At 64.4% G+C, this 55742-nt stretch carries 51 protein-coding genes and 1 tRNA gene (2 of these 52 cut by a window edge); 33 read left to right on the forward strand and 19 right to left on the reverse strand.

The window, feature by feature from the left end:
• Positions 1-53 carry the start of a hypothetical protein gene (locus ACWBU6_RS02885; protein ID WP_452647373.1) on the reverse strand. 268 nt of this gene lie to the left of the window's left edge, so only the first 53 of its 321 coding nucleotides appear in the window; its start codon is at positions 51-53; the stop codon falls past the left edge of the window.
• A gap of 163 nt (positions 54-216) precedes the next feature.
• Positions 217-2667, reverse strand: coding sequence for a TonB-dependent receptor (locus tag ACWBU6_RS02890; RefSeq protein WP_452647374.1), 2451 nt, complete (start codon positions 2665-2667; stop codon positions 217-219).
• Between the two features lie 138 nt (positions 2668-2805).
• On the opposite strand from ACWBU6_RS02890, the gene ACWBU6_RS02895 reads away from it, so the two are divergent.
• The 6 genes from ACWBU6_RS02895 to ACWBU6_RS02920 are packed head-to-tail and all read left to right on the forward strand — an operon-like array spanning position 2806 to position 9330.
• Positions 2806-3783 (forward strand): LacI family DNA-binding transcriptional regulator, encoded by a 978-nt coding sequence (locus tag ACWBU6_RS02895; RefSeq protein ID WP_452647375.1) that lies wholly within the window; start codon positions 2806-2808, stop codon positions 3781-3783.
• A 51-nt stretch (positions 3784-3834) separates the two neighbouring features.
• Positions 3835-6147, forward strand: a complete 2313-nt coding sequence (locus ACWBU6_RS02900; protein ID WP_452647376.1) for a glycoside hydrolase family 65 protein — start codon at positions 3835-3837, stop codon at positions 6145-6147.
• Entirely contained in the window at positions 6144-6815 is a 672-nt protein-coding gene (gene pgmB, locus ACWBU6_RS02905) for a beta-phosphoglucomutase (RefSeq protein WP_452647377.1), read from the forward strand. Before ACWBU6_RS02900 ends, pgmB begins: the two co-directional genes overlap by 4 nt.
• Positions 6779-8041 carry an MFS transporter gene (locus tag ACWBU6_RS02910; protein ID WP_452647378.1) on the forward strand — a complete coding sequence of 421 codons (1263 nt, stop codon included), beginning with the start codon at positions 6779-6781 and terminating at the stop codon, positions 8039-8041. The genes pgmB and ACWBU6_RS02910 overlap by 37 nt, the downstream gene beginning before the upstream one ends.
• Complete coding sequence (locus ACWBU6_RS02915) at positions 8038-9042, forward strand: substrate-binding domain-containing protein (RefSeq protein WP_452647379.1); 1005 nt, start codon at positions 8038-8040, stop codon at positions 9040-9042. The genes ACWBU6_RS02910 and ACWBU6_RS02915 overlap by 4 nt, the downstream gene beginning before the upstream one ends.
• Positions 9043-9081: 39 nt before the next feature.
• Entirely contained in the window at positions 9082-9330 is a 249-nt protein-coding gene (locus ACWBU6_RS02920) for a hypothetical protein (protein WP_452647380.1), read from the forward strand.
• Between the two features lie 148 nt (positions 9331-9478).
• Here the strand turns inward: ACWBU6_RS02920 and ACWBU6_RS02925 are convergent, their stop codons facing one another.
• Positions 9479-10957: an alkaline phosphatase D family protein gene (locus ACWBU6_RS02925; RefSeq protein ID WP_452647381.1), complete on the reverse strand. Its 1479-nt coding sequence runs from the start codon at positions 10955-10957 to the stop codon at positions 9479-9481.
• Positions 10958-11066: 109 nt separating this feature from the next.
• Here ACWBU6_RS02925 and ACWBU6_RS02930 point away from each other — a divergent pair, with 109 nt between their 5' ends.
• Positions 11067-12377, forward strand: coding sequence for a hypothetical protein (locus tag ACWBU6_RS02930; protein WP_452647382.1), 1311 nt, complete (start codon positions 11067-11069; stop codon positions 12375-12377).
• Between the two features lie 192 nt (positions 12378-12569).
• Here the strand turns inward: ACWBU6_RS02930 and icmF are convergent, their stop codons facing one another.
• Together icmF and ACWBU6_RS02940 are read right to left on the reverse strand one after the other, a co-directional pair.
• A complete protein-coding gene (gene icmF, locus ACWBU6_RS02935; protein WP_452647383.1) occupies positions 12570-15863 on the reverse strand; it encodes a fused isobutyryl-CoA mutase/GTPase IcmF in 3294 nt (1097 codons plus the stop codon).
• Between the two features lie 167 nt (positions 15864-16030).
• Positions 16031-19564 (reverse strand): indolepyruvate ferredoxin oxidoreductase family protein, encoded by a 3534-nt coding sequence (locus tag ACWBU6_RS02940; RefSeq protein ID WP_452647384.1) that lies wholly within the window; start codon positions 19562-19564, stop codon positions 16031-16033.
• A gap of 276 nt (positions 19565-19840) precedes the next feature.
• Between ACWBU6_RS02940 and ACWBU6_RS02945 the strand changes: the two genes are divergently transcribed.
• From ACWBU6_RS02945 to ACWBU6_RS02960, 4 genes are read left to right on the forward strand one after another with little or no spacing between them, the layout of a single operon-like run.
• A complete protein-coding gene (locus tag ACWBU6_RS02945; RefSeq protein WP_452647385.1) occupies positions 19841-20965 on the forward strand; it encodes an AAA family ATPase in 1125 nt (374 codons plus the stop codon).
• Positions 20965-21381: a bpX5 domain-containing protein gene (locus ACWBU6_RS02950; RefSeq protein ID WP_452647386.1), complete on the forward strand. Its 417-nt coding sequence runs from the start codon at positions 20965-20967 to the stop codon at positions 21379-21381. The genes ACWBU6_RS02945 and ACWBU6_RS02950 overlap by 1 nt, the downstream gene beginning before the upstream one ends.
• Positions 21378-23150: a hypothetical protein gene (locus ACWBU6_RS02955; RefSeq protein WP_452647387.1), complete on the forward strand. Its 1773-nt coding sequence runs from the start codon at positions 21378-21380 to the stop codon at positions 23148-23150. Before ACWBU6_RS02950 ends, ACWBU6_RS02955 begins: the two co-directional genes overlap by 4 nt.
• Positions 23140-25878 carry a bpX6 domain-containing protein gene (locus ACWBU6_RS02960; RefSeq protein ID WP_452647388.1) on the forward strand — a complete coding sequence of 913 codons (2739 nt, stop codon included), beginning with the start codon at positions 23140-23142 and terminating at the stop codon, positions 25876-25878. Before ACWBU6_RS02955 ends, ACWBU6_RS02960 begins: the two co-directional genes overlap by 11 nt.
• Before the next feature lie 63 nt (positions 25879-25941).
• Here the strand turns inward: ACWBU6_RS02960 and ACWBU6_RS02965 are convergent, their stop codons facing one another.
• Positions 25942-26871, reverse strand: coding sequence for a LysR substrate-binding domain-containing protein (locus ACWBU6_RS02965; RefSeq protein ID WP_452647389.1), 930 nt, complete (start codon positions 26869-26871; stop codon positions 25942-25944).
• A 69-nt stretch (positions 26872-26940) separates the two neighbouring features.
• Here ACWBU6_RS02965 and ACWBU6_RS02970 point away from each other — a divergent pair, with 69 nt between their 5' ends.
• A complete protein-coding gene (locus tag ACWBU6_RS02970) occupies positions 26941-28161 on the forward strand; it encodes an HD-GYP domain-containing protein (RefSeq protein WP_452647390.1) in 1221 nt (406 codons plus the stop codon).
• A gap of 9 nt (positions 28162-28170) precedes the next feature.
• Here the strand turns inward: ACWBU6_RS02970 and ACWBU6_RS02975 are convergent, their stop codons facing one another.
• On the reverse strand, positions 28171-29217 hold the full coding sequence (locus tag ACWBU6_RS02975) for a GGDEF domain-containing protein (protein WP_452647391.1): 1047 nt from the start codon (positions 29215-29217) through the stop codon (positions 28171-28173).
• A gap of 297 nt (positions 29218-29514) precedes the next feature.
• Between ACWBU6_RS02975 and ACWBU6_RS02980 the strand changes: the two genes are divergently transcribed.
• The 13 genes from ACWBU6_RS02980 (at position 29515) to ACWBU6_RS03040 (ending at position 41425) form a co-directional block, all read left to right on the forward strand.
• A complete protein-coding gene (locus ACWBU6_RS02980) occupies positions 29515-29688 on the forward strand; it encodes a Flp family type IVb pilin (RefSeq protein ID WP_452647392.1) in 174 nt (57 codons plus the stop codon).
• A 47-nt stretch (positions 29689-29735) separates the two neighbouring features.
• Positions 29736-30173, forward strand: coding sequence for an A24 family peptidase (locus ACWBU6_RS02985; protein ID WP_452647393.1), 438 nt, complete (start codon positions 29736-29738; stop codon positions 30171-30173).
• Between the two features lie 66 nt (positions 30174-30239).
• Positions 30240-31529 (forward strand): ATP-binding protein, encoded by a 1290-nt coding sequence (locus ACWBU6_RS02990; RefSeq protein ID WP_452647394.1) that lies wholly within the window; start codon positions 30240-30242, stop codon positions 31527-31529.
• Positions 31526-32380, forward strand: a complete 855-nt coding sequence (gene cpaB, locus ACWBU6_RS02995; RefSeq protein ID WP_452647395.1) for a Flp pilus assembly protein CpaB — start codon at positions 31526-31528, stop codon at positions 32378-32380. The genes ACWBU6_RS02990 and cpaB overlap by 4 nt, the downstream gene beginning before the upstream one ends.
• 9 nt (positions 32381-32389) lie before the next feature.
• Positions 32390-33757 carry a type II and III secretion system protein family protein gene (locus ACWBU6_RS03000; RefSeq protein ID WP_452647396.1) on the forward strand — a complete coding sequence of 456 codons (1368 nt, stop codon included), beginning with the start codon at positions 32390-32392 and terminating at the stop codon, positions 33755-33757.
• Positions 33754-35157 carry a pilus assembly protein TadG-related protein gene (locus ACWBU6_RS03005; RefSeq protein WP_452647397.1) on the forward strand — a complete coding sequence of 468 codons (1404 nt, stop codon included), beginning with the start codon at positions 33754-33756 and terminating at the stop codon, positions 35155-35157. The genes ACWBU6_RS03000 and ACWBU6_RS03005 overlap by 4 nt, the downstream gene beginning before the upstream one ends.
• Positions 35154-35591 (forward strand): TadE/TadG family type IV pilus assembly protein, encoded by a 438-nt coding sequence (locus ACWBU6_RS03010; protein ID WP_452647398.1) that lies wholly within the window; start codon positions 35154-35156, stop codon positions 35589-35591. The genes ACWBU6_RS03005 and ACWBU6_RS03010 overlap by 4 nt, the downstream gene beginning before the upstream one ends.
• Positions 35581-36141 carry a TadE/TadG family type IV pilus assembly protein gene (locus ACWBU6_RS03015; RefSeq protein WP_452647399.1) on the forward strand — a complete coding sequence of 187 codons (561 nt, stop codon included), beginning with the start codon at positions 35581-35583 and terminating at the stop codon, positions 36139-36141. The genes ACWBU6_RS03010 and ACWBU6_RS03015 overlap by 11 nt, the downstream gene beginning before the upstream one ends.
• Positions 36142-36163: 22 nt before the next feature.
• The gene (locus tag ACWBU6_RS03020) at positions 36164-37345 is read left to right on the forward strand and encodes an AAA family ATPase (RefSeq protein ID WP_452647400.1); all 1182 of its coding nucleotides are present in this window, start codon (positions 36164-36166) and stop codon (positions 37343-37345) included.
• A gap of 1 nt (position 37346) precedes the next feature.
• Entirely contained in the window at positions 37347-38690 is a 1344-nt protein-coding gene (locus tag ACWBU6_RS03025; protein ID WP_452647401.1) for a CpaF family protein, read from the forward strand.
• Between the two features lie 9 nt (positions 38691-38699).
• A complete protein-coding gene (locus ACWBU6_RS03030; RefSeq protein WP_452647402.1) occupies positions 38700-39677 on the forward strand; it encodes a type II secretion system F family protein in 978 nt (325 codons plus the stop codon).
• A complete protein-coding gene (locus ACWBU6_RS03035; protein WP_452647403.1) occupies positions 39674-40606 on the forward strand; it encodes a type II secretion system F family protein in 933 nt (310 codons plus the stop codon). The genes ACWBU6_RS03030 and ACWBU6_RS03035 overlap by 4 nt, the downstream gene beginning before the upstream one ends.
• 9 nt (positions 40607-40615) lie before the next feature.
• Positions 40616-41425: a LytR C-terminal domain-containing protein gene (locus tag ACWBU6_RS03040; RefSeq protein ID WP_452647404.1), complete on the forward strand. Its 810-nt coding sequence runs from the start codon at positions 40616-40618 to the stop codon at positions 41423-41425.
• 33 nt (positions 41426-41458) lie between these two features.
• On the opposite strand, the gene ACWBU6_RS03045 is transcribed toward ACWBU6_RS03040, so the two are convergent.
• Together ACWBU6_RS03045 and ACWBU6_RS03050 are read right to left on the reverse strand one after the other, a co-directional pair.
• A complete protein-coding gene (locus ACWBU6_RS03045; protein ID WP_452647405.1) occupies positions 41459-42220 on the reverse strand; it encodes a GIN domain-containing protein in 762 nt (253 codons plus the stop codon).
• Positions 42221-42253: 33 nt separating this feature from the next.
• Positions 42254-42451 (reverse strand): hypothetical protein, encoded by a 198-nt coding sequence (locus tag ACWBU6_RS03050; RefSeq protein ID WP_452647406.1) that lies wholly within the window; start codon positions 42449-42451, stop codon positions 42254-42256.
• 202 nt (positions 42452-42653) lie between these two features.
• Here ACWBU6_RS03050 and ACWBU6_RS03055 point away from each other — a divergent pair, with 202 nt between their 5' ends.
• Together ACWBU6_RS03055 and ACWBU6_RS03060 are read left to right on the forward strand one after the other, a co-directional pair.
• A complete protein-coding gene (locus ACWBU6_RS03055) occupies positions 42654-43679 on the forward strand; it encodes a sensor histidine kinase (RefSeq protein WP_452647407.1) in 1026 nt (341 codons plus the stop codon).
• Positions 43676-44434, forward strand: coding sequence for a LytR/AlgR family response regulator transcription factor (locus ACWBU6_RS03060; protein WP_452647408.1), 759 nt, complete (start codon positions 43676-43678; stop codon positions 44432-44434). The genes ACWBU6_RS03055 and ACWBU6_RS03060 overlap by 4 nt, the downstream gene beginning before the upstream one ends.
• Here ACWBU6_RS03060 and ACWBU6_RS03065 read toward each other — a convergent pair.
• The 4 genes from ACWBU6_RS03065 to mscL are packed head-to-tail and all read right to left on the reverse strand — an operon-like array spanning position 44431 to position 47788.
• On the reverse strand, positions 44431-45507 hold the full coding sequence (locus ACWBU6_RS03065; RefSeq protein WP_452647409.1) for a tartrate dehydrogenase: 1077 nt from the start codon (positions 45505-45507) through the stop codon (positions 44431-44433). The two genes, ACWBU6_RS03060 and ACWBU6_RS03065, sit on opposite strands and share 4 nt — an antisense overlap.
• Positions 45504-46196 carry a DUF2461 domain-containing protein gene (locus ACWBU6_RS03070; protein ID WP_452647410.1) on the reverse strand — a complete coding sequence of 231 codons (693 nt, stop codon included), beginning with the start codon at positions 46194-46196 and terminating at the stop codon, positions 45504-45506. Before ACWBU6_RS03070 ends, ACWBU6_RS03065 begins: the two co-directional genes overlap by 4 nt.
• 1 nt (position 46197) lies before the next feature.
• Positions 46198-47331 carry a trypsin-like peptidase domain-containing protein gene (locus ACWBU6_RS03075; protein WP_452647411.1) on the reverse strand — a complete coding sequence of 378 codons (1134 nt, stop codon included), beginning with the start codon at positions 47329-47331 and terminating at the stop codon, positions 46198-46200.
• A gap of 31 nt (positions 47332-47362) precedes the next feature.
• Entirely contained in the window at positions 47363-47788 is a 426-nt protein-coding gene (gene mscL, locus ACWBU6_RS03080; RefSeq protein ID WP_452647412.1) for a large conductance mechanosensitive channel protein MscL, read from the reverse strand.
• Between the two features lie 200 nt (positions 47789-47988).
• Between mscL and petA the strand changes: the two genes are divergently transcribed.
• From petA to ACWBU6_RS03110, 6 genes are all read left to right on the forward strand, one after another.
• Positions 47989-48597: a ubiquinol-cytochrome c reductase iron-sulfur subunit gene (petA, locus tag ACWBU6_RS03085; RefSeq protein ID WP_452647413.1), complete on the forward strand. Its 609-nt coding sequence runs from the start codon at positions 47989-47991 to the stop codon at positions 48595-48597.
• A 3-nt stretch (positions 48598-48600) separates the two neighbouring features.
• Positions 48601-50013 (forward strand): cytochrome b, encoded by a 1413-nt coding sequence (locus ACWBU6_RS03090; protein ID WP_452647414.1) that lies wholly within the window; start codon positions 48601-48603, stop codon positions 50011-50013.
• A 35-nt stretch (positions 50014-50048) separates the two neighbouring features.
• On the forward strand, positions 50049-50813 hold the full coding sequence (locus ACWBU6_RS03095) for a cytochrome c1 (RefSeq protein WP_452647415.1): 765 nt from the start codon (positions 50049-50051) through the stop codon (positions 50811-50813).
• Between the two features lie 112 nt (positions 50814-50925).
• Positions 50926-51537 carry a glutathione S-transferase N-terminal domain-containing protein gene (locus ACWBU6_RS03100; protein ID WP_090436157.1) on the forward strand — a complete coding sequence of 204 codons (612 nt, stop codon included), beginning with the start codon at positions 50926-50928 and terminating at the stop codon, positions 51535-51537.
• Between the two features lie 60 nt (positions 51538-51597).
• On the forward strand, positions 51598-52083 hold the full coding sequence (locus ACWBU6_RS03105) for a ClpXP protease specificity-enhancing factor (protein WP_452647416.1): 486 nt from the start codon (positions 51598-51600) through the stop codon (positions 52081-52083).
• A gap of 26 nt (positions 52084-52109) precedes the next feature.
• Positions 52110-52185: transfer RNA gene (locus tag ACWBU6_RS03110), tRNA-Thr, on the forward strand.
• A gap of 57 nt (positions 52186-52242) precedes the next feature.
• Here ACWBU6_RS03110 and ACWBU6_RS03115 read toward each other — a convergent pair.
• The 6 genes in view from ACWBU6_RS03115 to ACWBU6_RS03140 are tightly spaced (at most 28 nt apart) and all read right to left on the reverse strand, a layout consistent with a single transcriptional unit that may run on beyond the window.
• Complete coding sequence (locus ACWBU6_RS03115; RefSeq protein ID WP_452647417.1) at positions 52243-52755, reverse strand: DoxX family protein; 513 nt, start codon at positions 52753-52755, stop codon at positions 52243-52245.
• Between the two features lie 23 nt (positions 52756-52778).
• Positions 52779-53345 (reverse strand): alpha/beta fold hydrolase, encoded by a 567-nt coding sequence (locus tag ACWBU6_RS03120; protein ID WP_452647418.1) that lies wholly within the window; start codon positions 53343-53345, stop codon positions 52779-52781.
• The gene (locus ACWBU6_RS03125; RefSeq protein WP_452647419.1) at positions 53338-54075 is read right to left on the reverse strand and encodes an HvfC/BufC family peptide modification chaperone; all 738 of its coding nucleotides are present in this window, start codon (positions 54073-54075) and stop codon (positions 53338-53340) included. Before ACWBU6_RS03125 ends, ACWBU6_RS03120 begins: the two co-directional genes overlap by 8 nt.
• Positions 54072-54890 (reverse strand): MNIO family bufferin maturase, encoded by an 819-nt coding sequence (gene bufB, locus ACWBU6_RS03130; protein WP_452647420.1) that lies wholly within the window; start codon positions 54888-54890, stop codon positions 54072-54074. The genes ACWBU6_RS03125 and bufB overlap by 4 nt, the downstream gene beginning before the upstream one ends.
• Before the next feature lie 20 nt (positions 54891-54910).
• The gene (gene bufA2, locus ACWBU6_RS03135; RefSeq protein WP_452647421.1) at positions 54911-55180 is read right to left on the reverse strand and encodes a BufA2 family periplasmic bufferin-type metallophore; all 270 of its coding nucleotides are present in this window, start codon (positions 55178-55180) and stop codon (positions 54911-54913) included.
• A 28-nt stretch (positions 55181-55208) separates the two neighbouring features.
• Positions 55209-55742, reverse strand: the 3' portion of a protein-coding gene (locus ACWBU6_RS03140; RefSeq protein ID WP_452647422.1) for an alpha/beta fold hydrolase. Its footprint extends 240 nt past the window's final position; only the last 534 of its 774 coding nucleotides appear in the window; its start codon lies beyond the right edge, outside the window — the gene reads right to left on this strand; its stop codon occupies positions 55209-55211.

The raw sequence follows: 55742 nt of genomic DNA on the forward strand, positions 1-55742 counted from the left end.
TCAGCAAATGCCGCGGCAGTCTGCAGCGCATTGATGGAAATTGGCGAGACCACGCATCTACCCTTCGTCGCAACCTTTCACTCAGGCACCATCGTCAGCTTAGGCGAAATCCAGGGCGAATGCTAGAGCTTCGTTTGCAAGCGAAAAAAAGGGCGCCGCAGCCTTGGAAAATCCTGCGACGCCCGGAGGGGAACTGCTTACGAGGGAGGGTGCTGCTTAAAAGCGGTAGGCCAGCGAGAGCTCCCAGCTGCGGCCGAACAGTGGGCGGGCATTGATCGGGCCGCTGCCACCGGTGGTCAGACGCGAGTTACCTTCAGTCAGGCCAAGTTCGTTGCTCATGTTGTTGCCGCTCAGGCGGATTTCGATCTTGTCGCCGATGGTGAACAGCGCGCCCAGGTCCACCGTCTTGTACGAAGGCAGGTATTGCAGGTTGGCCTGGTCGGCCCAGCGGTCGCCCACGTAGGTGTAGGTGCCGTACAGCTTGAGCGAATTGTTCTCGCCCATCGGGATCCGGTAAGTCGGTGTGAAGCGGTACTGCAGCTTAGGCTGGCGCTGTACCAGCTTGCCTTCAGTGAGCGGGTTGTCCTTGTACTTGGAATCCTGCCAGTTGCCGGACAGGCTGAGCGACAGGTCGCGGATCGGGCGCACTGCCAGTTCCACTTCCACGCCGTCGCCTTTGGAGCCGGACACCGAGTTCAGGATGGTGCCGTTGGACAGGATCTGCTGGAAGGCGATGCCTTCGAAGTCGGTATGGAAGTAGTTGATGTAGGCGCTGTACAGCTGGCCTGCGGTCTTGAAGCCCAGTTCGTACTGCTTGATCTTCGGGGTCGGCAGGAAGCTGCGGTCATTGACCTTGGCCTGGGTGCCGGCATTGCGCAAGTCGTCGAAGGCGATGAAGGTGCGGCCCATATTGGCACGGGCGAACACGCTCATATCCTTTGCCAGCTTGTAGTTGCCGCCAATGGTGAAGCTGTTGGCCGAGTCGGTGCGGCTGAGCGCCGTGTTGGCGCCGGTCGGCATCGAGGTATTGTTGTTGTAGACGGTCAGCGGGTTGTTGTCGGTGTCGCCCGTGGCCAGGTTGGCGATCGTCGCATCGAGCTTCTGGCGCTCGCGGCGAATGCCGCCGTCGATCTTGACCCTATCGTTGACCTTCCATTCGTTGGCGATGAACAGCGCGGTATTGCTGCCGTCGTAGGAAGCGACCGGCGCGTAAAACACGCTGCCGTCCTTGCCGTTGTTGGACACGATGACACCGTTGTCCAGCCTGACGTTGATCAGGCGCGCATTCGGAACGGCCGTCATCAGGTGGCTGCTGCCCAGATACCACACGTCATCCGAAGAGTAGTTGGCGAAGTAGCCGCCCACGGTCAGGGTGTTGTCCTTGATCCATTCCTTGCTGACGCGGATTTCGTCCGTGAACGATTTCAGTTTTTTCTCGACTGCCCAGAGGCCGGCCTGCACGACTTGCTGGTCGCCTGCGACCGCTGTGCCATCGAGGTAAGTTGCGGTGGCGCTGCTGCCGCCGTTGGCCGCCAGCGCGGCAGTGTTGTAAGCCGACATGGACAGCGGATTGTTACCGGTGAACATGGCGATGGTGTTCAGGTCGCCGTCCAAGTGGTTGAACTTGTTGGAGACGTTCCAGCCATTGAAGCTCTGTTCGAATTCCATGCCGAGCACGGTGGATTTCAGGCCGCGGCCATCGCCCAGGTCGTAATTGAGGGTCTTGCCGGGTGCGGCTTCGACAGTGAAGCGGCGCATTTCATTGCTCATCAAAGTGCCCTTGAGCGGGTCGAAGCCAGGGAATTCCGAGATGGTGCGGCCCTCGTCGCTGGAGATCAGCGGCACGCCGGTGTAGAAGGCGTTCTTGTCGTCGGTGCGGCGCAGGTAGAAAGTAGCTTCGCCCTGGTCCAGCTTGCGGGTCAGGGTAGCGGTGACCTGAGCGCCGTCATCGGAAGGGAAGCCGGCATCGCGCACACCGTGGGTGTTGCGGTAGAAGCCGCCGATGGTGCCGTACCAGCCATCGGAGATCTTGCCGCCGTAGAAGACATCGACGCGGCGCAGTTCTCCGGTGCCGGTGGTGAAGCGTACCGAGCCTTCCGGCGTGTCGGTGCCTTTTTTCAGGATGAAGTTCATCGTCGCGCCCGGCTGGCCACTGGAAAAGATGGTGCTTGGACCGCCGCGCAGCACTTCCACGCGCTCGATGGTGTCATCCAGGCGGAAGGCCGAGGAGCCTTCGAAGAACGACAGGGTGGAGACCGGATACAGCGGGTTGCCCTGCATTTGCACCGACACGAAAGGAGAGTCGGAGCCGGAAGGGAAGCCGCGCACCTGGATATTGGCGCCGGACTGGCCGCCGGTCGATTCGGCAAACGCGCCCGGCACCAGCTTCATGACGTCGGCGGTGCTGATCGGGGCGGCTTGTTTGAGCTGTTCTTCCGACGCGGTGGTGATGGAGAAGGCGGAATCGAGTTTGCGCACGCCGCGGGCCGATGCCACGCCGGTCACGACCACTTGCTGGATTTCTTTCTGGACGGCGGCATCTGCCGCAGCCGGTGCAGCTTCCGCCGTGGCTTGCTGGCCTTCCTGTTCCGCGGCCTGGGCCTGGCCGATCAAGGTCAGTACAGCGATGGAAATGGACGACAACAGGAATTTCCGATGGTTTTTCATACGTGTCTCTTCTTTCGTTTTATGTGATTCGGCTCCAAGGCCTGACCATTGAATCAAGAAATGATATCGATGTCAATCTAAATGTTATCGATGTCATTTTGTTGTTGCAGGGTTTGGAAATCTGTCATAATGCCCCGCATGGCTGTCAATAAAACTATGGAAGACCTCGCCAAACTGGCAGGGGTTTCGAAAATTACCGTGTCGCGCGCCCTGCGTGGCAGTCCCCTCGTCACGGCAGAAACGCGGGAGAAAGTGCGCCAGATCGCGGCAGCCCAGGGCTACCGCCTGAACGTGAGCGCGCGCAACCTGCGCATGGGGCGTTCGTACTCGGTGGCAGTGGTGGTGGAAATGACACCCGAAAAGGGGCGGCCGATGTCCGACCCTTACCCGCTGGAACTGCTGGGCGGGATCACGCAGGAGCTGACCACCGCCGGCTACAGCGTGGTGCTGACCTCGCGCCAGTTGCTGGATACCGCCCCGGTGCAAGGCGCCGACGGCTTGATCCTGCTGGGCCAGGGTTCGCATGGCGAAGCGGTGACCGCGCTCAAAAAGCGCAGCCAGCCGCTGGTGGTGTGGGGTGCCCCCGGCGCGGGTTCCGACACCGTGGTGGTCGGCAGTGACAACCGCAAGGGCGGTGTCAGCGTCGCCCAGCGCTTCATCGAACTGGGCCGCAAGAAGCTGTTGTTCCTTGGCGACGTGGACCACGCCGAGGTGCAGGAACGCTGCGCCGGCTTTATCGACGCGCTGGGAGGGCAGGGGAGCGTGCACATCATGCGGCCGAAGGCATTTACGTTCGAAGCCGGCTTTGATTGCCTGGACTCCCTGCTGAAGAAGAAAGGCTTGTCGTTCGACGGCGTGTTTGCCGCCAGCGACTTGCTGGCGATGGGCGCGATCCGTGCGCTGGCCGAGCGCGATGTGCGTGTGCCGGAGCAGGTATCCGTCATCGGGTATGACGACACACCGGGCGCCGTAAGCTTCGTGCCGCCGCTGTCCAGCGTGCACCAGTACCTGCGCGATGGCGGCGTATTGTTGGCGAAGAAGATGCTGGACTTGCTGGAGGGGCGTCCGGTGACTTCCGAAACCTTGCCCACCGCACTGATCGTCCGCGCCACCTGAAAATTTTTTATACCGAATCCAAACCGGTTTGAATGAACCAGAAGGAAGAAGATGCAGCACACTTACCCCCTCGATGCCTGGTGTATCCGCGAAACGTCCTGCGACGCGGAGTCGAATTTCCTGGATGAGACCCTGTTCGCTTTGGGCAACGGCTATATCGGGCTGCGCGGCACGCCGGAAGAAGGTTATGGCGGCCCGGCGGGCACCTCCCTCGATGGCAGCTACCTGAACGGCTTCTACGAATCGGAGCCGATCCAGTATCCCGAAAATGCATACGGACTGGCGCGCAACAACCAGTTCATGCTGAATGTGCCGAACGCCAAAGGCATCGCACTGTGGCTTGGCGAGGAGCGTTTCGACCTGCTGCAAGGCCGTGTGGAGAGCTATGAGCGCCGCCTCGACTTCCGCACCGGCTTGCTCGAGCGCGACATCGTCTGGCAAGCGCCGTCCGGCCGCCGCCTGCAGCTGCGCAGCCGCCGCCTGGTCAGCTTCGCCAGCAAGCACCTGTTTGCGATTGAGTTCATGGTGACGCCGCTTGGCTTTGACGGCGCTTTACGGCTGGAGTGCACGGTGGATGGCGTGGTGCGCAACCTGGAAGCTGGCGACGACCCGCGTGTCGGATCCGCCACGACCGGCCCGGCGCTGGCGCTGGCCGGCACCGAACTGGCGCCGCACTTCGCCGCCCTGCTGCAGCGCACCCACAACAGCGGCTTCACGCTGGTGACGGCCGCCGCACAGGTGATCGACGCACAGCATATCTTCGCGCAGCGTGCCGAAGGATCGCGGCTGGTGCAGTCGTATGCGGTCGATGCGCGCGATGGGCAGGCCGTGCGGCTGGTGAAGTACGGCTGCTATTACAGCTCGCGCGATTATGCCGCGGATGAACTGCTGGCGCGTTCGCGCGCCGAACTGGAGGCCGCGCGCGGCCTGGGCTTTGACAAGCTCGCCGCGCAGCAGGAAGCCTACCTGGCCGACTTCTGGGCCCAGGCAGACGTCGAGGTGGCGGGCGACGACGCGCTGCAGCAAGGCATCCGTTTCAACCAGTTCCACCTGCTGCAGTCGGTAGGCCGCGACGGCAAGACCAATATCTCCGCCAAGGGCGTGACGGGCGAGGGCTACGAAGGCCACTACTTCTGGGATACGGAGATCTACATCTTCCCCTTCTTCCTGTACAACAAACCCGAGATCGCGCGCAAGCTGCTGGAATACCGCTATGCAGGCCTGCCAGCCGCCCGCGAACGCGCCCGCCAGATGTCGCATGCCAAAGGTGCGCTGTACCCGTGGCGCACGATCGCCGGCGAGGAATGCTCGGCCTATTTCCCAGCCGGCACCGCGCAATACCACATCAACGCCGACGTGGCCTACTCGATCAAGCAGTACATGGACGCCACCGGCGACGACGCCTACCTGCTGCAGTACGGCGCCGAGATTCTGCTTGAGACCGCGCGCATCTGGCTCGGCATCGGCAGCTACAACCGAGCCGGCGCGTTTGTGATCAATGAGGTGACAGGGCCGGACGAATACACCGCGCTGGTAAACAACAACTACTACACCAACGCGATGGCAAAGCTGCATATGCAGTTCGCCGCTTCGGTGGCCGAGCGCATCGCGGGTGAATACCCGCAAGACTGGGCGCGCATCGCGGCCGCTGTTGCGCTGGGCGAAGGCGAGTTGGAGGAATTCCGCCGCGCCGCTGCTGCGATGTTGCTGCCATACGACGCGGCACTCGGCGTTCACCCGCAGGACGACAGCTTCCTCGACAAGAAGGTGTGGGACTTCGCCGGAACGCCAGCCGACAAGTACCCGCTGCTGCTGAATTACCACCCGATGGTGATCTACCGCCACCAGGTCTGCAAACAGGCCGACGTGGTGCTGGCGCTGCTGCTACTGAGTGAGCAGTTCACCCTGGAAGACAAAAAACGCGACTTCGACTACTACGAAGCGGTGACGACGCACGATTCATCGCTGTCGTCCTGCATCTTCAGCATCATCGCCTCGGAAGTCGGGTACGAGGGCAAGGCTTACGACTACTTCATGGAGACCGCCCGCCTCGACCTGGATAACACGCACGGCAATACCCACTACGGCGTGCACACCGCCGCCATGGCCGGCACCTGGCTCGGCGTGGCATACGGCTTCGGCGGCATGCGCGTGGCGGATGGCGAGGTACGGTTCGCGCCGACACTGCCGAAGCAGTGGCAGCACTACCAGTTCCGCATCCACCTGCGCGGCAGCCTGTTGCAGATTCGCGTCAGCCCCGGCGGCACGCAATACACGCTGCTGCGCGGCGAGGGCCTGGCCTTCCAGCACCGCGGCGTGCCCGTCACCGTTACCCCGGCCGCGCCGGTTCAGGAGCTTGCATGAAAGCCGTTATCTTCGACCTTGATGGCGTGATCACCGATACCGCCCACTACCATTTCCTGGCCTGGCAAAAGCTGGCGCAGTCGCAGCAGGTGCATTTCGACGAAGCCTTCAATGAACACCTGAAGGGCATTGACCGCATGGGCTCCCTGGAGCTGATACTGGCTGGCGCGCCACGCAGCTATAGCGACGCGGAGAAGCTGGCGCTGGCAGACACCAAGAACGAGCATTACAAGACCCTGATCGCCGAAATGTCGCCCGCCGACCTGCTGCCAGGCGCGGTGGAGGCGCTGGACTGGTGCCGCGCGCAAGGCTTGAAGGTGGGCCTTGCATCGGTCAGCAGGAACGCCTTCACGGTGCTGGAAAGCCTCGGCATCACTGAGAAGTTCGACTATGTCGTAGACGCGGCGACGATCGCGCGCGGCAAACCCGATCCCGAAATCTTCCTGCGCGCCGCGTCGGAACTGGGCGTAGACCCGGCCGATTGTGTTGGCGTGGAGGACGCCGTCGCCGGCGTGACCGCCATTAAGGCGGCCGGCATGGTTGCCATCGGCGTAGGCCAGGCGGCCACGCTGTGGCAGGCGGACACGGTGATCCCGGGACTGCAGCAATTCAAAAATACAATGGAGACACTATGCAAAACCGGCGCATCATCTGGGTCCTGTTCCTGATCTATTTCACGTTTGCCATCCTGCTCAACAGCGTTGGCACGGTGATCCTTCAGGTCATCAACAACTACGGCGTCAGCAAGTCCGCCGCCAGCGTGCTGGAAGGCTTCAAGGATTTGCCGATTGCCGTGGTGTCCTTCCTGGTGGCGAGCTTCCTGCCGCGCATCGGGTACAAGAAGGCGATGCTGGCAGGGCTTGCCATTGTCACGGCGGCCTGCCTGACGATGCCAATGCTGCCTTCCTTCCTCACCACCAAGATGCTGTTCCTGTGCGTCGGCGTTTCCTTCGCCCTGGTCAAGGTGTCGGTCTACTCTACGCTGGGCCTGGTGGCAGCCGACCGCCGCCAGCACGCAGGCATCATGAATACGCTGGAAGGCTTCTTCATGGTTGGCGTGCTGTGTGCCTATTGGATATTCAGCTTCTTCATCGACTCCGACAACCCGCGCTCTCAAAGCTGGCTGCATGTGTACTGGGTCCTGGCCGCCCTGTGCGCGCTGACCTTTGCACTGCTGTTCGTCACACCATTCGACGAACGCCTGGCCGCGCCACCGGAAGCACGCAGCCTGCCGCAGGAGTTTGCGGCGATGCTCAAGCTGTTTTTCAAGCCGCTCGTGTGCGTATTCGTGCTGACAGCGTTCCTGTATGTGCTGATCGAACAGAGTGTCGGCACCTGGCTGCCGACCTTCAACAATGAGATCCTGCACTTGCCGGCCGCCATGAGCGTGCAAGTCACCAGCATCTTTGCCGCGTGTCTTGCCGTTGGCCGGCTTTCCGCCGGGGTGCTGATGCGCCGGGTGAACTGGTATCCGGTGATGAACGGCTGCCTGCTCGGCATGGGGGCCGTGGTGCTGATCGCGCTGCCGATGACACACGACGTGGTGGTCGCGCCGGGCGCGGGATGGCTGGATGCGCCCCCGGCGGCCTTCGTGTTCCCACTGATTGGGCTGTTCATGGCCCCGGTCTACCCCGGCATCAATTCCGTGATGCTCAGCTCCCTGCCCAAGCACCAGCATTCGGCAATGACTGGCCTGCTGGTGATCTTCTCCGCACTCGGGGGCACCACCGGTTCGCTGATCACCGGTTATGTGTTTGGCGCCTTCAGCGGCCATTTCGCGTTCTACCTGACGCTGGTGCCGATTGCGATCGTGCTGGTGACGCTGTACTTTTTCAAACGTGCGGTGGACGGGACGGACGGCGGGCCGGATGCACCCGCTATAATTTCGCAATGAACTTGAAGAGCCTCGCCGACAAACTCGGCATGTCCAAGACTACCGTCAGCCGCGCACTGAACGGCTATCCCGAAGTCAGCGAGCTGACGCGCGAGCGCGTGCTGCGCGCCGCGCGCGAGTCGGGCTACGAGGCCAACCCCATGGCACGCAGCCTGGCTGTTGGGCGCAGCAATGTGCTCGGCACCATCTATCCCTTGCTGCCGGCCGATCTTGGCGATGCCATGTTCCTCGAAGTGGTGGGCGGCATGTCGGAGGCGCTTGAGCAAAAGCGCATGAACTTTATCATCGCGCCGGTGTCGCCAGCGAACGAGATGCCGTCTTATGAGCAAATGGTGCGCGGCCGCCGCGTCGACGGCCTGGTAGTCAGCCGCACGCTGGTGCATGACGAACGCATAGCCTATCTGGTGCGGGCCGGATTCCCCTTCATTGCCCACGGACGCACCCAGCTCGACGCGCCGTATGCCTGGTTCGACTACGACAACAAGGCCGGCATCCGCATGGCGCTGGAGCGTTTGCTCTCGCTGGGCCACCAGCGCATCGCCATGATCAGCGCGCCGCTGGCGATGAACTTCTCCGCCCAGCGCCGGGCCAGCTTCCTGGCGACGCTGGCCGGCGCCGGCCTGGCAGCCGATCCGCGCCATCTGGTAGACGACTGCATCGACCGCCGCGCCGGCCACGCCGCCGTGCAGGCACTGCTGGCCACGACGCCACGCCCTACCGCCATCGTCGTCGACAATCACCTCGCCGGTGTGGGCGCAGTGCGCGCGCTGCTCGACGCAGGCGCCAAGATCGGCAAGGATATTTCCCTGATCGTGTGGGGCAGCATGGCCGACACGCTGGCCGACATCGACGTCACCACCATTGACCAGCCCAACGCCCGCGCCGCCGGCGCAAGAATGGCCGATATGCTCCTGGCCCTCATCAATGGCAAGCCTGCGGCCGATTTGCAGGAGCTGTGGCAGCCAGTTCTGACTGCCGGTGCAACTGTTGGTACTTCATGATCTGACACAGCTCAAACCAGCCATATGCGGCATGAGCGTATGATGGGCGTAAATGCCATGGTTTGCGAGGTTCAAATGACGGCCAAACTTGTTGTAATCAGTATTGATGGGGACATTGCTCGGGCGTTGACAAAGCGAGCGGCCTTGAATGGCAGGACGGAGGAAGAAGAGCGCTTTGAAATTTTGCGAAACGTTTTGCTACAGCCTGCCCGCAAGTCTTTGGCTGAAGTATTAGTCAGCATGCCGAATGTTGGCAGAGAAGCGATCTCTACATATGTCCCCAGATAGCAGGAGAGATTCGGCGGGGAATAGGAAATGCGCGTCGGCGCGGCGAGCATGACCAGGTGGCCAGGCTAGGTGCCTGGCTTGACCTGTTAATTGCTGAATATCGGCACCGGATACTCGACTTCGATCTCGGGTGTGCTCAAGTTTGGACTTAATCTGCCAGCGGCAGGATCGCCTGGCGGTAAGGCTGCGCCTCGTTCTCCACATACCAGTTGGCCCATAGGCGGTTGCGCGAGCGGCCGTCCACGATGCGGTCGGGTTCGAGGCTCAGGTAGTTGCGGGCGCCGATATAGCGGTGCGATGTGCCCGGGAATTTGTACATCGCGGTTGTGATACCGCCTTCCAGTTGTTCAACCTTGTCGCCGACATGCTCGAGGTAGAACAGCGCCATCGCCGGTGGCGGCGGATGCACCACGCCGGACGAAGTCAGCTGGTGGATCGTGATCGGCTTGCCCTGGTATTGCTTCTGGTTTGACTCGATGGCGCCGATGGCGCCCACGTGCACGTCGCCGGAAAGAATGGTTACGCGGCCACCAGTTTGCTGGGACCATTCCTGCAGGCGGTGGATCATGCGCAGGCGCTCCCATTGGTGGGGGCGGCTAAGCCAGTGGTCCTTCAGGTCGTCTTCCAGTTCCTGCTGGCCGGGCAGGGCGCACAGCAGCATCTCCAGCGTGCTGAAGTCGGGGTGCACGACGGGGATGCTGGACATGATCAGCAGGTGCTTGCAGTCCTGCTGCCGCTCCAGCCAGGCATAGGCAGCGTCCCACGACTGCTGGCCCATGACCACGTCGGGCGTACGTTCGCTGCGCAGGTCGAGCACCAGCAGGCCGTAATCGCCGATGCGCACGGCCTTGCTGAAGCCGGGCTGCGCGGGCAACCGCATCGGGAGTTCATCATCCGCAACGCAGTGCTGCTGGAACAGCAGAAAGTAGTCGCGCGCAATATGGTAGATCGCCTTGAAAACGGGCGATTGCTGGAACTTGTCCGGGTATGAGCCCCAGCCATCGATGATGTCATGGTCGTCCCACATCATTACCGTGGGAACGCTGGCAAACATGCGCGCCACATGCGGATAGGCCCAGACCTTCAGGTAGTTCCCGAAAAAGAAATCGTCGATTTCGGTTTGCAGCGTTTTGGTGACGGGTTTGTTGGCGAGCTTCTTGTCGTTTGGCGCGGCGGCCCAGTCGTGCAGGGCTGTGGTAGTCCACATCGCATCGCTGTAAATCTGGTCGCCTCCCATCAGCAGCAGGTGGTAAGGGCGCTGCAGGTGGTTGCCATGCATCTTATTCCATACCGGGTCCTGTGGGATGTCCTTCATCTTCTTGTAATCGGAGAAGCCGTTGCAGGAGGTGTAGGCGCAGGTGGGGGCGCCGTCGCGCGCCGGAACGGTGAACGTAAAGGCTTGGCCGTCGACGATGTATTGGACCTGTTGCTCGCGCGTGGCATGCTGCTCGATGGTGAAGCGCCAACTTTCAACGGTATGCACGGCGCGCTTGTGCAAACGGCTGCGCAAACGGCGGGATGCTGCTGCCAGGGGACGCACTTCGGCCGCGGCGCCGGGCAGCACGGCTGCCGTTACTGCCGGCGCCAATTCGCCCGTCCAGACTACCAGTGCGCTGACTGTCCACATGCCGTCGTCACAGCCACAGAACTTCAAGATAGGTCCCAACACTACTGCCATTGCAATCCCCGCATCATTGATAAATAATTAAATAATAACTTAACGCAAGGGGTATCAATTGAAATCGCCTCGTAGCAGCCTGCGTCGCGGTCGAGCCAGGCCCGGGGCGCCGCGGCTGGAAACGTCCGATGCAACTCCGGTGGAAAAGCTGCTGGCAATGGGCGCGGCGGTGGTGCACATCCTGGCGGCCATGCTGTTCATGCCGCACCGGCTGGACGAAAAAATCAATGGTGCAACCGGCATCGAGCGTTCGCTGCCAAAGTTCTCCTTCCTGACCGTTTGCATTTTCAGTGCAGTCAAGGCTTGCAAGTATTTGTTGATGCTCTTCATCCTGGCCAACCTGGTGTGGATGCGGGGATGCGATCCCGTGACGCAGCAGGCGCTCGATATGCCGGACGTGACGCAGCACCTGAATATTCCGAGCCTGCAGGACATCTTGCTGATCGGCCTGCCGTCGGCATTGCTGATACTGGGCTTGCTGGTCATGCTGCGGGCCTTGTTGCGCCTGGCGATGCCCGTCGAGGCGGCGCGGCGCTTCTTCAATGTGGCCGTGTATATAGCGGGATTCGAATACCTTGTAGTGGCGTTGGCGCTGGCAGGTTCGCTGCCATTCCATACGCGCGCTAACAGGAACAGCTTACTGGAGCTGGTGCCTTTCTTCAGTTTTGGCGTGGTCCTGGTTTGGGGTGCCTTGCTGATGGCGATAACCGCCATGCGCGCGTCGCGGGTGCCGGGCAAGCCGCGGCGCTGGCATGTCAGCGGCCCGATGGGCATCGGTGCATTCTTGTTGATGTTGGTGTGGAATGGGGCCATTGTCGGTACGGTGCCTTTGCTGGCCTTTCCGCTTGCGGCGAACGCAATCAAGCCGGAACTTGAAAAGCCCGTCCTGACAGTGGCATTGCTGCATGCTTCGGCAACGCCGGGGCAAGCGCCACGATATACCGTGGCGTTAAGCAATCTTGGGCGCGAACATCGCTACCTGCTGCACACTGACCTGGCGGTATTGTTCGATGCCCTGAAACGGCCATTGGCGAGCTGCCAGGAGGGCCGGATGCTTAGTGGCAGGGTGGCGGAATGGAGCAACAGTACTGCAGCGGGGACCATGCTGGCGCCGGGTGAGGTTGTTCAGCTGAATATCGATCTGCTGCCTGCGGTGCAGCGCGACTGCGAGTTCCCTCCTTGGCGGGTGCCACAATCGGACGAGGAAGGCGGGCTGCGCGAGCTGCTCTCCAGCGGGGTATGGGACTATCCGGTTCCACAGCATTACCACGCGCGCCTTGCATTTGATGCGGTGAATGTGCAGACGGGTGTCAGGCGGAAACTGGTGGCCTTCCTGCTGGCGGAGCCTGGACGTGCTCCAGCTAACTGACGGCCTGCGGTGCGGGCTTTAGCCTGATGACATACTCTTTTCAGGGAGGCTGTCATGGGGAAGTATTTCTTGGCTTGGCTGTTGGGGGTGCCGGGGATTGTGCTGCTGCTGGTCTGGCTGTTTTTCAACTAGAACCGGAATAGCGGGGTCAGACCCAAGGGCCTGACCCCATTGACGCGGCGCTCGCGCGCCTTACATATTGCGGCGGTACTGGCCGCCGACTTCGAACAGCGCGGTCGTGATCTGTCCCAGCGAGCAGACGCGGGCTGCGTCCATCAGCTTGGCGAACACGTTTTCGTTGTCGATGGCCGCTTTTTGCAGCGCAGCCAGGGCGGCCGGTGCGACGTCCGCGTTGCGGGCGTGGAAGTCCGCCAGGCGGGACAGCTGCGATTGCTTTTCATCGTCGGTGGAACGGGCCAGCTCGATGGTGGCCGGGGCTTCGGAACCTTTCGGGTTGCGGAAGGTGTTCACGCCGATGATCGGCAGCGAGCCGTCGTGCTTCTTGTGCTCGTACAGCAGCGATTCCTCCTGGATCTTGCCGCGCTGGTAGCCGGTTTCCATCGCGCCCAGCACGCCGCCGCGTTCGGCAATGCGTTCGAATTCCTGCAGCACGGCCTCTTCCACCAGGTCGGTCAGCTCTTCGATGATGAAGGCGCCCTGGTTCGGGTTCTCGTTCTTTGCCAGGCCCCATTCGCGGTTGATGATCAGCTGGATCGCCAGTGCGCGGCGGACGGATTCGTCGGTCGGCGTGGTGATCGCTTCATCATAGGCGTTGGTGTGCAGCGAGTTGCAGTTGTCGTAGATCGCGATCAGCGCCTGCAGCGTGGTGCGGATGTCGTTGAAGTCGATTTCCTGCGCGTGCAGCGAGCGGCCGGAAGTCTGGATGTGGTACTTCAACTTCTGCGAGCGGTCGTTGGCGCCGTACTTCTCCTTCATCGTCACGGCCCAGATGCGGCGCGCCACGCGGCCCAGCACCGTATATTCCGGATCCATGCCGTTGGAGAAGAAGAACGACAGGTTCGGCGCGAAATCGTCGATGTGCATGCCGCGCGCCAGGTAGGCTTCCACGAACGTGAAGCCGTTGGACAGCGTGAAGGCCAGCTGCGAGATCGGGTTCGCGCCCGCTTCCGCAATGTGGTAGCCGGAGATCGACACCGAGTAGAAGTTGCGGACCTGGTGGTGTACGAAGTACTCCTGGATGTCGCCCATCACCTTCAGCGAGAACTCGGTCGAGAAGATGCAGGTGTTCTGGCCCTGGTCTTCCTTCAGGATGTCGGCCTGTACGGTGCCGCGCACGTTCATCAGCACCCAGTCCTTGATCTTCTGGTATTCGTCTTCGGACGGCTGGCGCTTGTTCTCGGTGACGAACTTCTCCACCTGCTGGTCGATGGCGGTGTTCATGAACATCGCCAGGATCGCAGGGGCAGGGCCGTTGATGGTCATCGACACGGAAGTGCTTGGGTTGCACAGGTCGAATCCGTCGTACAGCACCTTCATGTCGTCCAGGGTCGCGATGGACACGCCGGAGTTACCGATCTTGCCGTAGATGTCCGGACGGATCGCAGGGTCGGCGCCGTACAGGGTGACGGAGTCGAAGGCGGTCGACAGGCGCTTGGCGTCCATGCCGGTCGACACCAGCTTGAAGCGGCGATTGGTGCGGAATGCATCCCCTTCGCCCGCGAACATGCGGGTCGGGTCTTCGCCTTCACGTTTGAAGGCAAACACGCCGGCGGTGAAGGGGTAGGAGCCCGGCACATTTTCCAGCATGAGCCAGCGCAGCAGCTCGCCGTGGTCTTCGTACTTCGGCAGCGAAACCTTGCGGATCTTGGTGCCGGACAGGGTGTGCTGCACCAGGCCGGTGCGGATTTCCTTGTCGCGGATCTTCACCACGTATTCGTCGCCGGCGTAGGCTGCCTGCATGTCCGGCCATTGGGCCAGCAGCTTCTTGGCGCCGCCGTCCATGGCGTGGTCGCGCTCGATAATCAGGTCGTCGAAGTCCGCCACGGACTTGCCGGCCACCGCCATCATGCGTTTTGACTCCTGCAGCTGCTGGCGCTCGCGCGCCAGTTTGGCTTGCGCCTGGGTCTTCTTGTGGTAACCGCGCACGGTGTCGGAGATTTCGGCCAGGTAGCGTGCGCGCGCCGGCGGCACAATCACGTTCTTGCCGGAGCTGAAGCGCACGTCCATCGGGGCCAGCACGCCCTTGGTGGTCTTCAGGCCTTTGCCTGCCAACACTGGCAGCAAGCCCTGGTACAGGGCGGTCACGCCATCGTCATTGAAGCGGGATGCCTGGGTGCCGAATACCGGCATTTCTTCCGGACGCTTGCTCCACATTTCGCGGTTGCGCTGGTATTGCTTGGCCACGTCGCGCAGTGCATCCTGCGCGCCCTTGCGGTCGAATTTGTTGATCGCGATGAAGTCGGCGAAGTCCAGCATGTCGATCTTTTCCAGCTGCGAGGCGGCGCCGAATTCCGGCGTCATCACGTACATGGACACGTCAACGTGCGGCACGATCGCGGCATCGCCCTGGCCAATGCCGGAGGTTTCCACGATCACCAGGTCGAAGCCCGCCACCTTGCAGGCTGCGATCACGTCAGGCAGTGCCTGGGAAATTTCGGAACCGGCTTCGCGGGTTGCCAGGGAACGCATGAAGACGCGGGTCTTGCCGTTCCAGGGATTGATCGCGTTCATGCGGATACGGTCGCCCAGCAGCGCGCCGCCGGATTTGCGGCGCGACGGGTCGATGGAGATCACGGCGATGTTCAGCGCGTCGCCCTGGTCCAGGCGGATGCGGCGGATCAGTTCATCGGTCAGCGAGGATTTGCCCGCACCGCCGGTGCCGGTGATGCCCAGGGTGGGGGCGGTGGCCGCCTTCGACGCTGCCGCCAGTTCGGCGCGCAGCTTGTCGGAAGCCTTGCCGTTTTCCAGCGCGGTGATCAGCTGGGCCAGCGGACGGTGGCGCTGTTCGATGTCGCCGTCGCGGATGGCATCCAGCTGGGTCGGCGAGTAGGTGGACAGGTCGACGTCGCATTGCTGCACCATCCACTGGATCATGCCGACCAGGCCCATACGCTGGCCGTCTTCGGGGGAGAAGATGCGGGTCACGCCGTAGTCGTGCAGGTCCTTGATTTCGCTCGGTACGATCACGCCGCCGCCGCCGCCGAACACCTTGATGTGCGAGCCGCCGCGCTGGCGCAGCAGGTCGATCATGTACTTGAAGTATTCGACGTGGCCGCCCTGGTAGGAGGAGATGGCGATGCCTTGCACATCTTCGGTCAGGGCCGCGGTGACGACTTCGTCCACCGAGCGGTTGTGGCCCAGGTGGATCACTTCGGCGCCCTGCGATTGCAGGATGCGGCGCATGATGTTGATCGAGGCGTCGTGGCCGTCGAACAGGGACGCGGCGGTAACAAAGCGCACTTTGTTCGCGGTCTTGGCCTGCTCTGGCTCAGCGGAGAGTTTCTTGGCGTTGGCGAGGTCGTTCATGTTTTGTGTTCCTTGGAACGGGGGAATTTTGATTATATGACGTTTACGTTAACGTCAAGTCAAGCAAAACCGGTAAACCGGTGTCCGACCCGCAGGGTCAGACACCGGTCCAGCGGCCGTCGCGTCATCGGTGTCTGACCCTGCGGGTCAGACACCGGGGTAGCGGTTCAAGCAGCATGCGCCTGACCGCCGCTCTTGAAAGCAGCCATCATCTTCGCCTTAGCCATCTTGTACTCCGCCACAGCCTTTTCCTTCACATGGCCGAAGCCACGGATCTTCTCCGGCAGCGCAGCAATCGCCACCGCCTGTTCATGGTTTGCCGCCGACAGCCCGTCCAGAAGCTCAGCAATAACGCCGCGGAACTCGGTGATCAGCGCGCGTTCCATCTTACGCTCCTCGGTATAGCCGAAGATATCGAATGCCCCACCGCGCAAGCCCTTGAACTTGGCCAGCAGCTGGAACGCCTTCCACATCCACGAGCCATATTCCGCCTTCACCAGGTGGCCCTTGGCGTCCTTTTTCGCGAACAGCGGCGGCGCCAGGTTGAACTTCAGCGAGAAATCGCCTTCGAATTGGGACTTGAGTTGCTCCACGAAGCGTCCATCGGTGTACAGGCGCGCCACTTCATATTCATCTTTATAGGACATCAGCTTGAACAGCGACTTGGCGACCGCGGTCGACAGCTTGTTGCCCAGGCCCAGCAGGGTCTCTTTCGAGCGCACTTGCTGCACCAGGTCTTCATAGGTGGCGGCATACGCAGCATCCTGGTAAGCGGTCAGGAACTCGACGCGCTTCCTGATGATGGTCTCCAGCGACTGTGGCATCTGCACCACGACCGCCTGGGTCGGGGTCGCAGTCTTTTCCACGCGCTTGAAATCCACGGCGGCGCGGCGGCCCCACAGGAAGGAGCGCTTGTTCGATTCCACCGCCACGCCATTCAGTTCGATGGCGCGCAGCAGGGCTGCTTCGCTCAGCGGGATGCGGCCCTTCTGGAAGGCGTAACCCATCATGAACAGGTTGGAGGCAATCGAATCGCCCATCAGCGCGGTCGCCAGCCTGGTGGCGTTGATGAAGTCCACGGACTGTGCGCCGCCGACCGATTCGGTGATCAGCGCTTCCACGCTTTCGGCCGGGTACTGCCAATCGGCGTTCTGCGCGAAAGTGCCGGGCGGCTGCTCGTGCTGGTTGACGATGGCGAAGGTGCGGCCTGGGCGCATTTTCGAGACGGCGTCGTAGGCGCCGGAGGTCAGCATGTCGCAGCCCAGGATCAGGTCAGCCTCGCCGGTGGCAATACGCTGCGCGCGCAGGTGGGCCGGGGTCTTCGCCACTTTGACGTGGGAAGTCACGGAACCGTTCTTCTGCGACATGCCGGTCATGTCCAGCACGGACGCGCCTTTGCCTTCCAGGTGCGCGGCCATGCCCATCAGCGCGCCGACGGTAATCACGCCGGTGCCGCCGATACCGTTGATCAGGATGTTGTAGGGCTGCTCGATGCCTGGCAGTACCGGTGCCGGGATATCGCCCCAGTCGTCGTTCTTGGCGGTGCCGGTCCGGGTTTTCTTCAGCGTGCCGCCTTCGACGGTGACGAAGGAGGGGCAGAAGCCCTTGGTGCAGGAATAGTCCTTGTTGCAGCTCGACTGGTCGATGGTGCGCTTGCGGCCGAATTCAGTTTCCTTCGGCAGGATCGAGACGCAGTTGGACTGGATACCGCAGTCGCCGCAGCCTTCGCACACGGCTTCGTTGATGACCATGCGCTTGTTCGGGTCAGGGAACTCGCCTTTCTTGCGGCGGCGGCGTTTTTCGGCGGCGCAGGTCTGGTCGTAGATGATGACGGTGCAGCCCGGCAGCTCGCGCATTTCGCGCTGCACGGCGTCCATCTCCTTGCGGTCGTGCAGGGAAACGATGGAAGGCAGAGCCGAACGGTCGGTGTAGCGCGACAGGTCTTCGGTGACCAGGGCGATGCGCTTGATGCCTTCGGCCGCCATTTGCTGCGCGATCATCGGTACCGAGACGGTGCCGTCCACCGGCTGGCCGCCGGTCATTGCCACGGCGTCGTTGTACAGGATCTTGTAGGTGATGTTGACCTTGGCCGCCACGGCGGCGCGGATCGCCAGGTAGCCGGAATGGAAGTAGGTGCCGTCGCCCAGGTTCTGGAACACGTGCGGCACCTTGCTGAATGCAGCCTGGCCGATCCAGGGCGTGCCTTCGCCGCCCATATGGGTGGTCAGCTTGTTCATCTCGGGGTAGATCGAAGTCGCCATCACGTGGCAGCCGATGCCTGCGAGCGCGAACGAACCTTCCGGCACCTTGGTCGAGGTGTTGTGCGGGCAGCCGGAGCAGTAGAAGGCCGGGCGGAACGGGGTCTCGATGGCCTTCTTCAGTACCGCGTCCTTGGCTTCCAGGAAGCTCAGGCGCGCCTTGATCTGTTCCTGGATGCTGGCGTCGGCGATGTAGCGGGCGATGCGGCCGGCGATCACGCGCGCCACCTGCGACACGGAGAAGTCAGCTTTCGGCGGCAGCAGCCATTCGCCGCGCGGGGCCACCCACTCGCCCTTGTCGTCGAACTTGCCGATGATGTGCGGACGCACGTCGTCGCGCCAGTTGTACAGCTGCTCCTTCAACTGGTACTCGACGAACTGGCGCTTTTCCTCCACCACCAGGATCTCGTCCAGGCCCTGGGCGAACTCGCGCACCGAATCCGGCTCCAGCGGCCATGGCATCGAGACCTTGAACAGGCGCAGGCCAACCGTGGCCGCCATCGCTTCATCGATGCCCAGCTCTTCCAGCGCTTCCAGCACATCCAGGTAGGACTTGCCGGAGGCGATGATGCCCAGCTTGGCGTCCTTGGAGTCGATGGTGGTGTGATTCAGCTTGTTCTCGCGGGCGTAAGCCAGGGCCGCGTAGATTTTGTAGTCCTGCATCAGCGCTTCCTGGTTGCGCGCCTGCTGGCCCAGCGGGATGGAAGACAGGCGGGCATTCAGGCCGCCTTCCGGCATCACGAAGTCTTGCGGGAGCTTCACCTCAACGCGGAACGGGTCGGCATCGATCGAAGCGCTCGACTCCACGGTGTCGGCCAGCGCCTTAAAGGCAACGGCGCAACCGGAGAAGCGCGACATGGCCCAGCCATGGATGCCAAGGTCGATGTACTCCTGCACATTGCATGGATACAGCACCGGAATCATGCAGGCGGAGAAGATGTGGTCCGACTGGTGCGGCAGGGTGGAGGAGTAGGCGCCATGGTCGTCGCCGGCCACCAGCAGGATGCCGCCGTTTTTCGACGTGCCGGCATGGTTCATGTGTTTGAAGACGTCGCCGCAGCGGTCCACGCCCGGGCCCTTGCCGTACCACATGGCGAATACGCCGTCGTACTTGGCCGGGCCGATCAGGTCAACCTGCTGCGAGCCCCAGACGGCAGTCGCCGCCAGGTCCTCGTTCACGCCCGGCACAAATTGCACATTGTGCTGTTCCAGGTGCTTCTGGGCTTTCCACAGGGTCTCGTCCAGGCCGCCCAACGGCGAACCGCGGTAGCCGGAGATGAAACCGCCGGTGTGCAGGCCGTCGCGCGCGTCGCGCAGTTGTTGCATCATTGGCAAGCGCACCAGCGCCTGGATGCCGGACAGGAAAACTTTACCGGTGGTGGAAGTGAATTTGTCGTCGAGGCTGACGTCGTGTAGTACGGGCGAGTTGCTGCCGTCTGGCATGGTGGCTGTCTCCAAAATCATGATTCGGGTGCGTGCCTGGCACTGGTCGGCGCCGGGTAAGCGCGTCCTTGCCTAAGTCACAACGCCTGCGGGTGTGCAGGCCTTTTCAGCGGGGGAGTCTACGGTTTACTTTACGTATACGGAAATACGGTTTGGGGATGGGGGTATAAGAAAAAATGATGGCCAGGAGCATGTTCGCCGCGCTGGGAAGGCAAGGCTGAAGTTGACGGTGGGAAATGACGCAGGCATGATTTAGCAAATTTGCCATGCCGTTGAATGATGAGTAACTCCCTTTCCGAAGCCTCCCTGCGCCTGCGCGATGCCATCCGCGAAGCAACCGATGGCCTGGTCGAGCGCGACCAGTTGGCCGAACTGATGATCCTGGCCGCCGTTGCGCAGGAGCACTTGCTGGTGGTCGGCCCGCCGGGCACGGGAAAAAGCGCCGTGGTGCGCCGCGTCGCCCATAGCCTGGGCGGCAAGTATTTCGAATACCTGCTGGGCCGATTCACGGAGCCATCCGAGCTGTTTGGCCCGGTCAACCTGGCGCGTTTGCGCGAGGGCGTGGTCGAAACCGAAACGGCAGGCATGCTGCCGGAAGCGGAAATCGCCTTCCTGGACGAAGTCTTCCTGGGATCGACTGCCATCCTGAACACCTTGCTTGGCCTGCTCAACGAGCGCCAGTTCCGGCGCGGCCACACACAGATCAAGTGCCCGCTGCGCCTGTGCGTGGGCGCCGCCAACGGCCTGCCGGAGGACGAAGGCCTGTCGGCATTCGCCGACCGCTTCCTGCTGCATACCTTCGTTGACCCGGTGCCGGACAACCGCCTGGAAGATTTGCTGGCCGGGGGCTGGCAAGTCAACCGCCGCAGCGTCGTGCCGCGCGCCGAACTGGCTTCGCTGGACTTGCTGAACCGCGCCGTGCCGCAAGTCGACATGGCGCCGGCGCGGCCGGCCCTGGCCCACGCCATCCGCCTGCTGCGCGAAGCCAATATCCCGCTGTCGGATCGGCGCATCGTCAAATCGCAAAGCCTGATTGCCGCCGCCGCCGCCCTGGCCGGCCGCAGCGCTGCCAGCGTCGCCGACTTGTGGCCGCTGCTGTACGCGATCCCGACCGACGCGGGCCAGAAGAGCGCGCGCGAAGTACTGCGCGAAGTGTTGGCGCAAGCGCGCCATCCGCTGCTGCTGTCGGTCACGGAAAGCGCGGCGCAACATCCCGGAGCGCGCGTGGCGCGCCTGTTGGAGAGCGCGCAGGCCTTGCTGGACGAGGGTAAACCAGCGCCGGAGCGCGGGCAGGTGGAAGCCCTGCTACGCGAGATTGATGCAAACTTTGACGCCCGCAATATGCCGGCCGACCTGGCGCAGTGCCGTGCCCAGCTGGTTGGCACCATGAGCTGGGCCTGATGGCGATGCAATGGCTTGCGCAGGAGGCGGCACTGGCGCCGGCCGGCGCCGTGGCATGCGGCAGGGCGGCGCATGCCCTGCTGCGGCAGTTGCAGCTGCGTTCGGATGCACAACGCCAAGGCCTGCGCTTCGTCGCGACGGCCGACATGCTGGTGCTGCTTGGCGACGCCGGCCAACTGCCATGGGTCGACGGCATCCGCTACTGCGCGGCGTCGCCCGAGGCACCGATGCTGTGGCTGCCGACCCTGCTGCGCCCAGGCCTGCCGGTCGACCTGCTGCAGCACCGGCTGCTGCATGAGGCGGGACGCGGCCCGGTGTTGCTGTGGCCAGAACCATCCTGCTTCATGCCGCTCGATGCGGCCGCCCCGCTCGACGAGGCCGCGCTGCAGTGGCTGGCGGGAGTACTTTCGCCATGAAACTGCACCCGCAACTGATGCCATGGGCGCCGTGGCTAACCCTGTTCGATGCCGAGTTGGTGCAGCCGGTGGGCGAGCTGCTGCTGCGCCTGGCGCCCATGCTGGGTCCCCTGACCCGGGTCTCGGCACGCCAACAGGTCGAGCCGGGCGGCGTGGGCGATATCGTTCAACGCGGCAGCTACGAACGCCTGCTGTTGACGGAGTGGGCTTATGCCGACGTGGCACCGGAGGAATTCATCCGGCGCGCCGCCAATAATGAGCTGCTGTTCACCGGGCCGGAGCCGTCGACCAGCCAGCGTCCGTTGCGCAGTGTCGCCTTGTTCGATGCGGGCCCCTTGCAACTGGGTGAGGCGCGCCTGGTGCATATCGCCATGTTCGTCTTGCTTGCCCGGCGCGCCGAAGCGGCGGGCGCGGAGTTCCTTTGGGGCTGGCTGCATAAGCCCGGCGAGCTGCATGCTACGGGCGGCGAAGCAGGCATGACTGCGCTGCTGCGTGGCCGTACGTTGCTGGCTGCCGATGAAACGATGCTGGGACAATGGTCGCAGGCGCTGGGCGTACAGCAGGACGACTGCTGGCTGGTTGGGGCGCATGCCAGCAATTGCCCGCCGCAGGCACGTCATCGCGTCAGCATCGAACGCATGCTGCTGGAAGAAGGCCTGCAAGTCAGCGTGGTGCAGAAGGGGACGCGCCGCGAGGCCAGGCTCAACTTGCCTGCGCAGGATGCCTGCATCCGCCTGCTGCGCCATCCTTTCGAGCGCGCCGTGGCCAAGGCAACGACGCGCGGCTCGCATTTGAAACCGTCATTGAAATACCCGCCGCGGTTCAGCTCCCATCCAGGTTGGCTGGCGGTGACCATGATCGATGGCCGCACGACTTTTTACCGGGTGCCGCAGCGTCCGGGTGAGGCGGCCGGGAAGGCACGCGTGGTGAACAAGACCAGAGGAGAAATCCTGGCCGCCGGGGTCTACAAGAACTGCCAGGGAATGGTGGTGCTGGAGCAGGGCAAGCTGGCCTTCCGCGATTTTCCGGGGCCTTTGTTCAGCCGGAAAACCGCGCCGGTGGAGCGTCCGGATATGCGGCAATTCTCTGCGCCGCCAGGTGCCGGCCGTCTGCTCGAGGCGTTCCACTTTTTGACGGAGCGAGGCCATCGCGAATGGGTCTATGTTCTGGACTATGGCGGCAGGCTGGTGCGCTGGCAAAGGAGCGCGGGGCCGAATATCGAGACGCAGTTCGAAGTGGTGTCCGAGAACGTGGTCGGCGCCTGGCAGTTCGGAAAGACGCTGCGGTATGCCTATGTGGACAGGAAGTCCCTGGACACGACGGTTGTCGACCTCACCCCGTCCAGCGATCAACGCGTTGTTTACGATGTCTGGGGGGAGGCGGTATTGCGGGCCTGTTTCGCCCTCCATCTGTATGCTTTCCAGGAAGCGAACGGTGAAGGAATCTGGCGCGTCGGAGTGGACGGGGAATGGGCGCAGACCGTGATTGAAAACCAGGGTGAAGTGCTGGGATGTACCGATACGAAGCTGGAGACTTTCCCCGGCCTGCTGGTCTTGAGCAAGAACCGCTTCCGGATCGACTTCTGCGCGCGTAACGCGCATCACGTGCTGATCACGCTGCGCGAGCCTGCCGCCAAGGTCAGCTTCGACCCGATCAGCCGGCGTGTGGCCTGGATTGGTGCCAAATCGAATACCCTGACTGTGCAATGCATCGATGACGATGTGCCGCTGTTGACCGTGGTGCCATTGGGAGAGGGCGATGACGAATAAAGTCCGCCGTCCCGTCTTCGAGGGCAGCCAGTTGGTGCGGGCCATCTGGTTCGACTGCGCCATGCTGGGCGACGGCATGGCCCGCCAGCGCGTGCTGGCACACTGGGAGACCGGCGCCCACGTGTACAGCCTGCACGACGGCTACCTGCTTGTCCTGCCGCAGGCGCGCCGCACCGATTGCCGCCGGCTTTCCGGCCTGCCCTTGTGCGAGGAGGGTGGCCTGCTGGCCAGCGCCCCGCTGGCTATAGACGAACGTGCCGGCATTGCACCGGGCAGTGCCGTGATCGTGCAGGATGCCCGCCTGTTCTCCTTCGTCCTGGCGCCCGGCATGCGCCTTGAAGCATGGCGCTGGTTGGCACTGGATGGACTGGTCATGCGCGAGCCCTTGCGCATGCCGCTGCGCGCAGCGGCGAGCCAGATGCCCGGGAGGCCGGAAAGACCGGCAGAAGTGCGCGATATCCTGGACGGCGTTGCGCCGCCAAGTGCGGCGCGCGAGCGCTTCCTGGAACAAGCCCGCGCCGCCAGGCAGGGGAAGGGCAGCAGCATACGGAGAGGCGGCCAGGGCATGGGGACCGCCGCGAAGGCGGCGGCATCCGGTATTGCGCTCGCAGCCCTGGCTTTGCCCGGCGGGACCCTGGGGCTGCTGGGCGGCTTGCTGGGCGGGTTGCTGGGGCGCAGGTCCGGCGGCGGCCAGGGCAGCGGAGCTTCGAATGGCCGCGCGGCCAAAGCGGGCGCCGGGCCGGGCCCGCAGGCGCCCGACCGGCCCGGCCTCATGCGCCAGGTGCTGGACAAGCTGGCCATGCTGACCAAGGTCTCGGAACTGATGGGCATGCGCCAGGCCGCCTACTTGCGCAAGACGATGGACATGTTCGAAAAGGGCGACCTGCATGAGGCCCTGCGCCACGCCATCCCGCTTGACGCGAAAAATCCGCTGACACGCCATGCATTCGGCACGCCGCGCCGGCGCGGTAGCCTGGATATCACCGGCCCAAGCCATGGCGGGGCCGGAATCGGGCTGGACGACCAGACGCAGAATCATCTGCGCGAGATGTATCGCCGCGCCTTTGCTAACCTGGACCGGGAAGGAAAAATCGACGAAGCAGCCTTCGTTCTGGCCGAGTTGTTGCAGCAGGGGCAGGAAGCGGCAGACTACCTGGAGCGCAAGGAGCGCTTCAGGCAAGCCGCGCAGATGGCCGAGTCGATGGAGCTTGAGGCCGCGGTCGCCGTGCGCCTGTGGCTCAAGGCCGGCAATGTCGAACGTGCGCTGGCCCTGGCACGGCTGCACAACGCGTATGCCGAGGCCTTGGCCAGGCTGGAGCAGTCCGGCCATCCGCGCGCGGCGGAACTGCGCCTGCAATGGGCGGAAGACCTGGCCGCGCGCGGCTTGCTGGCGCAGGCTGTCGAGGCAATCTGGCCCTTGCCGGACCAGCGTGAAAGGGCACTGGAGTGGATTCGCATGGCGGAAGCAGCCGATGGCCACCTGGGCGTACTGATGCTGGTGCGGCGCCTGGCCCTCGATCCGGACAGCCTGGCCGGCAGTATGCCAGCCATCCAGTCCTTGTTGCGCGAGCAGGGCGAGGACGCCCAGGCCCGGCGCGTGCTGGCTGCCGAAAACCTGGCCATGCTCAAGCCGCATTCGCAGGCCACGCGCCGCCTTGGGCAGGAATTGCTGCGCGTCGTGCTGGCGGAACGCATGGCGAACCGCAATGCCCTGCGCCAGGATGTCATCCAGGGCCTGCTGGCGCTGGCGGAACATACCAGCCTGAAGGCGGACATGCCGCCCCTGAAACTGCCGCGGGACGCGGTCGGCCAGGCGGTCTGCCAACGCGGTGGGCCGCTGCAGAAGACGCTCGATGAGCGCGGATTGCTGCGCATCCACGATGCGCGCCGGCTGCCGGACGGCGGTTACCTGCTGGCGCTGGGCGAAGCAGGCGTGCTGCGCGTGCGCGCCGACGGCAGGCGGCTGGCGCACTTCCCGGCTCCGGCCAGCCACCTGGTGCTGGCCGCCAGCGGTGAAAAGGCGCTGGCCCTGGTGCGGCGCGACAGCAAGGTCCGCGTCAGCCGCCTCGACTTGCTGCAACGCCGCACCGCCGACTGGTTTTCGCAAGCGCTGCGCCACTGGGCGAGCGCTTATGACGGCGCCAGCTGGAGCGTGGTTGCCGGCGAGCGCCTGATCGCGTGCGATACCGCCAGCGCCGGATTCACGGCCTTGTGGCAGGTCGCCGACCTGCCGGGCGAAATCATCGGGTTGCAGGAAGAAGGCAATATCCAGGCCCTGCTGCTGCAGGGCGCCGACGGGATACAGCAATGGCGTTACGCCCTGCCGGCAAGGCGCCTGTTCCAACGCGACCTGTTCGATGTTCCGGCAGACGCGAGTTACATCCTGCCGAATGCGGCGGGCGATACGCCATTGTTCATGACACGCGGCGCACCGGGTTCCGTGCTGCAGGCGGGAAAACTGCTGGACTCCGAGACGATTCCGGCCACCGCCAGCGTTTGCCAAGGCCAAGGCCTGCTTCTGCTGCACGCGCAGGAAGCAAACGGCGACTGGCGCTGCACCGCCGTGGCGCTCAGCCAAAACAAGCGCGTGCTGGAAATCATGCTCCCGCGTGCCCAGGCCGGCGGCATAGCCCTGCAGGATGGGCACCTGCTGGCCTTCGACCAGAATGGCCGGCTGATCGACATCGACCTGAATACCAGCAATACCCGCACGCTGGTGCTAAGCTGAAAGCCTGCATGCTCCGCTGAGCCCGTGTCAACCTTGGGGTCAGACCCCAGGGTTGACACGGGCTCAGCCGAGTAGGCGGGCGCCGGGCCAGGCTTTGCGTTGGCAGAGGTCGGCGGCGACTTGCTGGGTCAGCGCGGCGATGGCGTTGGCGGCGTTGGTCAGGGGGATGTTGCGGGAAGCACACAGCACTACGGTGCGGCTGATGGCCGGACTGTCGATGCGCACGCTGCGCATCCGGCCGTGTTCGATTTCGGGCAGTACCGGGGCCACGGGCAGGATGGTGGCGCCCATGCCGGCCATGATGGCCGACTTCAGGATGGCGATCGAGTTGATTTCGATGACATTGCCAATTACCAGCCCGGCGGCGCGCGCCATGGCTTCGATGCGGGGCCGCACGCCATGTTGCAAGCCTGGCAAGATCAGCGTGGTGTTCAAGGCTTGTTGCAAGGTGACCGTGTCGCGGTCGGTGAACCATACCGCGTCGTGGCGGCAGATGAAACGCAGCTCTTCTTCCGCCAGGGGGGTGGCGGCAAACGGCGTCAGCTGGCCGTCGTCAAACAGCACGGCCAGGTTAACCCGCCCGCTTTTGAGCTGTTCTGCCAGGTTTCCGGTCAATTCTTCGGTCAACTGCAGCGTAATGTCGGGATATTGCTCGCGTGCGGCGGTCAGCAGCGGCAGGGCCAGGGCGCCGGAGATGCTGTGCGGCAGGCCCATGGTAACGCTGCCGGAAGGGCGCGCCGATTGGGTGACGGCGGAGCGGGCATCGGCCACCTGTTTCAGGATCGCCTGGGCATGGTCATAAAACACTTTGCCGGCATCGGTGCTGAGCACGCCCTGGGCACTGCGGTGCAGCAGCTGGGCCCCCAGTTCTTCTTCGAGCTGGCGCAGCTGCTGGGTCAGGGCGGGTTGTGCAACATGCAATACCAGTGCGGCGCGCGACAACGATCCGTGGTCGACGATGGCTACAAAGTAACGCAGTTGGCGAAGTTCCATATTCCCGTAGGATAACATTGTGTATACTTATTCTAACGTTCTTCACGCATTTACTTCGCGAGTCCCACCATGTTAAAGAAAGTCGATTCGGCGCAGTTAAAGGTCGGCATGTATATCCACGACCTGAGCTGTGACTGGATGACCCACCCGTTCGTGCGCAACCGCTTCGAGATTTCCAGCCAGGAGCAGATCCAGAAAATCATCCAGGCCGGCATCCATGACGTGGTCATCGATGCGTCCAAAGGGCTGGACGTGGAAGACGCGCCCTCGCTGGCCGAGGCCCAGGCCGCCACCGAGCGTGAAGTCGAAGCGATCGCCAAAGAGCCGTCGCGCATCATCCGCACCTCCCTGGGCGAGGAGTTGCAGCGCGCGGCGCAGATCCGCAGCCAGGCGGCCGGCGTGGTGCGCAATGTGATGGCCGATGCCCGTCTCGGCAAGGCGATCGAAATCGGCTCCGTCCAGCCGGTGGTGCAGAACATTACGGAATCCATCCTGCGCAACCCGGGCGCCTTGCTCGGCCTGCTGCGCATCAAGTCCAAGGACGATTACACCTTCCTGCATTCGGTCAGCGTGTGCGCGCTGCTGGTGGCTTTCGCCAATGCGCGCGGCATGGACCAGGACGTCATCCGCGAAGCCGGCCTCGGTGGCCTGCTGCACGATACCGGCAAGGCCCTGGTGCCGGATGCGATCCTGAACAAGCCGGGCCCGCTGACCGATGAAGAATTCGCCATCATCAAGAAGCACCCGATGGATGGCTTCAATATCCTGAAGCAATCGCCCGAGGTGCCGGCCCTGGCGCTGGACATTACGCTGCACCACCACGAGCGGCGCGACGGCACCGGCTACCCGGACAAGCTGGCCGGCGACGATATCAGCGAGATCGCGCAGATGGCGGCAATTGTCGACGTTTACGATGCCATCACCGCAGACCGCGTCTATCACAAGGGGTTGCCGGCCGCCGCCGCCCTGCGCAAGATCTACGAGTGGAGCAAGCACCATTTCAACCCGAAGCTGGTGCAGGAATTCATGCGCTGCGTCGGCATCTACCCGGTGGGCACGCTGGTGATGCTGGAGTCGGGCCGCCTCGGCGTGGTGGTCGAGCCGCACGAGAGCAACCTGCTGGCGCCCAAGGTGAACGTCTTCTTCAATACGAAGAATAATGTATACATCAAGCCGGAAACGGTCGACCTGTCGCGCGGCCTGGGCTTTGGCGGCGGCGACAAGATCGTCGGCCATGAATCGCCAGCGAAATGGCAGGTGGACCCGATGCGCTTCCTGACCCTGGCCTGAGCCAGAGCGTCAAAAGAATTCGGCGGTGTCGTTGGATTCGACGGTCTGCAGCTGGCCGCCGCTGACCAGCTCGTCGTAGTGGCAGGCCATGTTGCGGCCATGGCTCTTGGCGTAGTACAGGGCCTGGTCGGCGCGGCCAAGGATGATCACCGGCGCTTCATAGGCGCTGATGCTGACGAAGCCGACGCTCACCGTCACCTGCCCGACTTGCGGGAATTCGTGCTGTTCCACGTTCATGCGGAAGCGTTCGATGATCTTCTTGGCGTTATCCAGCGTCGAGGAGCGCAGCAGCACGACGAACTCCTCGCCGCCGAAACGGAACACGCGGTCCTGGGCGCGGAAGGACGATTGCAGCAGGTTGGCGATCAGGATCAGCACTTCGTCGCCGTACAAATGCCCGAATTTGTCGTTGACGGCCTTGAAATGGTCGACATCGACCACGGCCAGCCACTGCTTTTCCTGTTCCTGCGGGTTGCGGCGCTCCAGCCCGTCCGGCGGCACCGCCAGCACGTCGTGCTCGGCCGACGCCTGCAGCATCTTGGCCAGCTGGTCGTCGAAGGTCTTGCGGTTGAGCAGGCCGGTCAGCGAATCGCGTTCGCTGTAATCGAGCAGGTTCTGGAAATTGCGGTAGACGCTGACAATGCCACCGATGATGTGGATGGTGTCGCTGGTGTAAGGCGTCGGATTGATGATTTCCAGGCAAGTATCAGCCTTGTCGCCCATCCAGATCGGCAGCCAGAGTGTGTGCTCACCCTCGGGTGACATGTAGTCGGCACTCGATTCATGGTGGGCCAGGCAGCGCGCCAGGGCGGGAAAATTGCTGACCGGATCGCCCGGGATGGCCGGGTCCAGGTACTCCTCCATGCGCGCCGGGCGGCCTTGTTCGATCACGGCGCGCGCACGCACGTAAAGCTGGCCCCGTACATTGACGATGCTCAGCACGCGTGCCTGCGTGGCGGACGCCAGTTCCGCCACCGCCGAGATCACCGAGATGTCGAGCATCGCGTGATCGCGGTGGCCGGTCATGTCCACCATATGTTTCAGAAGGGAATCCATGTGAGTGTCCGGTAACTAGGCGCTCAGCGGCAAAGCAAGGGGCTTTCTAAAGAATAGCTGATCAGGATAAATCTTTTTTGTATTCTCGGCAATTAACTTTGCGCAATTTCATGCAAAACGCGACCTCATTGCAACACACTTCCCGCAGCTCCAGTTTGACATAGAACACCGCACAGCGAGAAAAAGTTCTGTGCGGAAAGCTTGCGCAATATCAACTTGCTCGTAGGAATGGCTCCTATAGTAAAGCCAATGATGCGCAGTCCAGGTGTCAGAGTTTTCCTAGCGAAGGAGTTCATCATGAAAGCACTTTCCGCAGTGAGGCGTTTCATCAGGGATGAGCGGGGCGTGACGGCAATCGAGTATGGCCTGATCGCTTCGCTCATTGCAATTGCAGTCGCCACGGCAATGACCAGCGTCTCGACCGAGCTGCAAGACGTCTTTGGCCGCGTGGTCACGGCACTGTCGCCTTGATGGGGTGGCTGGCGCCCGGCGGCGGCCGGGTTGCCAGCCTTTTCGCCATGAGCGGACTCGAAATCATCCTGCTGTGCCTGGTGCTCCAGGCGGCAGTGACGGACCTGGCCTGGCGCCGGATCCCCAATGTGCTGGTGGCGGCGGGCTTGCTGCTGGCGCTGGCCCTCCACTGGCGCCTGGGCGGCGCCGGCGCGCTGCTGGCGCAGGGACTGGGCGGCGCGGCGGTCGGCTTGCTGCTGTTCCTGCCCTTGTATGCCCTGGGCGGGATGGCGGCCGGCGACGTCAAGCTGGCGGCCATGGCAGCCAGCTTTCTCGGCCCCTGGCAGGCGCTGCAGCTTTCCGTGCTGAGCGCGCTGGCCGGCGGGGTGCTGGCCCTGTGCTGCCTGCAACTGGCCCGCTGGCGCGGCGGCAAGGCACAGGGCATGCCCTATGCCGTGGCGATCGCGGCCGGCACCCTGGCCACCGTTGCATTGGCGCATCGCTGACCTTTGTTCCGCCTCAATATCCACCGGGAAACCCATGGCTATCATCGTTTCCAACAGGAGGTCACCATGATCGATTTTGCAGACGATGAGCAGCCGCTGTTGCCAGCCCCGCCGCGCACGGTGCGCGACACCGGCCTGGAAGCGGCCATGCTGGCCGAACTGGCGGGCAAGGCCTTGCTGGGCGCGGGCAAATGCCATTTGTCGGTGCTGACCGGCCGCCTGCGGCTGTCGATCAATGTGCTGCGCGAGGTGCTGGACGGCCTGCAGGGTGAACAGCTGGTGGAAGTAGCCTGGCGTGGCGATTCCGATATCGACGTGCAATACCAGCTGACCGGCATCGGCCGCCAGCGCGCGGCGGAGTGGCTGGACCGCGCGCCCTACGTTGGCCCGGCGCCGGTGCCGCTCGAAGCCTGGCGTGCCCAGCTGCAGCGCCAGGCCCTGCAGCTGCCGCCGGTGCTGGCCGCCGACGTAGCCGGCGTGTTCGGCGACGATTGCCTGCCGCCGCGCATCCACGAATTGGTGGGCGCGGCCATGCATGCGGGGCGCTCGCTGTGCCTGTACGGGCCGTCCGGCAGCGGCAAGAGCACGCTGGCGCGCAAGCTGGGCCGCCTGCTGCAAGGCGTGGTGGCGGTGCCGTATGCGGTGGCGGTGGGCAATGCCATCATCCAGCTGCATGACGCGGCGGTGCACCTGGCGCCGCCGCCCTTGCCCGGCCGGCCATCCGGCGCCCGCGGCGGCGACATGCGCTGGCAGTTGTGCCAGCGCCCCGTGGTGCAGCTGGGCGCCGAGCTCGATGGCGCCATGCTGGACTTGCGCCATGATCCGGCTGGCGGTTGCTATCTGGCGCCGCCCCAGGTCAAGGCTTGCCACGGCTTGCTGATCATCGATGACCTGGGGCGCCAGCGCATGCCCGCGACTGCGCTGCTGAACCGCCTGGCGCAACTGCTCGATACCGGTACCGACCAGCTTGCGCTGCCTGGCGGCCATGCCTTCAGCGTGCCCTGCCAGGCCGTGCTGGCCTTTGCCACCAACCTGGCGCCGCAAACGCTGCTGGACGGTGCCGCGCTGCGCCGCATCGGCTACAAGGTCGCCCTGGGGCCGCTGCCCGAAGCCAGCTACCGCAGCCTGCTGCGCCAGCAATGCCGGGCGCGCGGCATCGAGGCCGATGAAGCGGCCCTGGCCTACCTGGTCGGCGAGCTGCACCGCGGCAGCGGCCAGCCCTTGCTGGCCAGCCTGCCGCGTGAAATCGTGGCGCGCGTCGCCGAATTTGCCGGCTTCGCCGGCACCGTGCCGAGCCTGAGCCCGGCCACGCTGGACCAGGCTTGGTCCAGCATGTTTGCCGATGGTGCCGTATGAAAAGCCGGCGCGCCCTGTTGATGCTGGGCCTGGCGATGGTGCTGGGACTGGCCGCCGTGCTGCTGGCGTCGCGCTGGCTGCGCCAGCCCGCTGCGTCCACCGTGCGCATCGCGGTGGCGGCTGCCGATGTCGGCCTGGGCCAGCGCCTGGCGCCGGAGATGGTGGCGCTGGCCGAATGGCCGGCCAGCAGCCTGCCGGCCGGCGCCCAGCACGAACCGGCGGCGCTGGCAGGCCGCGTGCTCAAGGCCAGCGTGCAGCGCGGCGAGCCGGTGACGGCAGCCAAGCTGGCGCCGGCCGGGACGCTGGGCGGCTTGTCGGCCCTGATTGCCGAAGGCAAGCGCGCCATCACGGTGCGCGTCAACGACGTGGTAGGGGTGGCCGGCTTTGCCTTGCCGGGCAACTTCGTCGACATCCTGGTGTATGCGCCGGCACAGAACAACGGCAGCAACGGCAGCGAAACCGGGCTGTCGAAGATCGTGCTGGAGCGCATCCTGGTACTGGCCGTGGCGCAGGAAGTGGCGCGCGACGACACCAAGCCGCGCGTGGTGAACGCCGTCACGCTGGAAGTCACGCCCGGCCAGGCCGAGCAGCTCGACCTGGCGCGCAGCGTCGGCACGCTGTCGCTGGTGCTGCGCAACCAGGTCGACCCGCAGCCCGGCGCCACGCCGGGGGCGACCCGCCACAGCGTGCTGGGCGCGGGCGCCGCCCCGGCGCCGGCAACGGCAGTCGCCGCAGCAATGCCGGCCGCCGCGCCGCGCCTGGCGCGGGCCGCCCTGCCGCCTTCGGCCGAGCCGGTGCGCTACTGCATCGGCGTCATCGATGGCAACCGCAGCAGCAAGGAATGCCTGTGAGGAGGCGCCATGCGATCGACCCTTATCCGTCTGCCGGCCGCGCTGGCCCTGTTGCTCCTTCCTGCCGCGCCGGCGCATAGCGACCAGCTGCGCTGCGCCGGTTCCCCTGCCGTTCCCGGCAAACTGGCGCTGGAACTCGGCAAGTCCACCCTGATGCGCCTGGCCGACCCGGTGAGCGGCCGCAGTATTGGCAATCCGCACGTGCTGCAGGCAACCCTGGTGGCGCCCGATACGCTGTACCTGGTGGGCGCGGAGATCGGCAGCACCAACCTGATCGTGCAGGGCAGGTCGGGCGCCTGCAGCGTAGTGGAGGTGGCGGTCGGGCTGGACGTCGCGCCGCTGCGTGCCAGCCTGGCGGAGCTGCTGCCGCTGGAACGCGCCATCAAGGTCAGCGCCGCGGCCGATGCCATCGTCCTGAGCGGCAGCGTGAGCGACGGCGCCACGCTGGCGCAAGTGCTGGACCTGGCGCAAGCCTTCGTACGCCAGGCCCCGCAGCCGCTGGCGCGCCGGGAAGGCGCTCCGGCGCCAGCCTCACCAGCGGGGCCGCGGCTGGTGAACCTGCTGTCGGTCAGCGCGCCGCAGCAGGTGAAGCTGGAAGTGAAAGTGGCGGAAGTGTCCAAGACCCTGCTCGACAAGCTGGAAGCGGGCCTGTCGCTGCGCCACGCCAGCGGCAGCTGGACCGCCATGGTGCTGGCCGATTTCCTGAGCGGCACGCTGGGCAGCGGCCTGGCGCTGACGAAGTCGAACGGCAGCAGCGTGCGGCTCGATGCGGAACGGCAGGATGGCCAGGTGCGCATCCTGGCCGAGCCGACGGTGATGGCCCTGAGCGGGCAGGAAGGCAACTTCCTCGCCGGCGGCAAGGTCATGGTGCCGGTGGCGCAGGAAAACAACCGCATCACGCTGGAGGAGAAGGAGTTCGGCGTCGGCCTGAAATTCACCCCCACCGTGCTGGCGGGCGGCCGCATCAACCTGAAAGTGGCGCCGGAAGTATCGGAGCTGTCGCGCGACGGCATCGGGGTCAGCAACGGCAGCTTCAGCGGGCGCGCCATCTTCCCGCTGATTACCACGCGCCGCGCCAGCACCACGGTACAGCTGCAGGACGGCCAGAGCTTTGCGATCGGCGGCCTGATCCGCCACACGCAGGTCAACAACATCAAGGGCGTTCCCTTGCTCAGCGAGATACCGGTGCTGGGCGCGCTGTTTCGCAGCAGCGATTTCCAGAACGACCGCAGCGAACTGCTGTTCGTGATCACGGCCCGCCTGGTCAAGCCGGAAGGCGAGGGCGCCGGCCTCGATGGCGCGGCGGCGGCGGCGGCCCAGGCGCAATACCGCAAGTCCTTCAGCGCGCCGGCAGCGGACGGCGGAGAGCGCAAATGAACCGCCAGCGCGAGCGCGGCTCGGTGCTGATGCTGACCGCCCTGGTGCTGCCGCTGGCGCTCGGCGTGTGCGGGCTGGCGCTGGAGCTGTCGATGGCCTTCCAGCGCCAGGGCCAGCTGCAGCAGGTGGCCGATTCGGCGGCGCTGAGCGCCGCGCACAAGCTCGATGGCACGGCAAGCGGGGTCGCCAGCGCGGTCTCGGCCGCACGCACCGCGGTGCAGGGCCGCCGTGTGCGCAGCGTCGGCCTGGTCGACTTGAATGCCGCCGTGCTGTCGTTTGCCGCCGATGCGGCCGGCCCCTGGCTGGACGCCGCTGCAGCGCAGGGAGCTCCCGGCGGACTGCGTTATGCGCGCGCCGACATGGCCGGGCAAGGCGAAGCGTTCACGGTGTTGCCGGTGGCTTTTGGCCGCCTGCTGGGCGGCAGCGACGCCACCACGGTGGGCGCGCGCGCCGTGGCCGGTCCGAACGGTGTGCGCGTGCTGCCCCTGGCCGTGTGTGCGCCGAGCAGCGTGCCCGTCGCCACGCGCTTCAACGGCGCCGGCCTGGACGAGCGCATCGAGTACGGCCTGCGCTTTGGCGTCACCTACAATCTGCTGGCGCTGAATCCGGCGGCGGGCGCCGCCAGCGGCGAATTCTTCCTGGTCGACCCGGCCAGCCCGCCGGGCGGCGTCGCGGCAGCGGCCAGCACCAGCGACAGCCAGGTGGCGCCGTTCATGTGCGTCGGCAAGCTGGCATACCCCTCGCTGGCCGGCGCGCTGCACCTGCGCCGCAACGGCAGCTTCGGCCTGTGGCAGCAGCTCAATTCGCGCTTTGGCAACTACAGCGGCAGCGATGCCTGCGACCCCTACACGGCGCCGCCGGACAGCAACGTGCGCGAGTACCGCGCCGCCCTGGCAAGCTGGATGAGCAGCAATCCGCCGCAGGCCTCGGCCGCCTCCAGCACCCCGGCCGCCGGCCGGCCCCTGATGACGGTTGCCGACGGCGCCTATCCCCTGCCGCCCGTGCCGCCGGCGCAGTACGGCACGCTGTGGGCATACGGCCCCGCCAGGCGCAGCAACAACAGTGTCTTCCTGTTCAACCATTGGAACAGCCTGTACCCGGCAGCGCCGGTCTTCAGCGCCACCGGCACCAGCTGGCCCGCCTCGGGGCCCTACAGCAATAACGGCTTCAAGACGCCGCCCGCCGGCTACCTGGGCCGCAAGGACCGGCGCCTGCTGTATGTACCCCTGCTGGCCTGCCCGCTGCCGGCCGGCGTCCATGTCGATGGCACGGTGCTGGCAGTGGCGCGCTTCTTCCTGGCGGCGCAGGCCTCGGCCGCCGAAGTGCCGGGCGAGTTCGCCGGCATCCTCAGCGAGAGAGAGCTGGCGGCGCTGGCGACCGACGTGGAGCTGCTGCGATGAAGCGCCTGCGCTGCCGCGGCGTTGCCGCCATCGAGGCCGCCCTGGTCATGGCCGTACTGGCGCCATTGCTGGTCCTGGCCCTGAATATCGGACGGCTGGCCATCAATGGCGCCGCCGTGGACCGCGCCGCCAGCAATGCCGCGCGCTTCCTGTCCACCGTGCCGCTCGAGATCCTGCGCGATGCCAGCCGGCGCGGCGTGGTGCTCGATAGCGCGCGTTCCCTGGTCGACCAGACGCTGGCCGCTGCCGCGGTCGACGTGCAGACGCTGAACGTGGAGTTCCTGTGCGATCCTGGCAATTGCAGCACGCTGCCGGCGAACTACACGCCGACCAAGATCGGCGTGCTGGTGAGCGTGGACAACCAGGCCATCGTGGATCTTGGCACCGAGCCGGTGCTGCTGTCGGTGTATGCGGAGGTCGGCCGTGACGACTAAGCCAGCCCGCCAGTGCGGCAACGCCACCATCGAATTCGGGATGGTCTGCCTGGTGTTCATGCCCTTGCTGTTCGCCATGTTCGAATACGGCCGCTTGCTCTTCCTGTGGAACACGCTGCCAGAAGTGACCCAGCGCGCGGCGCGTGCCGCGGCGATCACGGACTTCAGCGACCCGGCGGCCATGCAGGCGCTGCGCCAAGCGGCGCTGTTTGGCGGCGATGATGGCGCGCTGCCGCTGGCGCCCAACGTCAGCAGCGCCAATATCCGCATCGACTACCTGTGGCAAAGCGCCGCCGGCGAGCTGGCTCCGTTGCCCCTGCTGCCGGCCTGCCCGCTGGCCAACCGCATCAACTGCGCGCGCGATTCGCACGGCCCGGGCTGCATCAGCTTCGTGCGCGTGCGTTTGTGCGGCAGCGGCGCCGACTGCCCGGCGCTGGCATACACGGCACTGCTGCCGATGGTGCCGGTGCCGGAAACGATGCCGCCGGCCAGCGCGCTGGTCGCCGCCGAATCGCTTGGCTACACGCCGGGCCAGGCGCCTTGCCCCTGAACCTGCAAGCAAAGGAGGTCCCATGAAAGCGCTGTTGATCAGCAATGACGAGCGGCTGCAGGCGGAGCTGGCGGCCCAGGGCTCGGCGCGCCTGCCGGCGCTGGTGCTGACGGCCACCCGGCGCAACCTGCGCGATGCGGTCGAGCGCCTGCTGCCGCAGCCGCCGGAGCTGGTGCTGTTCGATGCCAGCGAGGTGGAGCCGGCGCAGGCCGAACAGCTGGAACCGCTGGCGCGGCACTATCCCGACGCCTCGTTCATCCTGCTCACGCGCGCGCCGCAGCACGAGCTGCTGATCCGCGCCATGCGCGTCGGCATGCGCGAAGTGCTGCAGCTGCCGCTGGTGCATCGCGCCCTGCACGAGGCGCTGGACCGGATCGAGATCGAGCGCGGCGTGACAGCGGTACGCGAGGGCAAGGCGCTGGCCTTCATCTCCTGCAAGGGCGGCAGCGGCGCCACCTTCCTGGCCACCAATTTCGGCTATGCGCTGGCGGCGCTGGCCGGGCGCAAGGTGCTGCTGCTCGACCTGCACGGCCAGTTCGGCGATGCCACGCTGTACGTGTCGGACCAGAAGCCGGCCATGACCCTGTCCGACATCTGCAGCCAGATCGGCCGGCTCGACCCGGCCTTCCTGGAATCGTGCCTGGTGCATGTGGCGCCCGGCTACGGCGTGCTGGCGGCAGCCGACGACCCGGCGCTGGCGACGCAGATGAAGCCGGACCACATCGATGCCATCCTGCGCGTGGCGCGCCAGCATTACGACTACGTGCTGCTGGATGTGGGGCGCCAGATCGATGCGCTGTCGCTGCGCGCACTGGACCAGGCCGACGCCATCTATCCGGTGCTGCAGCTGGCGCTGCCCGATATCCGCGACGGGCGCCGCCTGCTCGACATCTTCCGCTCGCTGGGCTACCCGCAGGAGCGCACGCGCCTGATCGTCAACCGCTACGAGAAAGGCGGCAAGCTGCGCCTGGCCGACCTGGAACAGGCCCTGGGCGCCGACGTGCTGCACACAGTGCCCAACGATTACCTGTCGGCCACCGATTCGGTCAACCAGGGCATCCCGCTGCTGCAGCTGGCGCGCAGCAGCCCGGTGGCGCGCAGCCTGGCGGAGCTGGTGGAGGCAGTGACCGAGCGCCGCCTGCCCGAGAGCAAGGGCTTGTTCGACCGGCTGTTCGGCCGCGCCGAAACTTCGATGGGAGATTGACATGAGCTTGCGAGAACGCCTGGCGCTGGGCGACGAAGGGCAGCAGGCGCCGAGCGCCCCGGCCATGGCCGACGGCGCCTACCAGGAGCTGAAGAAGTCGATGCACCAGATGATCCTGGAGCGCATCGACCTGGAGCGCCTGAAGCGCCTGACGCCCGAACAGTTCAAGCACGAACTGGCGCTGCTGGTGGCGCGCATCGTCGACGACGAGCGCATCGTGCTGAACCAGGGGGAGCGCCACAAGCTGGTGCTGGACATCCAGAACGAGATGCTGGGCTTCGGCCCGCTGGAGCCGCTGCTGGCCGATCCCGGCGTGTCGGACATCCTGGTCAATACCCACGCCCAGGTCTACGTCGAGCGCACCGGCCGGCTGGAGCTGACCGGCATCAGCTTCCACGACAATACGCACCTGATGAAGATCATCGAGAAGATCGTCTCGCGCGTGGGCCGGCGCGTCGATGAGTCGAGCCCGATGGTCGACGCGCGCCTGCCGGACGGGTCGCGCGTCAATGCCATCATTCCGCCGCTGGCCGTGGATGGGCCGATCCTGTCGATCCGCCGCTTCTCGGCGCAGCCGCTGTCGATAGAAAAGCTGCTGGAGTTCAAGAGCCTGACGCCGCCGATGGCGGAAGTGCTGAAGGCGCTGGGCCAGGCGCGCCTGAACGTACTCATTTCCGGCGGCACCGGCAGCGGCAAGACCACGCTGCTCAATGTGCTGTCCGGTTTCATCCCGGCCAGCGAGCGCATCGTCACCATCGAGGACGCGGCGGAGTTGCAGCTGCGCCAGCCGCACATCGTGCGCCTGGAAACGCGCTTGCCCAATGTGGAGGGCAAGGGCGAAGTGACGCAGCGCGCGCTGGTGCGCAATGCGCTGCGCATGCGGCCCGACCGCATCATCCTAGGCGAAGTGCGCGGCGCCGAAGCGATCGACATGCTACAGGCCATGAACACCGGCCACGAGGGCTCGTTTGCCACCATCCACGCCAACTCGCCGCGCGATGCGCTGTCGCGCCTGGAGAGCATGGTCGGCATGGCCGGCGCCAACCTGACACCGCGCACCGCACGCCAGCAGATCTGCTCCGCCATCACGGTGGTGATGCAGCTGTCGCGCCTGACCGACGGCACGCGCAAGCTGGTCAGCCTGCAGGAAGTTACCGGCATGGAGGGCGACACCGTTGCCATGCACGAGATCTTCCACTTCGAGCAGACCGGGGTGGACGCGCAAGGCAAGGTACAGGGGCATTACTACGCTACCGGTGTGCGGCCGCGTTTTGCCGAACGCCTGCGCATGTTCGGGGCGCCGGTGCCGGACAGCGTCTTCGATCCCGGCAAGGTATACGAGTAAGGAGGAGCTATGGACTTGGCCTGGACCGCATTTTCGGTGCTGCTGTTCGCCGCCGTGATCTGCCTGTGCGAAGCTGTGTGGCTGTGGTGGAGCAGCAGCCATGGCAACAGCGCGCAGCGCATCGCGCGCCGCCTGCGCCTGATGTCGGGACGCACCGACAGCGCAGGCGACAGCATCAGCATACTCAAGGAGCGCCGCTACGCCAGGGCGCCGGCGCTGGACGCGCTGTTGCGGCGCATGCCGTACATCGGTGCGCTGGACCGGCTGTTGCTGCAATCGGGCTTGCGCTGGCAGGTGGCGCGCTTCCTGCAAGTGCAGGGAGGCGCCGCGCTGGCGGGTGTGCTGGCGCCGGCCGCCCTGCATCTGCCGCCGCTGCCGTCGGTGCTGGTGTGCGTGCTGTCGCTGGCGGCGCCGGCCCTGGTGCTGCTGCGGGCGCGCGCGGCCCGCGTGCGCCGCATCGAGGCGCAATTGCCCGAAATGGCCGACTTCCTGGCGCGCGGCCTGCGCGCCGGCCACTCCTTTGCCAATGTGATGCAGATGGCGGGCGACGAGGTGGCCGATCCGCTGGGCAGCGAATTCCGCGCGACATACGAGGAGGTCAACTTCGGCGTCACCATGCAGGACGCGCTGCACAACCTGGCGGCGCGCGTGCCGCTGACGGATTTGCGCTACCTGGTGATCGCCGTGCTGATCCAGCGCGAATCGGGCGGCAACCTGGCCGAACTGCTGGACAACGTGTCGCGCATGACGCGTGCCCGCCTGCAGCTGCTGGCGCAGGTGCGGGTGATGTCGGCGGAGGGGCGCATGTCGGCCTGGGTGCTGACCCTGATGCCGCTCGGGCTGATGGCTGCGATGCAGGTGACCAACCCGAAATACAGCGCAGTCCTGTGGCAGGACCCCAACGGACAGCGCATGCTGTGGTATGGCGGCTGCGCCATCGTGGTCGGCATGTTGTGGATGCGCCAGGTGATCAAGGTACGCGTATGAACGCCGACCTTCACAGTATCCTGTTCCTGGTGCTGGTGTTTGCGCTGGTTGCCGGCCTGGCGCTGTGGGCCATGCTGGCGCTATCGGGCGGGCCGCTGCGCGAGCGCCTGAAGTCCTTCAGCGGCGCCGCCGAGGCAACGCCTGCTCCCGGACAAGGCGAGTGGATCGAAAAGGTGGCCCGGGTGGCGGAGCCATTCAGCCGTCTTTCCCTGCCTGAGGAGGGCTGGGAGCAGTCGGCCTTGCGCACGCGCTTCATGAATGCCGGCTGGCGCCATCCTGCCGCGCCAAAGCTGTACTTTGCGGCCAAGACCTTGCTGGCCCTGGCCCTGCCCGCGCTGGTGGCAACGCTGGCAGGGCGCAACGGCAAGCTGCTGCTGCTATTGTTTGCCAGCGCCGCCTTCGGCTACTACCTGCCGAACGGGGTGCTGGCGCGCCGCGCCGGATTGCGCCAGCGCGATATCTTCGAAAGCCTGCCCGATGCGCTGGACTTGCTGACCATTTGCGTCGAGGCCGGCCTGAGCATGGAGCGCGCCCTGGCCAAGGTCGCGGGGGAAATCCACATCAAGAGCCTGGCGCTGGCGCAGGAACTGCAGCTCGTGCTGATGGAGATGCGCTCCGGTTTTTCCAAGGAGCGGGCGCTGCGCAACCTGGCCCTGCGCAGCGGCGTGGAAGACGTGGACGCGCTGGTGGCGATGCTGGTGCAAGCGGAGCGCTTCGGCACCAGCATGGGCGACTCCTTGCGCGTGCATGCGGACAACCTGCGGCGCAAGCGGGCGGTGGTGGCGCAGGAGACGGCGGCCAAGGTGGCGCTGAAACTGCTCTTCCCGCTGATTTTCTGCATTTTCCCGGCCCTGATGATCGTCTTGCTGGGTCCGGCCTCGATCCAGATGAAAACCGTATTCCACCCTGTTGCGCAAAGCGCGCGTTAGGAGTTTGTCATGCGTAAGACGATCATCGCAGCCTGCATGGGAACGGCGGCGGCGTGCAGCATGCCTGTGCAGCCGCCGGCTCCCGCCACGCTGCAGGCGTCCGCCGCCGCCATGCCGCCGGCTCCCGCTGCGCTGGCCAGGGAGGGGCGCTACGAGGAAGCTATCGCGCTGCTGGAGGAACGCGCGCGGCGCGCCCCGGGCGCGGCCCTGCTCGGCGACCTTGCTTACGCATACTACCTCGGCGGACACCTGGAGCAGGCGCGGGCCGCACTGGAGCGCGCCTGTCTGCTGGCGCCCTCCAGCGCCGTTGCATGGGAGCGCCTGGCGGCGCTGCTGGAAACCATCGGCGACAGCGGCCGCGCGCTGGAAGCCATGCGCCATGCGCGCCTGCTGCGCGAGGCGGCGCCGGACTCCGAGGCCCAGGCCACATCCGGCGCCACGGCCGGGACCGGCTTTTGGCCGGCCGGCATGGCGCGGGTCGAGGTGCGGCAGCTCAGCGCCGGCCTGGTCGAAGTCGCACGGGTGGAGCGTGGCGCACGGGCCCCACATGGGGCGGAGGCGGCGCCGCCTGCCAGTGCGGCGCCGCTACCGATCGAGGTCAGCAACGGCAATGGCGTGCGCGGCATGGCTGCTGCAGTGGCGCAGCGCCTGCGCGCGGAAGGCCTGCAAGTGGTGCGCCTGACCAACACGATTCCCTTCAACGTGGCAGTGACGCGGGTCGAAATACGCGGCAGCGGCGCACCGCAACTGCGCATCGTTCTGGGCAAGGACGCGGGAATAAAAAAGCCGCCCGGGTTTAGCGGGCGGCAAGCACCGTGAAACAACTCACGAGTTGGTAGGGAGACGTTGGCTTCAGTTCCAGGACACGCTGCCAAGGCCGCGTGCGGTGGACTGGCGGTTGGCAGGCTTGCCGTACACCGTGGCCGAACCCATGCCGGAGAGGCGCAGGTTGGCGGAAGTTTTTGCATTGAAGGTGGCGCTGCCAAGGCCGGTCATGTCGGCATCCACGCTTTCGCTTTGCAGCTGTTTGGCATCGAGGCTGCCGATGCCGCCCAGCTTGGCGTTCAGTTGCTTGCTCTGGCCGGAGATCGCAATCTGGCCGGCGCCTTTCAGGTTCAGGTCCACCACCTCAGCCTGGGTATCGCTGACGGTCATGCTGCCCACGCCGCTCAGGCGTGCATCGACTTTCCTGAAGCGCGATGCCATGTTGACGGCGCCGGCGCCTTCCAGGGAGAGCCGGACTTCATCGCCGTCGAATCCCTTTACTTCGGCCGAACCCACGCCGGCGGAGACCAGTTCGCGCAATTGCGGCAGCGTCAGTTCCGCTTTCAGGTTGCGCGGACCGATGTGGATGCCGCGCATATTCTCGGTGCCGATGCGGATGGTGTCGCCGTTCTGGGTCACCGTGATCTTTTGCAGGTAGCGCTTGTCGCCGGACAGCACCAGTGCCGGTGCGCCTTGCTTCAGCTTCAGGTCTACCACGCCATCGAGCACTACTTTCACAGGCCGGCCGTCAACAGTGCGCGCTTCGGTGATGATGTCGTCCGCGCAGGCGGCGCCGCCTGCGGCGAACAGTACTGCGGTCATCATCGTGGCGGTGAAGAATTTTTTCATGACGGGCTCCGTGAAGGTTCGATCTCGTTCGAATTACAGTGCGGCTTTTTCAGCGGCGGTCAGGCGCTTGGCGGTGACGGTCACCACTGGCATGGCCGGCACTGCCGCCTTGGCGACTACGGCTGCCGGTGCGCTGTGTTTCAGCGGCGTGGAGGCGGTGGCGAAGCCGGTGGCGCCGATGACGGCGACTGCTGCGAGGAAGATGTATTCCATGTTTTTGGCGATGTTCATTTTGCTCTCCATTCGGTTGGGTTAAGTTCATTTCGCGTTTTGTTGATTGAACTATAGATATATGCGGTGTCCAGCACTACCGGCGTGCGACGAAATGCAGAAATGGCGACCTGAAATGCAGGAAAGCCGGTGTGACGAAGCCGGGCGCCTGCGTGACGGGGCCTGTCGGCCCCGGTGGAAAGGGCCGGTATACTGTCCAGCCATGAGAACCTTGCATTTCCTGCGTACCCTTGGCACCAGTTTGCTGGCATGGAGCGTCATCTGCGTTATCGGCGCCGCGTCCTCCTATGGCGCGCTGCTGCAGCGGGGCGCCAACCCCTCCTATTGGGAGCTGATCGGCGAATGGAGCGCCGCCCACGCGCTGATGGTTGTGTTCAGCGCCGTGCTGTACTTGGCACTGGAACGCTGGCCGCAGTCCCTGGCCAGCCCGCGCGCAATAGTACGCGCTTACCTGATGGTGCTGCTCCTGTTCCTGCCGCTGGAGTGCCTGTTCGTTTCGCTGCAGCAGGAGAGAAGCTTGTTCGCCATTTTCCTCGAGCTGACCTGGACCACCTTCACTTTCGTCACGGTGGCCGGCATCCGCATCTGGCAAATCCAGCGGGCGCGCGAGACCGACAACCTGACCTTGCGCCTGGAGCTGGAGCAGCAACGCCTGGCTGCGCTGCGCGGGCAGCTGGAGCCGCACTTCCTGTTCAACGCGCTGAACGCGGTCAGCGCGCTGGTACGCATGGATGACAAGGGCGCCACCCTGAGCGCGATCAGCCGCCTGAGCGGCCTGCTGCGCTACGCCCAGGCGGCCGGCTCGCGCGACTGGGTCACGCTGGCGGAAGAATTGCAATTCGTGCGCGATTACTTGTCGCTGCAGTCGATGCGCTACGGCGACCGCCTGCGCGTGTCGATCGAAGGCGACAGCGGCGCAGTGCTGGCGGCCGATTGCCCACCCCTGCTGCTGCAGCCGCTGGTGGAGAACGCGCTGCGCCACGATCTTGATTGCCACGACGGCGACAGCGACATCTTGCTGCGCTTCTCGGAACAGGGCAGCCTGCTGCGTATCCACGTCAGCAATCCGGTGCGCGAGGTATCGCCCAATCCCGGCATGGGAATGGGCTTGCGCAATATCGAGGCCCGCCTGCGCATTGCCTGTGGCAGGGGCGCCGTTCTGCGCACCGAGCGTGCAGGCGGACGCTTTGTCGCTGAAATCGACATGCCGATGTATTTCGCCTCATGAAGATCCGTGCCCTGATCGTTGACGACGAAGAGCCTGGCCGTATCAACCTGCGCTACGGCCTTGCACCCCACCCGGACTGGCAACTGGTCGGTGAATGTGCCAGCGCCGCGGCGGCGCGCGCAATCCTGGCCGGGCAGGAAGTGGATGTCGTCTTTCTCGATATCCAGATGCCGCAGGAGACCGGCCTGGCACTGGCACGCGAGCTGGCCCGGCGCGAAGAGCCGCCGCTGGTGATTTTCGCCACGGCGTACAACGAGCACGCGATTGAGGCGTTTGAAGTGCACGCACTGGACTACCTGCTCAAACCCTTCGACGACCAGCGCCTGGCGCAGGCGCTGGAGCGTGCTGCCGCCATGCTGCAGCAACGCCAGCGCGCGGCCTATGCCCAGGCCATGCGCGCCTTCGCGGAGCCGGCAGGGCCGCCTTACTTGCAGCAGCTGAACGTGCGCTCGGTCGGCCGCATCGAATGCGTGCAGGTGGACGAGGTGCTGTGGATCGAGGCGGCCGGCAATTACGTCGAGCTGCGCCTGGCGCAGCGGCGCGTGCTGCACCGGGTGCCGCTGGCGCGCCTGGAGCAGCACCTGGACCCGGCCGGCTTCCTGCGCGTGCACCGGCGCGCACTGGTGCGGGTTTCCGAGGTGGCCTCGCTGCAGCGCGACGCCGAGGGCGCCAGCCAGCTGGTCCTGCGCTGCGGCGACCGCGTGCCGGTCAGCGAGCGCCACCTGCCGGCGGTGAAGGCCCTGCTGGGCGCTTAAACCAGGGCCGCGATGGCCTTGCCCATGTCGGTGGTGGAGGCGTTGCCGCCCATGTCCGGCGTGCGTGGGCCCTGTACCAGCACCGTCTCGATCGCGCGCATGATGGTGTCGTGCGCCTGCGTGTAGCGGGCGTCGCCATTGCCGAGGAAGTCCAGCATCATGGCGCCGGACCAGATCATGGCGACCGGGTTGGCGATGTTCTTGCCGTAGATGTCCGGCGCCGAGCCGTGTACCGGCTCGAACAGGGACGGCAGGGTGCGTTCCGGATTCAGGTTGGCCGACGGGGCGATGCCGATGGTGCCGGCGCAGGCCGGGCCAAGGTCGCTCAGGATGTCGCCGAACAGGTTGGACGCCACCACCACGTCGAAGCGCTCAGGGCTCAGCACGAAGCGCGCCGCCAGGATGTCGACGTGGTACTGGTCCCAGCGCACTTCCGGGAAATTGGCCGCCATGGCTTTCACGCGCTCATCCCAGTACGGCATGCTGATGGCAATGCCGTTCGACTTGGTAGCGGAAGTCAGGTGCTTCTTCGGGCGCGATTGCGCCAGGTCGAAGGCGAACTGCAGGATGCGGTCGACGCCCTTGCGGGTGAACACGGCTTCCTGCAGCACGACCTCGCGCTCGGTATGCTCGAACAGGCGGCCGCCGACGGAGGAATACTCGCCCTCGGTGTTTTCGCGCACCACATAGAAATCGATATCGCCGGGTTGCTTCCCCGCCAGTGGGCAAGGCACGCCCGGCATCAGGCGCACGGGGCGCAGGTTCACATACTGGTCGAACTCGCGGCGGAACCTGATCAGCGAGCCCCACAGGGAAATATGGTCGGGCACAGCATCCGGCCAGCCGACGGCGCCGAAGTAGATCGCATCGAAGCCTTTCAACTGGTCGAACCAGTCGGCCGGCATCATCTGGCCGTGCTGCATGTAGTAGTCGCAGTTGGCCCATTCGAAGGTGGTGAATTCGAGCGGCAAGCCAAAGCGCGCCGCCGCGGCCTGCAGGGTGCGCAGGCCTTCCGGCATCACTTCCTTGCCGATGCCGTCGCCGGCGATGACTGCGATGCGATGCTGGCTCACGCTGCCTCCTGTTCCTCGACCGGGGCTGAGCGCATCCACTGCACCAGCGGCCAGGCGTCCTTGAAGGCGCCGGCGATCATGCCCAGCAGCTCGTCCGGCTTGTTCAGCGGCAGCTTCACTTCCTGGTAGACGAAGAAGCTTTTCAGCTTGATGAATTCAATGTGCTCATGCGCGGGATCGAAGCCTTTCGGCGGGCGCTGCAGCTTGTGTTCTTCGGTGATCGAGCCGTAGCGCGCTTTCAGCGCCTTGTTGTTCAGGGCCTTCTTGAAGCCCGCAGCGTCGTTGACCATGTGGTTGCGCAAGGCCTTCAGGCGGTGCGGCGGCGGGATGTATTCCCCGGCGCCGATGCCCAGCACGCCATCAGGACTGATCTGGAAATACCAGGTCGGGCCGCCGGCCATGCTGGGGCGGCGCATATCGTTGGGCGCAATGGCAGCCGAGAAGTGGGTCTTGTAGGGGCTCTTGTCGTGGGCAAAGCGCACGTCGCGGTTAATGCGGAACATGGCCTTCTTCGGGTTGCAGAACTTGACCTGGGCATCGAACTTGCCCAGCTCCGCGATTACCTGCGTCACCAGATCCAGGAATTCTTCGCGCAGGATGTCGTAGCGCGGCTTGTTCATCACAAACCAGGGGCGGTTGTTATTGTCGGACAGTTCCGTCAGGTAGCGGGTCAGGTCGCGCAGGTGCATTTTATTTTTTAGCGAGGGGGCGTTTGCCCACAGTGAGTTGGAGATCGCTTTCGCGGCTCTTGCGCAGGATGCGCATGGTCGACTGGCCGCCGGGCGAGAGCTGGGCGATCAGGTTCAGCATTTCATTGGTGTCCTTGACCGGCTTGCCGTCCACCGACAGCAGGATATCGCCCGGCCTCATGCCGGCCTTGTCGGCCGGGCCGTTGCGCACCACGCCGGCGATGATGGCGCCCGAATCGCGCTCCAGGCCGAAGCTGTGCGCCAGCTCCGGCGTGATTTCCTGCGATTCGACGCCGATCCAGCCGCGCACCACATGGCCATCTTTGATGATGGCGTCCAGCACATTGCGCGCCGTGCTGACCGGGATCGCGAAGCCGATGCCGACCGAGCCGCCGGTCTGGGAGTAGATGGCCGAATTGATCCCCAGCAGGTTGCCCTGGGTGTCGATCAGGGCCCCGCCCGAGTTGCCGAAGTTGATGGCGGCATCGGTCTGGATGAAATTCTCGAAATGGTTGATGTGCAGGTTGTTGCGGCCGAGGGCGGAGATGATGCCCATGGTGACGGTCTGGCCGACGCCAAACGGATTGCCGATGGCCAGCACCACGTCGCCCACCTTGGCCTGTTCCACCTGGCCCAGGGCCACCACCGGCAGCTTGTCCAGCGCGATGCGGATCACGGCCAGGTCGGTTTCCGGATCGGTGCCGACCATCCTGGCCGACGCCTTGCGTCCATCCGGCAGCACGACCTGGATTTCGTCGGCCGCTTCCACCACGTGGTAGTTGGTCAGGATATAGCCTTGCGGGCTGACGATGACGCCGGAACCGAGGCTGTTCTGGTCATCTTCCTCGTCGCGGTCGCCGAAAAAGCGCTTGAAGAACGGGTCGCGCGACAGCGGATGGCGCTTGCGCACCGCCTTGGTGGTCAGGATATTGACAACGGCCGGCATGGCGCGGCTGGCTGCTGCGCGGTAGGAGCCGGGGGAGGGCGGGGCGCCGGCATCGGCCAGCACCGCCGTGTGGGCCGCTGTCGGCACGGGCTTGGGCAGCACGGCCGGCCGCTGCACGGCCGTGTAGACAAGGAACAGTGCCAATGCGATGGTCACCGTTTGTGCAAACAATAACCAGAGTCTTCGCATGGCGGTCTTGCTACAAAATGGGCGTTAACTCCTATTTTCGCAAAGAATCGCGAATTTCGCGCAGGAGCACGATATCTTCCGAAGGTGGTGCAGGTTCCGCCGCCGCCGCGGCCGGCGCTTCGGCGCGGCGCAGCTTGGTCACCAGGCGGACCATCTGGAAGATCACGAAGGCCAGGATGATGAAGTTCAGCAAGATGGTGAAGAAATTGCCGTAGGCGATGACCGCCCCCAGTTTCTTTGCCTCGGCCAGGGCCAGATTGTGCGCCTGCCCGTTGAGAGGAATGTAATAGTTGGCGAAATCAAGGCCGCCCAGCAGCATGCCGATCGGCGGCATGATGACGTCGGTGACCAGGGAATCGACGATTTTGCCGAAGGCGGCACCGATGATGACACCGACCGCCAGGTCGATGACATTGCCCTTCATGGCAAATTCCTTAAATTCCTGCATCATTCCCATAACACACTCTCCCAAAAAAAGTATGGATTTGTATCAACTTTGCTGCAAATTCATGGAACACGCAAGAGGCGCAACATTGGGATGGATTAGCAAATTGCAAGGTTTTGCTTTAAATCGCATCTTCACTCCTTTATAATTTAAGGTTGCTAGAAGCTTTGTTAACAATAAAGATTTTGGATTTTTGACTGATTGGGGTTTGTATGAGTAACGAGAAGCAGGTCGATTCGAGCCGTCGCGGTCTCCTCGTCGCAACGTGTGCGGCAGGTGGTGTGGTCGGTTTGGGTGCAACTGGCGCCCTGGTAAGCACGTTCCAGCCCTCCGAGCGCGCGAAGGCAGCAGGTGCACCGGTGGAAGTGGATATCTCTACGCTGCAGCCGGGCGAAATGAAAACCGTTGAATGGCGCGGTAAGCCGGTATGGATCCTGAAGCGCACGCCAGAAATGGTGGCCTCGCTGCAGAAGACCGAAGGCGAGCTGGCCGATCCGAAATCCGAACGTACCCCTGACGAGCTGACGCCGGATTACGCCCGCAACCAGAACCGTTCCATCAAGCCTGAAATCCTGGTCGCCGTGGGCATCTGCTCCCACCTGGGCTGCTCCCCATCGAACAAATTCACCCCTGGCGCACAGCCTTCCCTGCCTGACGACTGGGCCGGCGGCTTCCTGTGCCCATGCCACGGTTCGACCTTCGACCTGGCTGGCCGCGTATTCAAGAACAAGCCTGCTCCGGACAACCTGCAAGTGCCGCGCCATATGTACCTGGGCGACAGCAAGCTGATCATCGGTAAAGACGAGAAAGGCGAGGCATAATCCATGGCCGCATTCAAGGAAACCAAATTCCCAGCCGACGCACCAGCCGCCAAAAAGCTGATGGGCTGGGTCGACGACCGCTTCCCTGCCACCAAGCTGTGGAACGACCAATGGGGCAAATACTACGCGCCCAAGAACTTCAACTTCTGGTACATCTTCGGTTCCCTGGCCATGCTGGTCCTGGTGCTGCAGATCGTTACCGGCATCTTCCTGACCATGCACTACAAGCCGGACGCCGGCCTGGCCTTCGCATCGGTCGAATACATCATGCGCGAAGTGCCGTGGGGCTGGCTGGTGCGTTATATGCACTCGACCGGCGCTTCGGCCTTCTTCATCATCGTGTACCTGCACATGACCCGCGGCCTGATGTACGGTTCCTACCGCAAGCCACGTGAACTGATCTGGCTGTTCGGTTTCGCCATCTTCCTGTGCCTGATGGCCGAGGCCTTCTTCGGCTACCTGCTGCCATGGGGCCAGATGTCGTACTGGGGCGCCCAGGTGATTGTGAACCTGTTTGGTGCAATCCCCCTGATCGGCCCTGACCTGTCGCTGTGGATCCGTGGCGACTACGTGGTGTCCGACGCCACCCTGAACCGCTTCTTCGCCTTCCACGTGATCGCCATCCCGCTGGTCCTGCTGGGCCTGGTGGCTGCGCACCTGATCGCGCTGCACGAAGTGGGCTCATCCAACCCGGACGGCATCGAAGTGAAAGAAAACCTGGGCCCGGACGGCCACCCGGTCGATTCCATCCCTTCGCACCCGTACTACACCGTGCACGACCTGTTCGGCGTGTCCGTGTTCCTGACCCTCTTCAGCGCCGTGGTGTTCTTCGCGCCTGAAATGGGCGGCTACTTCCTGGAGTACAACAACTTCCTGCCGGGCGATTCGATGAAGACCCCGCCGCACATTGCGCCAACCTGGTACTTCACCGCCTTCTACTCGGTGCTGCGTGCGACCACTTCCGACTTCCTGTGGGTGCTGATGGTTGGCATCGCCGCTTACACCGCCTTCCTGTGGGTGAAGTCCAAGCTGTCGAGCATGGTCAAGATCGCTGTCAGCGTGATTGCGCTGCTGATGATCATCGGCATGCTGCCAGGCGCGCTGGATGCGAAATTCTGGGGCGTAGTGTTCTTCGGCGGTTCCGTAGTGATCCTGGCTTTCCTGCCTTGGCTGGACCACTCGCCGGTGAAATCGATCCGTTATCGTCCTGACTGGCACAAGTATGTGTATGCAGGCCTGGCGATTGCCTTCGTTGCCCTGGGCTACCTGGGCACGCAGGCGCCAAGCCCGGTCGGCACCGTCGTCTCCCAGATTGCAACCCTGTACTACTTCGGCTTCTTCCTGCTGATGCCATGGTGGAGCGTAATGGGTACGTTCAAAAAAGTGCCGGACCGCGTCGTCTTCCACGCGCACTAATCGAACGACCGGAACGCTAAGCAAAGGACTAATACATGAATTTTCCTAAGAAACTGCTGGCCCTCCTGGCCCTGGTACCAGCTCTGGCTTTCGCAAGCGAAGGCGGCTTCCCGCTGGAGAAGGCACCGGACCGCTCGCACAATATGGCTGCCCTGCAAAACGGTGCCAAGCTGTTCGTGAACTACTGCCTGAACTGCCACAATGCCTCGTCCATGCGCTATAACCGCCTGCGCGACCTGGGCCTGAGCGAAGAGCAGATCAAAAACAACCTGTTGTTCACCGGCGAAAAAGTGGGCGAGATGATGACCACGGCCATGCCGGCCAAGGACGCCAAGGTCTGGTTCGGCACCGTGCCGCCTGACCTGTCCGTGATCTCCCGCGCCAAGGCGACGCCGTCCAATACCGGCAGCGATTACCTGTACACCTACCTGCGCACCTTCTACAAGGACGACAACCGCCCGACCGGCTTCAACAACATGGTGCTGCCGAACGCGGCCATGCCACACGTGCTGTGGGACCTGCAGGGCGTGCAGGCTGCCAAGTTTGAAGAAGTGGCCGACCCGCACGAACCGGGCAAGAAGATGCACAAGTTCGTCGGTTTCCAGCAAGTCACGAAGGGCACCATGAGCAAGCTGGAATATGACACCGCCGTGGCCGACATCGTTGGCTACATGGAATGGATGGCCGAGCCAGCCGCACAGAAGCGCAAGCAACTGGGCGTATGGGTCCTGATCTTCATGACGATCTTCGCCACCCTGGCATGGCGCCTGAACGCGTCGTACTGGAAAGAAGTTAAATAATTTGCGTGCGCCGGATTGCCGGCGCGTGTTTGCGCCGCCTGACACGTCGGGCGGCCCAACTGGGGTGAACCGTTCGCGGTCTCGCCCCCTTTGTTTCTAAGGAACTAGGAAAATGATGGTTCTCTACTCGGGCACTACCTGCCCATTCTCCCAGCGCTGCCGCCTGGTCCTGTTCGAAAAGGGCATGGACTTTGAAGTGCGCGATGTTGACCTGTTCAACAAGCCGGAAGACATTTCGACCATGAACCCGTATGGCCAGGTACCGATCCTGGTCGAGCGCGAACTGATCCTGTACGAATCGAATATCATCAATGAGTACATCGACGAGCGCTTCCCGCACCCGCAGCTGATGCCGGCCGACCCGCTGATGCGCGCCCGTGCCCGTCTGATGCTGTTCAACTTCGAGAAGGAGCTGTTCGTCCACGTGCACACGCTGGAAAGCGAGCGCAACAAGACGAACGACAAGAGCCACGACAAGGCCCGCGCAGAAATCCGCGACCGCCTGACCACGCTGGCTCCGCTGTTCCTGAAGAACAAGTACATGCTGGGCGACGAGTTCTCCATGCTGGACGTGGCCGTGGCACCGCTGCTGTGGCGCCTGGACCACTACGGCATCGAGCTGTCGAAGACCGCAGCGCCGCTGATGAAGTACGCCGAGCGCATCTTCTCGCGCCCTGCCTACATCGAAGCGCTGACTCCGTCCGAGAAAGTAATGCGCCGTTAATTGCGGCCCCGGCGGCGCGCCTTTGCTTGCAATGAGCGCGCCGCGCCATATAGTTTGAACATGTCAGAAATCTCCACCAAGCCCTATATGCTGCGCGCCATCTACGAATGGTGCACCGATTGCGGCTATACCCCCTACCTGGCGGTCAAGGTCGACGCAGCAACCCAGGTACCGATGGAATACGTGCGGAAGGGCGAAATCGTCCTCAATATCAGCTTCGGCGCCACTTCCGGCCTGAAGATGGATAATGACGCAATCCACTTCCACGCCCGCTTCGGCGGCGTGTCGCGCGAAATCTACGTACCGGTCAATAATGTGATGGCAATCTACGCCAACGAAAACGGACAGGGCATGGCGTTCGAGCCGTTGCTGGGCCAGGCGCCGGCAGCGAAAGCGCCAGCGCCGGTCGAGGAAATCGCGCCGGTTCCGACCCTGTCTTCCGTGCCCAGCGTCCCGGCGCCGCGCAGCGAAGACGACAATGGACCGGATGATGGCGGCGAACCGCCAAAGAAAGGTGGCCGTCCGACCCTCACTCGCATTAAATAGCGTATAATCGCGGCGACAGTTTTACAGCCGGCTTAGCTCATCAGGTAGAGCAGTTGATTTGTAATCATCAGGTGGCGGGTTCGAGTCCTGCAGCCGGCACCAGCATCCCAGAAGCCCAGCCCTCACCGGCTGGGCTTTTTCTTTTCGCGTTGCGCTTTGCTAAGCGGCCCGGGGAACGGGAGCAGCGGCATGGCGCCAAATGATGTGATCTAAGGAGAGCTTGCCGCCGCCTTGCGCGATCAGGGGCAGCAGCAAGGCGGCCCAACTCAGGTGGGTGGGCCAGGCTTGCGGGTAGACGAAAATTTCGATGACTGCGGTCATGGCAAGCAGGCCGAGGGCGGCGAAGCGCGTGAACAGGCCGGCCACCAGCAGCATCGGCAGGGCGTGTTCGGCAAAGGTGGCCAGCGGCGCCGCGAATTCGGGGGGCAGCAGCGGCAGCATGTACTCGTAGCGGAACAGGTCGATCGTCGAATCCTTCAGCGTGAACCAGCCTTCTACCTTGGTGCGGCCGGAGAGGAAGAAGATGGCGGCAATGGCGAGGCGCGCGGCGAGCAGTTGCACCGATGCGGGCAGCAGGCGCGCGGCAAGCGCTTGCAGCGCTGCGATGCGTGTCGAGATGGCGCCTGCCGAGGCGGCTGCGGCGGCTGGGGATTGGGCAAAGTTGGTGTTCATGGTGGTCTCCGTTTTGTCAGGTGTCAGGTGCGCCATTTGCCCTGGCGCGCGAGCGTGGCGGCGGCATCGGCAATTTGCTGCGGGGATGCGCCGCCGGCGAGGCCGATCGTCGGGACATTCATTGGCGCGGCAACGCCGTCTGCCAGTACCAGGCCGACCACGCGGCTGCGGCGCAGCTGCGCGGCAGCGCGTGCCGCCTGGGCGCCTTGGCCGATACCGATAAAGACTGCTTCCGGGATGTGCAGGCTGTCGATAAAGGCGAGCAGGTCCTGGCCGAGCGTAGCGGCATCGGCTTGGCGCAGTGTCGGGAGCAGAACCCGGTAGCCGTGGGAAGCCAGCAGCGACGCGGTTTCGGCGTGGTTTTCGATGCTGTCGGCGGGGCCGCGGGCGAGCAGGATGGGGCGGCCGGCGTCAGGTCCGGCGGCGTGGTAGCTGAGGGCTTGTTTTGCGGCTGCGACGGCGCGCAGCACTTCAGTGGCGCTGCGGCCCGGCAGCGCGGCGCCAGCGAGTGCTGGCGCGAATGCGAGGCTTACTGTTCCCGCCAGACCGCTGAGGGCGGAGAGCAGGAACAGGCGGCGGGTTTCATTCATTGTCAACTCCGGTAATGAGTTCACTGCCAAGCCAGTCGGCCAGCATGGCGCCGGCGCTGGCGATGCCTTGCTCTTCGCCGACACGTTCCACCAGCAATGTGCACAGGCCGACAAAGCTGCCGTCGCGCTGAAGCTGCGTCAGCGCGGCGTACTCGATTGCGTCGAGGGCGCGCAGGCAGGAGACGAAGCCGCGCCGCCAGACCAGCAGGCCGCTGGGCGCGGGCAGCATTTCACTTTCGGGCGAGCCGCCGTCGCGCAAGGCGAACCACAGGTCGGCAGAATTGGTGGTGGCGGTGCGCAGGTGCAGCGTAGGCGTCAGTTGCAGGCGGGCCTGATCCCAGTCGATGGCTGCCAATGCGTCGGCGGCGACTGGTGCGGCGTCCGGGCCGATGAATGCCTGGTCCAGTGCGTGTTCGATCCAGGCCAGTTCGTGCAGGTCGGGATTGTCGGGGAAGAGGGCTTGCAGCGTGTCGCAGAAATCGTCGGCGTAGGCGTCCAATGTCCAGGCATGGGGCGGGCGGCGCTTGATGTGGGCGGCGGCGGCGTGAAGGAAAGCTTCCTCGCCGATGAAGGCGCGCAGTTGCGGGTAGCTCTCTTCCAGGCAGCCGACAAGCTGTGCGCGGTAGTTGTTCTGGTAGACGGCACGGCCTGGGCCAGCCGGCACACCAGGAACCGGCGTTGAGGTGGCCAGCATGGTCTGGAAGTCGCCTTGGAGGTCAACGAGGTTCATGCTGCCTCCCTGTGGTTGGCGAGGTTGCGGGCGATATGCAGTTCGGCCAACAGCTCGGCCAGCGGTGGAATATCGCCATCGCGCTCGATCATGGTGGCGACAGGCCCGCAGCGGGCGATCGTCTGCTGGTATAGCGACCACACGGCGTCGTTGACGGCGCTGTCGTGCGTGTCGATCAGTAGGCCATCGCCTTGGCTGTGGCCGGCCAGGTGGATCTGGCACACGCGGTTCATCGGCACGCCGCGCAGGAATTCGAGCGGATCGAAGCCGTGGTTGCTGGCGCTGACGAAGACATTGTTCACGTCCAGCAGCAGGCCGCAGCCGGTGCGCTTGGCCATGGCGGAAATGAATTCCCACTCCGTCATGGTCGATTCAGCGTAAGTCAGGTAGCTCGAAGGATTTTCGACCAGCATGGTACGCCCCAGGGCTTCCTGTGCCTGATCAATGTTGTTGCAGATGATGTTGAGCGCCTCCTGCGTATAAGGCAGAGGCAACAGGTCGTGCGAATTGAAGCGGCCGATGCGCGACCAGCTCAGGTGGTCAGAGACGAACATCGGTTCGACCTCCCCGACCAGGGCGCACAGGCGGGCAAGGTAGTCCGGCCGCACGCCGTCGGCAGAACCGAGCGACATCGACACACCATGCAGCACCACGGGATATCGCTCGCGCACGCGGCGCAGGATATCGCGCGGCTGGCCGCCGGCGACCATGAAGTTCTCCGAGATCACTTCGACGAAATCCACCTCGACGTCGCCGTCGAGGAAATCGCGGTAGTGTTCGCGCCGCAGGCCGAGGCCGAAGCGATGTGCATACATGGTGTGCCTCCGTCCCTTGCTTATTTCTGCTCGGTCAGCGTGCCGCCCAGTGCCTTGCACTCGGACGGGGTTTTCACCAGCACGCCGTGGCCTTTGCACTGGTTCAGGCCTTTGCAGTCGTTCTTGGCAGTGGCGCACAGGCTGGTGCCCTTGCAGGTATTGATGCCGTAGCAGCGGGCCGGTTCTTCCTTCGCTTTTTCTGCGGCGAAGGATGGTGCCGACAGGGAAGCCAGGGCGATCAGGGCGGCGGCGCCGGCCAGGCCAGCACGGGTTTTGGTAGCGATGCTCATGATGAATCTCCTTTGGTTGGGTTGGGACTTACAGGACGCTGAGGGCAGCGTCTTCGATGACTTTCGCGACCGCTTCCGGCTGCGAAACTTGTACTGCATGGCTTGCTGCGATTTCAGTAACCTTGGCGCCGGCACGCTTGTACATCCAGCGCTGCAACTCCGGGTTCACCAGGCGGTCCTGGGTGGTGACGATGCCGAAGCTCGGCTTCTGGTGCCACATGGCCAACCAGCTTGGTGTCCCCATCAGCACATTACTGACCGGGACTTGCGAGGCCGCCATGAAATTGACGCGGTTCGGCGTCAGGTCGGCGGCCAGGTCGGCGCGGAAGCGTGCGGCATCGAAATACTGGAAGCCGCCGCGGTCCGGCTTCGGATCGCCGCTGGCGCCGGGCATCGACGACAGCAGCTGCTGCGAGGTTTCGCCGACTTCCGGCATCAGGCCAGCGACATACACCAGGCCTTTGACCTTGCTGCCGGTCGCCACGTTGGACATCACCGTGCCGCCGATCCCATTGCCGACCAGGAGCACATCACCGAACTGCTGGAAGATCGCCTTGCGGGT

Source organism: Pseudoduganella sp. HUAS MS19 (assembly GCF_053615455.1).

Excerpts from the sequence above, each read along its gene's own strand:
- ACWBU6_RS02970 (WP_452647390.1), top strand. The coding sequence starts at position 26,941 with ATGTTAAAGAAAGTCGATTCGGCGCAGTTAAAGGTCGGCATGTATATC.
- ACWBU6_RS03055 (WP_452647407.1), top strand. The coding sequence starts at position 42,654 with ATGAGAACCTTGCATTTCCTGCGTACCCTTGGCACCAGTTTGCTGGCA.
- ACWBU6_RS02975 (WP_452647391.1), bottom strand. The coding sequence starts at position 29,217 with ATGGATTCCCTTCTGAAACATATGGTGGACATGACCGGCCACCGCGAT.
- ACWBU6_RS02940 (WP_452647384.1), bottom strand. The coding sequence starts at position 19,564 with ATGCCAGACGGCAGCAACTCGCCCGTACTACACGACGTCAGCCTCGAC.
- ACWBU6_RS03005 (WP_452647397.1), top strand. The coding sequence starts at position 33,754 with ATGAACCGCCAGCGCGAGCGCGGCTCGGTGCTGATGCTGACCGCCCTG.
- ACWBU6_RS02950 (WP_452647386.1), top strand. The coding sequence starts at position 20,965 with ATGGCGATGCAATGGCTTGCGCAGGAGGCGGCACTGGCGCCGGCCGGC.
- ACWBU6_RS02945 (WP_452647385.1), top strand. The coding sequence starts at position 19,841 with ATGATGAGTAACTCCCTTTCCGAAGCCTCCCTGCGCCTGCGCGATGCC.
- ACWBU6_RS02895 (WP_452647375.1), top strand. The coding sequence starts at position 2,806 with ATGGCTGTCAATAAAACTATGGAAGACCTCGCCAAACTGGCAGGGGTT.
- ACWBU6_RS03050 (WP_452647406.1), bottom strand. The coding sequence starts at position 42,451 with ATGAACATCGCCAAAAACATGGAATACATCTTCCTCGCAGCAGTCGCC.
- ACWBU6_RS03025 (WP_452647401.1), top strand. The coding sequence starts at position 37,347 with ATGAGCTTGCGAGAACGCCTGGCGCTGGGCGACGAAGGGCAGCAGGCG.
- bufB (WP_452647420.1), bottom strand. The coding sequence starts at position 54,890 with ATGTATGCACATCGCTTCGGCCTCGGCCTGCGGCGCGAACACTACCGC.
- ACWBU6_RS03100 (WP_090436157.1), top strand. The coding sequence starts at position 50,926 with ATGATGGTTCTCTACTCGGGCACTACCTGCCCATTCTCCCAGCGCTGC.
- ACWBU6_RS02960 (WP_452647388.1), top strand. The coding sequence starts at position 23,140 with ATGACGAATAAAGTCCGCCGTCCCGTCTTCGAGGGCAGCCAGTTGGTG.
- ACWBU6_RS03000 (WP_452647396.1), top strand. The coding sequence starts at position 32,390 with ATGCGATCGACCCTTATCCGTCTGCCGGCCGCGCTGGCCCTGTTGCTC.
- ACWBU6_RS02980 (WP_452647392.1), top strand. The coding sequence starts at position 29,515 with ATGAAAGCACTTTCCGCAGTGAGGCGTTTCATCAGGGATGAGCGGGGC.
- mscL (WP_452647412.1), bottom strand. The coding sequence starts at position 47,788 with ATGGGAATGATGCAGGAATTTAAGGAATTTGCCATGAAGGGCAATGTC.
- ACWBU6_RS02985 (WP_452647393.1), top strand. The coding sequence starts at position 29,736 with ATGAGCGGACTCGAAATCATCCTGCTGTGCCTGGTGCTCCAGGCGGCA.
- pgmB (WP_452647377.1), top strand. The coding sequence starts at position 6,144 with ATGAAAGCCGTTATCTTCGACCTTGATGGCGTGATCACCGATACCGCC.
- petA (WP_452647413.1), top strand. The coding sequence starts at position 47,989 with ATGAGTAACGAGAAGCAGGTCGATTCGAGCCGTCGCGGTCTCCTCGTC.
- ACWBU6_RS02910 (WP_452647378.1), top strand. The coding sequence starts at position 6,779 with ATGCAAAACCGGCGCATCATCTGGGTCCTGTTCCTGATCTATTTCACG.
- ACWBU6_RS03030 (WP_452647402.1), top strand. The coding sequence starts at position 38,700 with ATGGACTTGGCCTGGACCGCATTTTCGGTGCTGCTGTTCGCCGCCGTG.
- ACWBU6_RS03070 (WP_452647410.1), bottom strand. The coding sequence starts at position 46,196 with ATGCACCTGCGCGACCTGACCCGCTACCTGACGGAACTGTCCGACAAT.
- ACWBU6_RS03125 (WP_452647419.1), bottom strand. The coding sequence starts at position 54,075 with ATGAACCTCGTTGACCTCCAAGGCGACTTCCAGACCATGCTGGCCACC.
- ACWBU6_RS03075 (WP_452647411.1), bottom strand. The coding sequence starts at position 47,331 with ATGCGAAGACTCTGGTTATTGTTTGCACAAACGGTGACCATCGCATTG.
- ACWBU6_RS03105 (WP_452647416.1), top strand. The coding sequence starts at position 51,598 with ATGTCAGAAATCTCCACCAAGCCCTATATGCTGCGCGCCATCTACGAA.
- ACWBU6_RS02955 (WP_452647387.1), top strand. The coding sequence starts at position 21,378 with ATGAAACTGCACCCGCAACTGATGCCATGGGCGCCGTGGCTAACCCTG.
- ACWBU6_RS02925 (WP_452647381.1), bottom strand. The coding sequence starts at position 10,957 with ATGTGGACAGTCAGCGCACTGGTAGTCTGGACGGGCGAATTGGCGCCG.
- ACWBU6_RS03010 (WP_452647398.1), top strand. The coding sequence starts at position 35,154 with ATGAAGCGCCTGCGCTGCCGCGGCGTTGCCGCCATCGAGGCCGCCCTG.
- ACWBU6_RS03020 (WP_452647400.1), top strand. The coding sequence starts at position 36,164 with ATGAAAGCGCTGTTGATCAGCAATGACGAGCGGCTGCAGGCGGAGCTG.
- cpaB (WP_452647395.1), top strand. The coding sequence starts at position 31,526 with ATGAAAAGCCGGCGCGCCCTGTTGATGCTGGGCCTGGCGATGGTGCTG.
- ACWBU6_RS03120 (WP_452647418.1), bottom strand. The coding sequence starts at position 53,345 with ATGAATGAAACCCGCCGCCTGTTCCTGCTCTCCGCCCTCAGCGGTCTG.
- ACWBU6_RS03060 (WP_452647408.1), top strand. The coding sequence starts at position 43,676 with ATGAAGATCCGTGCCCTGATCGTTGACGACGAAGAGCCTGGCCGTATC.
- ACWBU6_RS02990 (WP_452647394.1), top strand. The coding sequence starts at position 30,240 with ATGATCGATTTTGCAGACGATGAGCAGCCGCTGTTGCCAGCCCCGCCG.
- ACWBU6_RS03035 (WP_452647403.1), top strand. The coding sequence starts at position 39,674 with ATGAACGCCGACCTTCACAGTATCCTGTTCCTGGTGCTGGTGTTTGCG.
- ACWBU6_RS03095 (WP_452647415.1), top strand. The coding sequence starts at position 50,049 with ATGAATTTTCCTAAGAAACTGCTGGCCCTCCTGGCCCTGGTACCAGCT.
- ACWBU6_RS02915 (WP_452647379.1), top strand. The coding sequence starts at position 8,038 with ATGAACTTGAAGAGCCTCGCCGACAAACTCGGCATGTCCAAGACTACC.
- bufA2 (WP_452647421.1), bottom strand. The coding sequence starts at position 55,180 with ATGAGCATCGCTACCAAAACCCGTGCTGGCCTGGCCGGCGCCGCCGCC.
- ACWBU6_RS02890 (WP_452647374.1), bottom strand. The coding sequence starts at position 2,667 with ATGAAAAACCATCGGAAATTCCTGTTGTCGTCCATTTCCATCGCTGTA.
- ACWBU6_RS03040 (WP_452647404.1), top strand. The coding sequence starts at position 40,616 with ATGCGTAAGACGATCATCGCAGCCTGCATGGGAACGGCGGCGGCGTGC.
- ACWBU6_RS02920 (WP_452647380.1), top strand. The coding sequence starts at position 9,082 with ATGATGGGCGTAAATGCCATGGTTTGCGAGGTTCAAATGACGGCCAAA.
- ACWBU6_RS03045 (WP_452647405.1), bottom strand. The coding sequence starts at position 42,220 with ATGAAAAAATTCTTCACCGCCACGATGATGACCGCAGTACTGTTCGCC.
- ACWBU6_RS02900 (WP_452647376.1), top strand. The coding sequence starts at position 3,835 with ATGCAGCACACTTACCCCCTCGATGCCTGGTGTATCCGCGAAACGTCC.
- ACWBU6_RS03115 (WP_452647417.1), bottom strand. The coding sequence starts at position 52,755 with ATGAACACCAACTTTGCCCAATCCCCAGCCGCCGCAGCCGCCTCGGCA.
- icmF (WP_452647383.1), bottom strand. The coding sequence starts at position 15,863 with ATGAACGACCTCGCCAACGCCAAGAAACTCTCCGCTGAGCCAGAGCAG.
- ACWBU6_RS02965 (WP_452647389.1), bottom strand. The coding sequence starts at position 26,871 with ATGGAACTTCGCCAACTGCGTTACTTTGTAGCCATCGTCGACCACGGA.
- ACWBU6_RS03090 (WP_452647414.1), top strand. The coding sequence starts at position 48,601 with ATGGCCGCATTCAAGGAAACCAAATTCCCAGCCGACGCACCAGCCGCC.